This is a genomic window from Rhizohabitans arisaemae, from assembly GCF_025996515.1.
GTDB lineage: Bacteria > Actinomycetota > Actinomycetes > Streptosporangiales > Streptosporangiaceae > Rhizohabitans > Rhizohabitans arisaemae.
This window is the reverse complement of the sequence record NZ_BLRH01000009.1, coordinates 573598-631268: the sequence shown is the minus strand read 5'-3', so window position 1 is coordinate 631268 and position 57671 is coordinate 573598. Positions and strand designations below refer to the sequence as shown.

Here is a 57671-nt window from a genome sequence, read left to right as displayed (position 1 = left end):
CACTGGATGGCGCGTTCGAGGTCGAAGGAGCCGGCCAGGTGCTGTTCCCGCCAGCCGGTGCGGGAGGTGGCGCAGTTCCGGCCTCGGCAGGTTGCCATCCACAGGTTGGTGGGGGTGCCGGCTTCGGGGGTGTTTTTGCGGAAGTCGAAGTAGGTGACGGCGACGGTGCCGTCGCGGCCCACGTCGACTTGGGGGAGGATGGCCTGGCCGTTGCCGCCCTTGGGGCTGTCGGGTGTCCGGTCGACGCGCATGGGGGCGCTCCAGCGGCGTCCGCCGTCGTACGAGGCGGAGATCCCGATCGCGCTCTTGCTGGTGGACAGGCCGTCTTCGCCCCAGACGACGTAGACGGCGCCGCTGCGGCGGTCGACCGCGATATCGGGGATCATGCCGGGTGCCGGGATCGTGCCGCCGGTGTCGGGGAGGACCGGCTGGTTGTACTTCTGCCGGGTGATGGTGACCGGCTCGGACCAGGTGACGCCGTGGTCGGTCGATCGAATGATCCGTACGTGCTCGGACAGGTCCTCGGTGGGCCAGGGCGGGCCGCCGATGGGGAACTCGTTCTCGGTGAACGCGTTGACCAGGGTCCCGCCGGGCAGGACGACGATCTGGTTGCCCAGGGTGGCCTGGCCCTTGGGGGTCGGCCGGTAGATCGGCTTGGCGGGTTCCCAGGTCCGGCCGCCGTCGGTGCTCCGGGCCAGCATCGTGTCGTGGTCGTCCGGCGGGATGTGGCGCCGGTTCCAGATCGCGTACACCAGGCGCGGGTTGTAGGGGTCCGCGGTGATCGACGGCTTGTCGTTCCAGGCCGTCTTGATGTCGTCGCGGATCAGCTCGGCGGCCTGGGTCCAGGTTTCGCCTCCGTCGGTGGACCTGGAGACCAGTACGGTCGACGCCCCGTCGGGCGCGGTGAAGGAGGCCGCGGTCGCGTACAGGACGCCGTCGGGGCCGAAGCTGACGAAGGGGCCGCCGCTGCGGTTGTGGGTGCCGCCGGAGCAGAGGGTGAACCCGGGGAGCACGGTGGGGCTCCAGTCCTCGCCGCCGTTCCGGCTCACCGCGGCCATGATGCCGCGCGCGTTGCCGGCCGCGCGCCGGTCCTGCTGCCAGACGGTGACCAGGTGCCGGGAGTTGCGCGGGTTGACGGCGATCCAGGGTTCGACCTCGCTGTTGGTGTCGAAGGTGTCGCCCGGGTGGTCGGTGGTGCATTCGGTGAAGGGGCTCGGGCCCGAGATCGGGGAGGGATCGCGGGTGTTCGCGTTGGCGGGGAACGGGATCGCGGCCGTGGCCAGCGCCGTTCCGAGCGCGATGAGCGTCATTGCCGGTCGTTTGCTCATGGTCATCACCTTCGGGCGGTCTGCTCGCGGGCTCCTTGACCGGAGCTTGAGCTTTCGGCGGGAGGGGCCGTCGGGCTCGATTGCGGCTCGACCGGGGTGCGACCCGACACGGAGAGTATCGGTTTCCCAGCACCGTTGACAGGAGAATCGCGTGCACCGGACGTTGATCGTCGCTCGGATGGAGCCGGGCAACGCGGACGCGGTGGCGAGCATTTTCGCCAAATCCGACGCCACCGAGCTGCCCCACATGATCGGAGTGTCGCGGCGGACGCTTTTCCGTTTCCACGACCTCTACTTCCACCTCGTCGAGGCGGACCAGGACATCACCCCGAATCTCTACAAAGCACGAAGTCATCCGCTTTATGACGAGATAAACAGTCAGCTCGCCCAGCAGGTGCGGCCCTACGACCCGAACTGGCGGGAACCGAAGGACGCCATGGCGACCCCCTTCTACGTCTGGGAAGCAGGAGACGATGCCTGAAACCCTCGATGTGATCAAGACCGTCTCCGCCGCCGACGTCGCGGTCAACCGCCGCCGAGGCGGGGAGATCCGCGTCGTGCTCAGCCCGAAGACGGCCGGCTCGACCTCCGGCTTCATGGGGGTGCTCGACCTCGCCCCCGGCGAGTACGTCTCCGAGCACTACCACCCCTACTCCGAGGAGTTCGTGCTCCTCGTCCGAGGATCCCTGCGCGTCCTCATCGACGGGGAACGCGAACTCCTGCTCGCCCCGGGCGACGGCGTGATGATCCCCAAGAACGTGCGGCACCGCGTCTCCAACCCCGGCGACGAACCCGCCCACGCGGTCTTCCACCTGTCCCCGCTCGCACCCAGGCCCGAACTCGGGCACGTCGACACCGAGGCGCCGCCGGCCGAGGGCGAGCCGCACCCGGAGGTGGGAGGCCACCGATGAGCGGACGCCGCGTCGTCATCACCGGGATCGGCGTCGTCGCACCGGGCGGGGTCGGGGCGAAGGCCTTCTGGGACCTGCTCACCGCGGGCCGTACCGCGACCAGGACGATCTCCCTGTTCAACCCCGAGGGCTTCCGCTCCCGGATCGCCGCGGAATGCGACTTCGACCCGGCCGCCGAAGGGCTCACCCCGCAGGAGATCCGCCGGATGGACCGGGCGGCCCAGTTCGGTGTGGTCAGTGCCCGCGAGGCGTTCGCCGACAGCGGTCTGGAGTTCGGCGACGTCGACCCGGCCAGGGTCGGGGTGAGCCTCGGCAGTGCCGTCGGCTGTACCACCGGCCTGGAGGACGAGTACATCGTGCTCAGCGACGGCGGCCGGAAGTGGAACGTCGACTGGCGGTACGGCGTGCCGCACCTGTACGGCTACATGGTGCCGAGCACGCTCGCCTGCGAGGTGGCCTGGGCCTGCCAGGCCGAGGGGCCGGTCTCGCTGATCTCGACGGGCTGCACGGCGGGGCTCGACTCGATGGGGTACGGCTTCCAGCTCATCCGGGAAGGCTCGGCCGACGTGGTGCTCGCGGGCGCCACCGACGCCCCGATCTCCCCGATCACCTCGGCCTGCTTCGACGCGATCAAGGCGACGTCGCCGAACAACGACGACCCCGAGCACGCCTCCAGGCCGTTCGACCGGAACCGGAACGGGTTCGTCCTCGGTGAGGGCTCCGCCGTGATGGTGCTGGAGGAGCGGGACGCCGCGGTGAAACGCGGCGCGCACATCTATGCGGAGATCGCCGGGTTCGCGAGCCGGAGCAACGCGTTCCACATGACCGGCCTCAAGCCGGACGGCCGGGAGATGGCCGAGGCGATCGAGGTGGCGATGCGCCAGGCCCGGGTCGTCCCGGACGACATCGACTACATCAACGCGCACGGCTCCGGCACCCGGCAGAACGACCGGCACGAGACCGCGGCCTTCAAGCGCAGCCTCGGCGACCGGGCGTACCGGGTGCCGGTCAGCTCGATCAAATCCATGATCGGGCACTCGCTGGGGGCGATCGGCTCCATCGAGGTGGCCGCCTGCGCGCTCGCACTGGAACACCAGGTGGTCCCGCCCACCGCGAACCTGCACACCCCTGACCCCGAATGCGACCTGGACTACGTGCCGCTGACGGCGCGCCAGGTGCGGATGGACCGGGTGCTCAGCGTCGGCAGCGGCTTCGGCGGGTTCCAGTCCGCCATGGTGCTGGCGCGCTGAGCGATCACAACTGCGATGGAGAGAACATGACAACCTTCACCTTGGGTGATGTCCGGCGGATCATGCGGCAGTGTGCCGGCGAGAGCGAGGTCGCAGACCTCGACGGGGAGATCCACGACATTCTCTTCGAGGATCTGGGATATGACTCGCTCGCCGTCCTGGAGATGGCCGCGCGGGTTCAGCAGGAGTACGGCGTACCCATGCCCGACGAAGCCGTCGACGAGATGAAAACCCCCGGCGAAGCCGTCGAATACATCAACAAGCGCATCGCCACCGCGGTCTGAAGCGGGCTCGACATAGGCAATTCAACATAGGCAGGACGCGGCTGGACCGACCGTTTGGTACGGCGTTCCGCCGGCTGCCGGGCCGGTACGGCGCGGACCGCGAAAGCCGTACCGGACACATGGCAGGTCAAGCCGCGTGCAGCGGCAGCATCGACGAATCACCCGAGACGGTGAAGGAGTGTGACACACGATGGCAGGGCACACCGAGAACGACGTGGTGATCGACGCCCCGCTCGACCTCGTCTGGGAGATGACCAACGACGTCGAGTCGTGGCCCTCCCTGTTCAGCGAGTACTCCGCCGCGGAGATCCTGGAGCGGCGCGGCGACACGGTCAGGTTCCGGCTCACCATGCACCCGGACGAGAACGGCACATCCTGGAGCTGGGTGTCCGAGCGGACCCCCGACCCGGTGACCCGGACGGTACGGGCACAGCGCGTCGAGCCGGGCAACTTCGAGTTCATGAAGATCTACTGGGAGTACCGTGAGACCGACGACGGCGTGCTCATGCGGTGGGTCCAGGACTTCCACATGAAGGAGAGCGCGCCGATCGACGACGAGGCCATGACCGAACGGCTCAACCGGAACACCAGGATCCAGATGGACCGGATCAAGGGGTTGGTGGAGGAGACCGCGCGGGCCCGGGTGGCCTGAGCCGCGATGATCGAGCTTCTCGTCTCGCTGGCGCTGCTCGGGAACGGGGTCACCTCGGGGATCATGCTCTCGACCGTGATGGGCATCGGGCCGCTGACCGTCGTGCAGTCCTATCGAAGCTACGTCGAGACGATTCAGTACTTGTGGCGACGCTACGACCCGTTCATGCCGATCGTCCACGGGCTCACCGTCGTGGCCGGCCTCGTCCTGACGGTCGTCGCCCCGGGACCGGCGGGACGGCTGCTGTTCGGCGCCGCCACCGCGGTGCTGGTGATCGTGATGGTGATCTCGGTGGTGAAGAACGTCCCGATCAACCGGTACGTCATGTCGCTCGACCCGGGCGCCGAGCCGCCGGACTGGGCCGAGCGTGACCCGCGGGCGCGCTGGGCGGGCTGGAACAGGTTCCGTACGGCGCTCGCACTCGCCGCCTTCGCCCTGAACACGGCCGGGGCCGTGGCACTCATCTAGCTGGAGAGAACATGAACCTCAAACTGGAAGGCAAGAAGGCCCTGGTCACCGGGGGAACCCGCGGGATCGGCCGGAGCATCGTGCTGGCGCTCGCCCACAGCGGCGTCAATGTGGTGACCTGCGCCCGGGGCGACGGCGAAGCCCTGGCCAGGGAACTCAAGGAGATCGGCGGCGACCACCACGTCGTCAAGGCCGACATGGGAGACCCCGAGGACGTCACCCGGCTGGTCGAGGAGTGCCGGACCCGGCTCGGCTCTCTCGACCTGGTCGTGCACAACGCCGGCGTGATCAGCCACATCCCGTTTCCGGAACTGCCCCTGGCCGAGTGGCACCGCGTGGTCAACACCAACCTCACCGGCGCCTACCTGCTGATTCAAGGCACACTCCCGCTGCTCGGCGCCGGATCGTCGATCGTTTTGATCGGCTCGCGGGTCGCCACCATCGGCATCCCGCTCCGGGCCCATTACACCGCGGCCAAAGCCGGACTGATCGGCTTGACCCGTTCCGCGGCCAAGGAACTCGGCCCCAAGGGCATCCGGGTCAACGTGATCGCCCCCGGCCCGGTGGAGACCGAGGCCGAGACCCCGCCGGAGGTCCGGGAGCGGTACCAGCGGATGATCCCGCTCGGCAGGCTCGGACAGGCGGATGAGATCGCCGGACCGGTGCTCTTCCTCGCCAGCGACCTGTCCACCTTCGTGACCGGCGAGACCATCCATGTGGACGGAGGAATCTGATGGCCTTTCGGGTGCTGCTCCGGATGAACATCCATCCGGGGATGGAAAGGGAGTTCGAGGAGACCTGGCTCCGGGTCGGCAAGGCGATCACCGACCATCCGGCCAACCTCGGGCAGTGGCTCTCCCGGAGTGAGGAAGAGGAACACGTCTACTACGTGATGAGCGACTGGGTCGACGAGCCGCGGTTCCGGGCGTTCGAGACGAGCGACGAGCACCTGGAGCACCGCACCAAGCTTCACCCCTATCGCTCGTCCGGCTCGATGACCACGATGAGCGTCGTCTACGCGATGACCGGAGCGGCGGGCGGATGATCGGTCGAGTCCGGGTACTCGTCTACGTGGCCGCCCCGGGGGATGACCCCGGGGCGGTCGAGCGGGCATACCACCAGGTCAGCGGCGCCCTGGCCGGCACGCCAGGCCTCCTGGGCAACGTCCTGCTCCGCGACGAAGGCGATAAATCCCGCTTTATCGTGATGAGCGAGTGGGAGAGCGCCGAAGCCTTCCAAACCTGGGAACGCGGCGCCGCCCACAAGGGCACCACCGCGCCCCTTCGCCCGTACCAAGACGTCGGCCGAAGCCCCGTCTTCGGCATCTACCAGGTAACCGCCGCCTACTCGTGATCGCCAGATGATGCCCTGGCCAGGTCCGGAAGGTAGCACCAGACCGCCCTCAGCCGCCAACCGAGGGACCATCCCCGCAGGTGCGGGGCCGACGGTTCGAGAACCAGACGCAGGAGGCGCAGGCGAGGACCATCCCCGCGGGTGCGGGGCCGACACCAGGGTGATCGCATCCCCTCCAATGTCGATCGGACCATCCCCGTGGGTGCGGGGCCGACTGATAGGCGGTGGAATGCTGATTGTGGTGGCCAGGACCATCCCCGCGAGTGCGGGGCCGACGGGGGCACCGAGGAGGACCTGGTCGCGCTCGGGGGACCATCCCCGCGGGTGCGGGGCCGACGCGTCGAACGTGTCGGTGGTACGGATCCAGTCGGGACCATCCCCGTGGGTGCGGGGCCGACGATGGCAGGCGCCGTCCAAGGCGAAGCTGAAGAGGACCATCCCCGCGGGTGCGGGGCCGACCCGCGGCGGCTCTGCCCGCTCGCGACGCCACCCGGATCATCCCCGCAGATGCGGGGCCGACCATGCCCGGACCTGAGGGCGTATGTACGGAGCCGGACCATCCCCGCGGGTGCGGGGCCGACGACGCCGGGGTCGCCGGGTCGAAGACCGTCGGAGGACCATCCCCGCGGGTGCGGGGCCGACCCCGGACTGGACGTCATCCCCGGAGGCGTCCGGGGACCATCCCCGCGGGTGCGGGGCCGACGCCCTACGGCGATGCCGTGCCGATCACGATCGAGGACCATCCCCGCGGGTGCGGGGCCGACGAGTAGTGACGGCAGCCGTCAGGCTGCTGGGCGGGACCATCCCCGCGGGTGCGGGGCCGACGTAAGACACTTGAACCCCGAGCGGCCAGAGAGCGGACCATCCCCGTGGGTGCGGGGCCGTCGCGCCGTCAGGCCGACAGTCTTGGAACCGGCGCGGACCATCCCCGCGGGTGCGGGGCCGACCAGCCCTGCCGTCACCAGGGTCGCCATCACCAGGGACCATCCCCGCGGGTGCGGGGCCGACGGTCCTACTCTGGTCCCCGCGCATGCGGGGAGAGGACCATCCCCGCGGGTGCGGGGCCGACGGCAACCCTCTCGTCATCGCCCAACACGGTCCGGGACCATCCCGACCTCACCCCGCCGCCCGGGGCCGAAGGGCCGCCGGGACCATCCCCGCGGGTGCGAGGCCGACGAGGTGGAACGCCAGGACGGGAGGACCACCCGCGGACCATCCCCGCGGGTGCGGGGCCGACGAGTTCCGAGGTGGGGGCCTGTCTCGGTACGGGACCATCCCCGCGGGTGCGGGGCCGACGAAGTCCAAGCTCGTCCACGGCCGCGCCACGGGGGACCATCCCCGCGGGTGCGGGGCCGACTTGGCCGTGACGCTGGTTTTCCCGACTCCGCCCGGACCATCCCCGCGGGTGCGGGGCCGACGCCGGGTCTGAGCCACCCAGGCATACGGGACGGGGACCATCCCCGCGGGTGCGGGGCCGACCTCATGTCGGCGTGCGCGGCGAGGAGGCCCCGCGGACCATCCCCGCGGGTGCGGGGCCGACGTAGATCGACGAGAACACGTACGCCGACCGGAGGGACCATCCCCGCGGGTGCGGGGCCGACGTAGGTACCGCCTATTTGACATGCCCCCTGGGCGGACCATCCCCGCGGGTGCGGGGCCGACCATTGGCAGGCTTGCCATCATCGCCTAGCAGGCGGACCATCCCCGCGGGTGCGGGGCCGACCCGGGCAATCGCACATCGCGACTCCGGCAAGGGGGACCATCCCCGCGGGTGCGGGGCCGACACCGTCTTGACGTCCCACCCCTTGTCGCCGAGCGGACCATCCCCGCGGGTGCGGGGCCGACAGCACCATCGGCCGTGGTGCCCGCTGCGGCGCGGGACCATCCCCGCGGGTGCGGGGCCGACTCCTACCGGTCACATCCGACCCCTGCTCAGTCAGGACCATCCCCGCGGGTGTGGGGCCGACCATGCTTCCCTTTGGGCGGGGCACCGTCCAGGTGGACCATCCCCGCGGGTGCGGGGCCGACACGCGGCCGGACAGGCACGGGCCGACCGCATCAGGACCATCCCCGCGGGTGCGGGGCCGACGACGCTGTATCCCACTGAATCGTGAGAGGCTGAGGACCATCCCCGCGGGTGCGGGGCCGACTCGCAGAGCGCCCGAACCATCCGTGCTCTGCTCGGACCATCCCCGCGGGTGCGGGGCCGACCAGTGATCAAGGCGGAGCCGGCCGAAGGGAAAGGGACCATCCCCGCGGGTGCGGGGCCGACACGGTCTGCTGTCCGGCCGGACACTGCACAATGGGACCATCCCCGCGGGTGCGGGGCCGACGACAGATCGGGCTGACGTCGACACCGACACGCAGGACCATCCCCGCGGGTGCGGGGCCGACCGGCACATCCCCGGGTTTCGAGCCCTGGGGGAGGGACCATCCCCGCGGGTGCGGGGCCGACTGCCCGAGCACGGCGAACGGATCCTGTGGAGGCGGACCATCCCCGCGGGTGCGGGGCCGACGGCCCGCGCTTCCGGCGGCCGGAGGCGCGGGCCGGACCATCCCCGCGGGTGCGGGGCCGACCAGGCGTGATGCCTGCCAGATAGTCACGCTCAAGGACCATCCCCGCGGGTGCGGGGCCGACCGGGAGGCTGACAGAGTCGCACGCCTCCTCGGAGGACCATCCCCGCGGGTGCGGGGCCGACCAGCGCGGCCTGACGCCTGAGGAGCAGCAGGCGGGACCATCCCCGCGGGTGCGGGGCCGACAGAGGAGAAGAATATGAGTCTCGACAAAGTACTGGACCATCCCCGCGGGTGCGGGGCCGACGTGTGGAGACAGAACCACCATCAGAGGGATTGCGGACCATCCCCGCGGGTGCGGGGCCGACACTAATCCCCTCCCGGAGGGTCTTCCGGAGGCAGGACCATCCCCGCGGGTGCGGGGCCGACCGGCTACCCGCGCGTTATCCGTCGCCCTCTCGAGGACCATCCCCGCGGGTGCGGGGCCGACCCCCTGGACACGCTCATCAGAGCGGTCACGGGGGGACCATCCCCGCGGGTGCGGGGCCGACCCCCTGCTATGTGTGCGTCCGGTCAGCAGACCAGGACCATCCCCGCGGGTGCGGGGCCGAGCACACAACCATGCCGTCTCTCATAGCCTCTCAAGGACCATCCCCGCGGGTGCGGGGCCGACGGGCGATAAGCCGTGACCGGTCAGTACCAAGCAGGACCATCCCCGCGGGTGCGGGGCCGACCCGCGCCTGCTCCGACGGCGCGTATCGTGACATCGGACCATCCCCGCGGGTGCGGGGCCGACCACCTCCCACCCGGCGACGATCCGCGCGGCTGGACCATCCCCGCGGGTGCGGGGCCGACTCGGGGAGGGCGTTCGACGCGACGGCGGCGGTCGGACCATCCCCGCGGGTGCGGGGCCGACACATCGGCAAGGGCCGGAACCCCGAGCCGGAAAGGACCATCCCCGCGGGTGCGGGGCCGACATCTCCGCGCGCTCCTCGGACAGGGCTCCGCGCGGACCATCCCCGCGGGTGCGGGGCCGACGGCATATCGCTCGAAGGAGTCGTACCCGGCCTGGGACCATCCCCGCGGGTGCGGGGCCGACATCAGGTGGCGGTCTACGTGTCCCCCGCGACGGGGACCATCCCCGCGGGTGCGGGGCCGACGCCTGGTCCACGTTGCCCTCCGAGCAGGCGGAGGGACCATCCCCGCGGGTGCGGGGCCGACTCAGAGCCATGTACCAGCCCATAGCCACGCAATGGACCATCCCCGCGGGTGCGGGGCCGACCATGCCGCCATGTACATGCACAGCTAACCTCTCGGACCATCCCCGCGGGTGCGGGGCCGACCGGCAGCACTTCCCCATAGCGCACCCACCTGCAGGACCATCCCCGCGGGTGCGGGGCCGACTGTGGGATTCACGCGCCGACAGCGCTGACCCGCGGACCATCCCCGCGGGTGCGGGGCCGACGGGGGACGGACACCAGGGGGGACACCTGTCGACGGACCATCCCCGCGGGTGCGGGGCCGACCTATGTCTCGCCTGTTCCTGCTGCGCACGATGGGGACCATCCCCGCGGGTGCGGGGCCGACTGAAGTACTGGCCGCGTCGTGATCGCGACAAGAGGACCATCCCCGCGGGTGCGGGGCCGACTGCACCGGGAACGGAACCAACGCTGTGACGAGCGGACCATCCCCGCGGGTGCGGGGCCGACATCAGGTCGGAGGCTGCCGGGAAAAGAAGGTCCGGACCATCCCCGCGGGTGCGGGGCCGACGGATCCAGTGACGTCGTCCAGGGCCGCGAGCGTGGACCATCCCCGCGGGTGCGGGGCCGACCTGGCGCCCTCCATGGCCGCGCTGGCGGTCCGCGGACCATCCCCGCGGGTGCGGGGCCGACGCCTAGAAAGCGCGCGAAGCGCCGTGTTGCTCAGGACCATCCCCGCGGGTGCGGGGCCGACGGGAGGGGAAGCCCGGCTTCAGACGCCTCGGTCGGACCATCCCCGCGGGTGCGGGGCCGACACGTCTTGCCCGCACCTACGCGAGCAGCCGCAGGGACCATCCCCGCGGGTGCGGGGCCGACGTGTCTCGTATGCGAGGGGCATGATGACCTCTTGGACCATCCCCGCGGGTGCGGGGCCGACTCCCTCCGTCCTCTCCGTGATGACGGTCGACGTGGACCATCCCCGCGGGTGCGGCGCCGACGCCGGCCAGCACCGCCGCGCGGTGCTCGTTCAGGGACCATCCCCGCGGGTGCGGGGCCGACCGGGGCAGAGCCTGAATACGGCGGAGCAGGCGAGGACCATCCCCGCGGGTGCGGGGCCGACCGGCGTTCTATCCGGCGGCATCCACATATCGGAGGACCATCCCCGCGGGTGCGGGGCCGACTATCGGAATACGAGCCGATAAGGCCGTTCCCGGGGACCATCCCCGCGGGTGCGGGGCCGACGTAGATCCGATCGCGCCACTGACGCGTGTCGACGGACCATCCCCGCGGGTGCGGGGCCGACCCCTCCCGGCGACGGCTGACCCTGAACAACCGCGGACCATCCCCGCGGGTGCGGGGCCGACTTTTCCTTGTTGTTAGTAGATGAATGCCATCGCGGACCATCCCCGCGGGTGCGGGGCCGACGCTGATTCAGTAGTCCGAGCATGGCGGTTGTTTGGACCATCCCCGCGGGTGCGGGGCCGACCCACTGTCGTGTCGCACCCCACGTCCGCAAGTGGGACCATCCCCGCGGGTGCGGGGCCGACTGGCGACCAAAGAGGACGCGCCTTTCAGCCTGAGGACCATCCCCGCGGGTGCGGGGCCGACGTGGGCCGAGTCCAGCAGGAGGGACGCCAGGCGGGACCATCCCCGCGGGTGCGGGGCCGACCTGTTGCGGGCATTCCGGCCATTGGCAGAGCGAGGACCATCCCCGCGGGTGCGGGGCCGACTGATGCCGTGGGGAGGGTGGGCCGGAATCCCAAGGACCATCCCCGCGGGTGCGGGGCCGACTCATGGATTTGCAGGGAGATCGGGACACCTACGGGACCATCCCCGCGGGTGCGGGGCCGACGTCGTCCAGCCCGACCTTGGCGCCGTCGTCCCCGGACCATCCCCGCGGGTGCGGGGCCGACTGCTGACCCGCCGCCAGGTCACGGTGTGGGCCAGGACCATCCCCGCGGGTGCGGGGCCGACCGGACGGGTTGATCCCGCCGTCATTACCGGCCAGGACCATCCCCGCGGGTGCGGGGCCGACAGGAATGGAAGAGACGACTCCTCCCCCCGGAGAGGACCATCCCCGCGGGTGCGGGGCCGACGATCGCGACCCGGCCCGAACGAGCGGCGGAGCAGGACCATCCCCGCGGGTGCGGGGCCGACTCGAGCCCGCTTCAGACCGCGGTGGCGATGCGCAGGACCATCCCCGCGGGTGCGGGGCCGACTTTCAAGCGGCCTGGTCAACTCCAGGCCGCTAGGGACCATCCCCGCGGGTGCGGGGCCGACTGTGATCTCCCAATCCTGGGCATCCAGCATGGAGGACCATCCCCGCGGGTGCGGGGCCGACGCACACTGGAAACTGCAATGCGGCATCGTGCGAGGACCATCCCCGCGGGTGCGGGGCCGACCCCTTCATGCAGCGCCGACAGTACAAGTCGGCGGGACCATCCCCGCGGGTGCGGGGCCGACCTCGACTACGCCGCCCCAGCGGCGGACACAGGAGGACCATCCCCGCGGGTGCGGGGCCGACGATCTTCCATCTGTGGGACGTCGATCACGACGAGGACCATCCCCGCGGGTGCGGGGCCGACCTCCGGTGCGGCCTCCTGGGCCTCGGCCACGCGGGACCATCCCCGCGGGTGCGGGGCCGACGAATTTAGTTACTTTCCTCTAGGACGGCGGTACGGACCATCCCCGCGGGTGCGGGGCCGACACGCCGTTTACAGCACGGCGCCGAATACCACGCGGACCATCCCCGCGGGTGCGGGGCCGACCGCGCCACTGGTGTAAGTGACCCATGGGCGCCAGGACCATCCCCGCGGGTGCGGGGCCGACGTCCTCATGGACGGACGGCTCATGTACGCCGCGGGACCATCCCCGCGGGTGCGGGGCCGACGCTATGCAAATATTTTCATAGTAGATATGAAAAGGACCATCCCCGCGGGTGCGGGGCCGACGCCACGCCTTGCTCACCGAAACCACGCACGCCGGGACCATCCCCGCGGGTGCGGGGCCGACGCTTGTTGACCTGGGGTGCTACCGGACGGAGGGCTGGTTTTCATTCACATGCATCGGAAGCTCCGGGGAGTTGCGGATCGGGGGCAGCTGAGAAGTGGCGCAGGTAACCGTGGTGTGTGACGGTGCGATTTTCAATGATGTTCCTTACGGCGACGAGCGGACAGGATTAGCCCGTCGAAGTCGACGGGATACCAGCGGTTCCGGCCAGCGGTGCGAACAGCCCAGCCCTGCTCGTTGGCGGCGGATTCGACCAGGACGGCTTGGCCGTCACCGATGCGGGTGGCGAGTAGTTCCCAGATTCGGTCGCGGACGCGTTTGCTGGGTTTGCCAACGAAGACTCCGGCATCGACCTCGACCATCCAGCGGGTGAGGTGCCCGCGGAGCCCTTCAGGAGCTGCGATGAGGACGATGACGGTCATAGTTCGGGCCGCTCCTCCCCTTCCTCCTCCATGCGTTTGCTCACCCCGTCAGGGAACTCGGGCCCGATCACGGCGATGTGATCCTCACCCATTGTGGCCGGCGTGATCCCGCCCAGACCGGCATCGGTGAAGGGGTCGCCGGAGGTGGCCCAGTTGACTCCCCCAGAGACGGAACCGAGCTTTTCGTCCCACAGTTGGTTGACATCGATTTCGGGGATCTCGGCGCCGTCAGGTGACAGCAACTGCTTGATGTCACCGATGATGCGCTCCAGGAGCTTGTCCTCTGCGATACGGTCGCGCAGCGCCAGCCGAGCATCCCGTTCCTGGAGCAATCCCTTCGAGCAGAGGTCGAAGGCGAGCGGGATGGTGTACTCGGCCTTGTAGAGATCGGCGATATCCATGACGAAGGAGGTCGCCGCGCCTGTGTGCACGAATCCCAGGCCCGGACTGGCACCCAGGCCGGTGATCACGGCATGGCAAATCCCGTAAAGGGCGCTGTTGGCAGCCGACAGCAGCCGGTTGAGATCATCACCTGCCGCGAAGGCGTCCCCGGCAATGTACACGCGACCCGACCAGGGCACTCCGGTCCGCTGTGAATGAGCCTTGTACAACTTCTTGATCCGTGACCCTTCACGGCCTCGAAGCTGTTGCATGGTGCATGCGGAGATGTCCTCGCCGGGAAAACGCATGGCATACATGGCGCGGGCGACCGCGATGCGTTCTTTGGGGCGGGTGACGAGCCACGCTTGCCGGTAGAGAAGTCCGGAGCCGCGGCTGGGGCCGAGGCCGGAGGCATACAGGCGGACGCCTTGTTCGCCGACCCAGCAGACGGCGGTGCCGGAGTCGCCGAGCAGGCGCATCGCGCCGTGGGTGATGCGGGTGCCTGGGCCAAGCAGGAGTACGGCGACGAGCGCTGCGGGCAGCCGGACGGTGTCGCGCTTGTTGATGACGACGACGGCGTTCTCGTCGCGGTCGACATGGCTGCGTTCGATGTAGACGCTGGAGACGCGGGCGTCGAGCCGGTGCAGGTCGTGAGGGTGGGATTTCCACCAGGTATCGGCCATCAGATGGGCAAGGGTGCAAGAGTAAGCAGGCCACAGCCGTAGGACTTGGCGGGGCCGATGCCGCCGAGGAGCCGCTGGGTGAACGCCTCGACATCGGTAATCAGGAGCCGACCTTCGAAGGTGGCGGTCTGCAGAACGACCGGGTGCGAGTCGGTGCGTTTCTTCTTGAACGAGCGGCGCTCACGGCCAATGATCCGCATATCCGGGGCAGGCTCGGCGGCATCGCCGTGATCGATGCCGCCGATACCGGGGTCGGTTCGGGAGACGGGCACCGTGAAACCCCACTTACCGGTCCTGGTCAGGAACCAGTTGAGCTGATGGGCGTGGGTGCGGTGGCCGATCCGCAGGGAGCGTCGACCGCCGTTGACCCGCTGCTTCTGGGCAGGGGTGGGCTTTTCGGGGGCGGGGACGTTCTGGATGGGGTTGGCGGTGAGGCGGAACGCGAACTCGCGACCGAGTGCGATCTGAGCCAACAGCGGGCTGTAATCACGGACCTGGGCGTGCTCACCGTCGGCGTCCGGCCATCCGGCTTGCTCGATCAGGTGGGACCAGTCGGGGCGGGTGTGGGTGAGGACGTACAGGAAGGGACGGTGGGGGGTGTCGGCGTCCACCCGCCACAGGATGCGCTGGCCGGTGGGATCGCCGGGGACACCGAACAGAACAGCGCCGTGCATGACGTGCGGGTTCTTCAGCAGCGTCCTGCTTTTGTCTCGGAGAGGGTTGATGCGAACACGCGATAGATAGGTCATTGGGTCACCAGCCAAGGAGCGCGAACGGATCGTGGCCGTCGGCGGACCGGTCGGGGTTGAGATATCCGGTGGGCACGGTGACCCACAGGTGCTGGACTCGGCGGCTCGTGTAGGCGCGATCGCGCGGGTCGAAGGACAGGGGGACGTCGTTGACGACATCGTGGCCTTCGGGGTCCTCGACGGTGGCGGGAAGGTCGATGGTGGCAGGCCTTTTACGGCTCCGCCGCTCACGTGCCTCCCGCCCGTATCGGGTGACTTGCCAGGGTTCGGCACGCAGCGTGTCCTCCAGAGAGGTCCTGCGGATTCCCAGCGAAATCGGCTGGGTGGGCACACAGGAGCGACGCCCGAGTGCCAGCGGGAAGGTCGGCCGCCTGACTGCATCGGCGAGGGTCTCCACCAGCGGCAGTGGCCCGTACAGGACGGCGAGGAAGATGGCGTCCTGTAGGTAGAAGCGCTCGGTCAGGTGGGTGCGCTTGGGGGGCGAGGTCGGCTTCTGTATCCCCTTGGCGGTCACCCCGGCCTGAGGCAGCGGGCGTCCCCGGTAGTCGCTGACGGTGTGATAGTCACGCAGTAGGCTCCCCGGCTGGTCCACCCGGATCCCCATTCGCAGAGTGAGCAGGTCACCGAGGATTTGCTCGCGGGGGCGGCCTTGAGCAGCGGCCAGCAGGCCGAGCACCCCGGACTTGGTGGGCTCAGGGCGGGTGGTGCGCCGGTTGAACAGGCTTCGATCTCCCCAGGACTGCAACGGGCCGGCCAGCCGCAGCACCAGTGACGCTTCCGGCTCGCCCATCAGGACTGCCCGGTGAGCTTGCCGAGGCGGACTCGAAGCCCGTCCAAGAGTTCGGGGAAGGCCACGGAATCTCCGAACGAGTCCTTGATCTCGCCCGCCGCACGCCCCCCGGTTTCGAAGGCGTGACTGACCGCTGTATGAGCGGGCTTGTCACCCCACAGCTCCACCGAGCGTCTGTATTCGCGGGCCAGGCGCACCGCCGACTCGGCGGCGATGCCTTCACCGTCCTCACGGAACACCACTGGGCGTTCGAACGCGGAGACCAGGTTGACGGGCTGGTCGGCGCGTACGACGAGGGCGACCAGGCTGGGCCGGGTGCGGTGCGCGAAGGAGTTCTGGTAACCGGAGGGGATGGATCGGGCGAAGTGGTCGACGAATCTGCTCACGCCGTTCGCCGCTGCCTCACGGTCGCCGAGGTTGGCCTCCAGCTGGTGCAGGCCGATGGTGGCGTAGCGGTAGAGGGTGGCGGAGTTGAAGCCGATCGTACCGATCATCCCGGCGCCGGTCTCTTCCCGTTCGTTCTGGTCGTCGACCGAGGTGTAGTAGTCGAACTCCAGCTCCACGGCGTGGGTGGAAAGGGCGTGGGCGACTTGGACGGATGCGTCGACGTTGATGGCGGGGATATCGGCGACCATCCGTCCGAACAGGGCGACGTCCAGGGGATGTCCCTGCTGAAGCGCCTGGGATACGGGCACCTGCTTGACCTGCTCAGCGAGCGCAGCGTCGTCCAGGGTGACCAGCTCGCCGACCCGATCGGCGACCAGGTCGATGATGTCGTCCAGCTGCCGGTAGCCGAAAAACAATAGATAGGCGGTCTCGTCGGCCTTCTTCCCCGCGGTGATCCCCAGTGGCTTGAGCAGGGCGGCGGCGATCCGTGCGGCAGTCTCCTGACCTACTCCGGTCCTGGCCGCCAGCCGTCCGGACAACTGGGCCAGAATCCGCTTAGTTCGGGTGCCCCGTTCCTGCTCGGGTAGGTCGGCGGCGAACGACATCCGGCTGGCGCGTTTCCAGGCCTGGGAGGAGACCCGGGAACGACGGACACCGCCGAAGTACGCCTCCTTAGGATTTCCGAGATCGTCCCGGTTCAGGTTGGCGGGGGGGACGGTGTGCAGCACGTGCACGTCGACAAATACATGATTCTTCATGGGGCTCCAGCCATGGGAGGAAGGTTTCATTCAGACACGCGCTTACGGGTTATGCCGGTGGGGATTCGTCACGTGCCGACGGGTAAAAGTCCAGTCCCCACCTGCGCATGGCACGCCGCCGCCGGTCCAGGGTCTGCCAGTCCCACAGGTCCTGCAGGACATGGTCGTAGTCAAGCGGTTGACCGAGTCCCCGCAGCTGGGTGATCAGTCCGCGCAGATGTACGAGCAGTGTCGGTAGCCCGGTTGAGGCAGCCGCCGCCTCGACCCGGCGGCTGAGCGACTCCGCGCCCTGGTTGTTCTCCACACACTTGAGGTGGAGCCGCCGCAGCGCCTGCCCGAGGCGTACCCCGTTCTTGTGCATCAGCACGTCCTGCGACTGCTGATGCAGGCCGAACAACGCCAAGGCCCCGTGTTCGGCGCGGAGCTCGGCCGAGATCAGACCTCGCCGGGCCAGCTCGTCATCGGTCGGCGTCCGGTAGTAGGGCCACACAGCAGGCGCCGTACCGGCCTCGCAGCCCAGGCCGCGGCGCAACGCAGCCAGATGATCACCTGGCGGTACTTTGGCCCCCTCACGCCAGAGTCCGCCGGCACGGGGATCGGGGGTCCAGAAACGTCGGCGACGTCCCGAAGATGGGGTCATAGCAGATTCCCTAAGACGAAGACGAAGGTTGAGCCGGCTGATCAGGCGAGATCGTCGGTCTTGCGCTGCTGGAAGATCTCGGATGCGCGAGGGAGCGCATATCGCAGCCGTCGGCGGAAGTCGCGTTCGGCTGTGGCGAGGCGGAAGGACTGTTCGCCCTTAGCTTTGGAGTCGCTCTTTCGCGTGCGGCCGCGGAAGGCGTGCGGGGCAGTGTTGCTCAGCACTTGCTCGGCGACCTCCACGGTCCGTTTCCAGGCGACGGTCTCCCACGCGGTACGGCCCTGGGCGAGCAGGTCCCCGTCTTCGGAGGCGGCTTGAACCCCCGCCAGGAGACGGCGGACGAGCGGATCAAGCGCGTGCAGCACTAACTCGCCCGGCCGTTGGCCCTTGTCCCAAGGGATCGGGTCGGTGCCCATGGCCCGGCGCAGATCGCCCGACAGGATGTTGACGGCTCTGGCCAGTTCCTCGGCCTGCTCCACAACCTCGATAAGCGTGCTGTAGACGTCGAAGTCGGTTCGCAGGGCCGCCACTGGAAGCGGGATCTCATCGAAAAGGACATCCTCGATGACCGCCGACTGCGTCCCGTAGGAGATGCCGATGGTCTGCACACGCAGTGGGTAGTCGGCTGGAATGTGCCCCTGGCTCTCAAAGCGCGCCAGCTGCCGGATCAGGATCGATGTTTCACTTCCGCCGTCCTGGCTTGGCTGTTCCAGCGCAAGAAGCGCGTTAAGGCCGCGCCATGCCGCCTTGCCCGCCGTGTGACGTTTCGGACGGCGTGCCGGTAGCGAGTCACCCTTGGCCGGTTTCTGGTAGGTCCACGCCGTATGCGGTTCCCACTCAGGCCTTGCACTCAACCGGTCTCCCGCGCATATGACCACACGCTGTACACGCAGGCCTTCGGAGGTCTGCTCAGGAACGAGCCGGATGCGGCGAGATTGCCAGGTCCACAGGTCCAATAGGCCAAGCGCAGGGCGGATCTCCCACACGCCTGGCCGGGGCGGGCGGCGAGCACCCTCGTCGTCTACTTCTGCACCCCATTGCGGACGGTCATCGCACGGCATTGTCCCAATCGGAGTGTTGAGCAGTAGGGTCTCGTACAGGCTCTCCCCGAGCGGGACGATCACGCCCAGCGAGCCGAGCGGCCCGGTTGGGTTGCCCATCGTCTTGCCGCTCTTGGCCTGGGGGTCGTCGGCGGCACCGGACTTGATCGCCGCGGTGTCCCAGCAGTGGGCATGGATCAGCCAGCGTGCCGCCTTTGCGGGGGTGAGAAGTAACGGATCTCCCTCGGTACGAGAAGAGAAGAGAGGAACATTGTTGCCCGACGCGGCCGTGGCCACCAGTAACGCAGTTCCCTTGGTTTCGTTCTTGGCCGTACGGAGTTTCGAGACCTGGGCGAACGGAGTTGTTTCGTGAAACAGATCGAAACGGAGCCGTACGTTCTCCAAGTACTCGTCCAGCCTGTCTCGTTCCGCCTGGGAGAATCTGCCTGCGGCGAATCCGCGTCCCCAGGCGGCTTCATTGCGGGGCTGTCCGAGCGCATGCACCAGGATTGGTAGAAGCACCTGCCGTAGCAGTGCTGGCACTTGGGTGGGCACGTCACCGGCGAGGAACTTCCACTCGTGGGCATCCAGCAGGGCTTGGCGTAGCGACACCTCGATAGGCGGACCGTCCCCTCGTCGGATCACAGGGATCCACTTCGAGTCGATCAGATCGAAATCAGGCATAGCAAACCCTCAATTAGCTATTTCTACGAACTTGTGAACCAAAAGCGTTCCATAGCTGGTGATGCCAACGCAGGCGAACACCTATTTCTACGAACTTGTGAACCAAAAGCGTTCCATAGCTGGCGATGCCAACGCAGGCGAACACCCAAATTGGTCTCGCCCCGAGTTCGTGTCTTCGCCACACGAGGATGATCCGTAGCTATTTCTCAGGCTCCGGTTGGCCCCGCATTGCGGAGACGGGCGCGCATGCAGGCGCACGAACGACGCAATGACGCTCATCGACTCCGCCTGTATGCACCCCGCTCATAACGAGGAGATCCGTTCCCCTCCACAACCAGCCCGAGGTGTGAGTCGTACCGGATGACGTAACCACCCAGTTTGGCTGTACCCTCCGCGTCGAGGACAAGTGCCCGACAATGCTGAAGCCAGCCGTGACTACGCCAGCCCTCCAGCGGACCTAGCTCCGACTCGGCAGCTCTGGTGAGCTTGGACGGCAAACGGACGGTGCCCCCCAGAACCTCTTCAAGCAAGTCCGCCGACGCCTCTCCGTTGATTCCTAAGAATCTTCCGCCAAGGGTGCGGTAGCCGTGCTCGGTCAAGCTCACCATGACCACCTCCACGCTGGGATCACCATCACGAACCGCTGCGGCCAGGCCGTCCTCGGACAGGGCCCGCTGCGCACTGCCGTAGTGCAGCCCCTCCAACGTCGTCAGCTCATGCTCACCGGCACGGGTCAGCAGGTACTGCTGAGCCTTACCGGCCCGATCGCGCTGATCGTTCTCCCATGCCGTACGCGCCCTGTGTTCAGCGGCCTCCCAGCAAGGTGGCACGCTGCACGGCCCACCGCCATACACCGCTTCGACCAGGGCGGGAACCGTGGCGGGGATCATCCACGGATCCGCCACAGCGTCACCGATCAGCGCAGCAGTACGGATCAGCAGATATCGCCCGTAGACCGCCTCGCTGTGCGGCTCGATCCACAGTTCCTCGCTACTACCGGGATCGAAGCCGGTCACGACCACCTCAGGTAGCCTCAGCCCGGCGGGCCGTGTAACTCCCGCATGGCGGTGCATCCGCCCGATCCGCTGCAACAGCAGGTCGATGGACGTGAGATCGGAAATGAGAAGATCCACATCTACGTCGAAAGACTGCTCAGCCACGGCAGTCGCCACCAGGACCAGCCGATACGGCCGAGAAGGGGCATTCTCGCCGGGCGGGCCAAGCAGTGCCAGACATTTCTCGGTCTGCCCTGCCCGATCCTCCGCGTCGAGCCTGCCGTGCAAGAGCCGCGTGTCGTCCCCGAAACGCGCTTTCATCGCTTGGTAGGTCTGCTGAGCCCGGATGACGGAGTTTCGGATGACGAGAACACAGCCCCCCTCGGCCAGCCGCTCCACCAGAAACTCGGCAAGTCGCCGATCCGCAATCGTTTCACTCTGCTCGGCATCCGCGTCGTCTTGCCGGGCAGGGGGACACGCCTCGGGGAACACGGTGACCTTCACCGGAAGATCGGGCCGCCAGGTACGCGTGTGAGCAACCTGATAGACCGGCTCCCCGTCGACCAGGCAGGCCGTCGTCACGCTCGGGTACCCCTTCGGCTCCGGGAGACCGACAGTGCCGACCTCCTCCCGGGACGCGGCCCCTGCCAGATAGGCGGCAATCAACGTCCTCCGTTGCGCGGCAGGCAGTGTGGCCGACAAAAGGATCACCGGAACGCGTGCCTGGCCAAGCCAGCGCAAGCCCTCCAGCAGGAACTGCGACATGTAAATGTCGGCCGCGTGAACCTCGTCCAAGATGACGACCTTGCCCATCAAACCAGCGGCGCGGAGCATTACGTGCTTGGTCCGGGTCGCCGCATACAGCAGCTGGTCGATGGTTCCCACCACGAACGGGCTCAGCAGTCCCCGGGACTTCTTCAGGAACCACTCCGATGGTCCCTGCCGTTCAGGTTCGGTCGACTCCGTGAAACAGGCCACCTCGCCGTACAGGTCGTCTTCCTCGATTCCGCCGTAGGTATCGTCGAAGGACTCCTCAGCGGATTCGCCAAGAAGCTGTTTCCACTCCTTGTTGAATCGCCGTTTCCCATGGAGCAGCGTCACCTGGTCGGCCAGATCGCCATACGGGGCGAGCCATTTGCGTACCTGGCTGAACATGGGGTCGCAGGTCGCCTGGGTCGGCATGCCGACGAAGACACCGCTGAAACCGAACCTGGCAGCGAAGATCTCCCCGGCTATCAGGGCACCCTTCGTTTTTCCCTCTCCCATCGGTGCTTCCACGATCATGATGCCGGGCGCCTGCATCCCCAGGGCCATCTCCAAGACCTGCTTCTGAGATGGCCTGGGGGGTTGGCCAAAGCGGCTCGCGAACACCTGTGGACTGGGAACCTCCAAGGGCCCCCACCCTCCGCGCAGCCCGAGTTTGGCCCAGGCCGCAGCCGCCCGTCCACGCGCGACCTCCGCACTGAGCACCGAAAGATCATCGATCCCGGGGAAGTGCTCTTGGTCGCTGGCGATCCAGTCGGCCATGACTACAAACCCACTTAGCTGGAGTTGCTGGGCGCGGCTGGGAACCTTGACGGGCTGAACCGCCGCGAGGCTCTCGTATCCCAGGAAACGGGTGAAAGTCTCCACCACCGCCTGCTGAGCTCTCGCCCAGCCCGGGCCCCTGCCCTGAGGTTCCCCCCGAGACATTCGTCGATGAGCCAAGTCGATGGAGGGGAAAGTGCCATGGTGGCCCGCTACCAGCGGCCAGACCCACGCCGTCTGCTCGTCGGCCCAGACACCGCCGAGCAGGCGAATCAGCAGCGCTCCCCCGGCTTTGTCGTGCCGCCATCGCGCTCTCTTGACCGATGCCTCATCCCAGGAGAGACCTGCGGCTCTGACCCTGGCGGCGCCTTCGTCGTCCACACGCTGGAAGGCGGGAGTCGCCTTCCCGCAATCATGGATTCCGCACAGCCAGGCGAAGAACCGGCGCCCCTGCCCACCGGAGATCTCATCGAGCAGGTTCCGGGTCGCCGGAGCCAGATAGTCGTCCCAGATGCGCTCGGCTACCGCTGCGGTGTCAAGCATGTGAGAAAGAAGCAGGTTCATGGTGCCACCTGCATATTTGCGGGATTTGCCCCACAATGCCGCTAGCAGCCGCCTAACAATGATGTCATCGTCGAACGCCACCCACATCACCAGCCTTCCTTACGGTGAGTGGCACCCTAGACACAACCACCGACAGAACAGCCAAGGTTTGTATGCGAATCCCCAGCCCGACACTGCGTCGGCCCCTCACACACGGAATCACCTTTAGAGGTGACCGCCACGGTAAAACCGGAACACGTGGGCAAGCCGTACGGCCCGTTCTCTCCCTCGGACGCTTGCTGCGATGATCTTCTCGGTGGTGTCCCATAGCTCGGGCAGGGCCGCCAGCGTCGTTTGCGTGCGGTGCCTCAGGTCGCTACCGGAGGAGATGCCGAGGTCGTACAGGACGGCGTCGAACAACGGAGTCAGCCGGGCCTGGGTCTCGGGGGCGTCGGCGGCGAGGATCTTGTGGCAGCGGGCGAAGGTCGCCGTGATCCAGAACATCGCCTCCCGGTGGTCGCCACGCTCGACCAGGTCATAGCTCGCGTCGACGGCGATCGGCCGGGCGATCGGGGTGATGTCGGTACTGAAGAAGAACGGTGTCCTGGCTACCGCGGCCGCCGCGTCGAATGTCCTGGCCAAGGCGTCGACGTGCCCGCGGACCTGAGTGGCGGTCAGCTGGTCGGCGCCCATCAGCCGGAGCAGGCCGGGGTAGCACCGGGCCAGACCGAAGTCCGTGAGGGCCTCGCGGGCACGCAGGTAGCGCAGTCGCACGGTCGGGTTCCGCAGGCCGGCGACCAGGATCAGGTGCGCTGTCACCCCGGTGGGAAAAAGCCAGCTCGTCACCTGGTCATGCCAGGGCAGCGCCGGATCCGGACTCTCGAGCGCGGTCTGGATCTTGTCGCGGACGCTCCGGCAGCGGGCCTGGACCCAGGCCGGGTCGGCGAAGCGGGCGGCGACCTGCCGCTGAAGGGCGTGCAGAGCCCCGGCCGGGTCGTCGATGATGGTGTCGTACCGCAGTCCGCCGGCCAGGTGGTAGTCGGCCAGTGCCACCTCGGCCGGGTGAAGCCGGTCCCACGCCACGTAGGTGACCTCCAGCAGGACACCCCTGTGCTCGAACTTGCCGAGCTTGAGCCCGTCGACGGGCTGCCGCGTGACCAGCATGATGTCGACGTCCGAGCCGACGGGCAGTTCGGCGTCATCGGGCAGCGCGGTGGTCGAACCGCTGAGATAGGCCCCGAGGTAGCCGGGGTACAAGCGGCCCGCGGTCGTGATCCAGTCACGGGCGGCGGCTCGTGCGATCTTCAGCTTCATGGCCGCCATTGTGGCTGGGCCGGTGTCAATTCGATCGGCATTCCACGCGGGGATGGATTTCACGAACCCGTCGCTCCAGCGAGTGGACCGACTTCAGCGCAGTGCCTTCTCCAGTTCGGCCTTGGTCATGTGGGACCGGCCCTTGATGTTGCGGCGCCGGGCCTCCTCGTAGAGCTGTTCCTTGGTGGGCCCGCCTGCTCCCTTGTGGGAGCGCAGGCCGCCGCGCCGGCCCGAGGAGATGTCCTGGAGGGAGGTACGGCTCGCGGTGCGCGATTCTCCCGCGCGGGCCCGCTCCTTGTTGACGGTCCGCGCCGCGATCTCCTCGGCTCGCTTGCGGCTTTCGCCGCGTTTCACGGCGCTCTCCTTGATGTGCTCGTATTGCCGTTCGCGTTTGGGACTCGAACCACGTGGCACGGTTCTCAACTCCCCCGATTCCGATTTTCCCTGTTCAGGCGCCTACCCGGTCTGCCGTGGCCCACACCCGGCCGTACGGCGGCCGTCGTTCCGCTTCCCGCGTCAAGACGGGTTCGGGCCCTGGCGGTAGGGCCGAGTGGGCCGCATAGCGCCAAGAAAGAGGGGTACCGGGGTTGTTCACGGTCGGGGCGACGAACGTCGTACCGGCCACGACCGGAACAGGAAAGGATCACCGATGAGCAGCATCACCCAGTCCGTCGACGTCGCCGTACCCCTGCGCACCGCCTACAACCAGTGGACCCAGTTCGAGTCCTTCCCCCACTTCATGGAGGGGGTGGAGTCGGTCGTCCAGCACGGCGACACGATGACCCACTGGAAGGTCAAGATCGGCGGAGTGGAACGCGAGTTCGACGCCAGGATCACCGAGCAGTACCCCGACCAGCGGATCGCCTGGGCCTCGGTCACCGGTCCCCGGCACGCGGGCATCGTCACCTTCCAGCCGATCGACGCCAATCGCACCCGCGTCAGCCTGCAGATGGACACCGACCCCGAGGGGCTGGCCGAGAACGTGGCGGACCACACGGGCATTCTGGCCCACCGGGTCAAAGGCGACCTCAACCGCTTCGCCGTGTTCATCGAACGGCGCGGTCAGGAGACCGGCGCCTGGCGTGGCACCGTCTGACCCCTCGACCCAGGGTGGCCACCCCGGGCACCCTGGGCCCGTCGATCCCCGACAGGCGATCACGTCACGTGCAGGCCTGGCCGGGAAGTAGCCGAAGCGGGTCATCGGACGCTTCCCTCCCCGGAGAACGCCTCTCCTCGTTTTCATCGACGACCCTTCCTCTCTATTGGGGTATTTGCAGATATTTGAGGTATTTATCCATTTGGTGGGGGATGGTTAATCTATGTGGACTTTATTGTGGATCATCGCGGTAGTCCTCGTGATCTGGGGTCTCTACGTCATCATCGCGCGCCGGCAGATCCTGCTGGGCATTGTGCTGATCGTGCTCGGCCTGCTCATCGGCCCGGGTGGGGTGAGCATCTTTCACGGGTGAGCGGGCCGGGAGCCGGTCCGGATCACTGAATTCGCAAGGCTTTTGTCGATCCGGACAGGGGTCTTGACGGAGGGTCTCCGGAGTGTTGGTGCACGGGCGGCGACAGGCACAAATCTCCGACAAGTCTGGGATTGTCTAGATATTGGGTGATTTGACAAATAAACAGGGTTTTGTGCTGGAGAAAATTGATATTGGATCTATGGCTTTGTGGTAAGTAGGCGGGATTGTTCATCTCCGGAGAGCATGAGGCGCCGTTCCGGGTCGCCTGCAGGAGATGCGCATGCCACACGAAGGATCGTCGCCCGACTACTCACGGTTGTTCGGGGAGCTGCGGTTTCCCGAGAAGGACGACGCGCGGACGGTGTGGTCGCCGGCCGCGTACTTCGTGGAGCTGCTGGGGCTCCTGGAGGGGACGTTCGACCGGGTCGAGCTGCTGGAGCGGCGGCCCGACCTGAAACAGGTCGTGCTCGACTCGGAGAACACGTTCACCGAGACCGCCTACCTCGACATCGTCAACGAGGTGCTGGAGCGGCTCGCCGGGAGCGCGCCGTACGAGACGCTGGAAAGGGCCACGCATCCGTTCGGGCTGCCGTTCACGCTGCGGTCGGAACGGCTGCGGGTCTGCCTGGAGCAGCTGAAGGTGACGCCGGAGGAGCTGTACCGGCTGTTCGCCACGCACGTCGACCACGATGTGGCGGCGCGGGAGTACCTCGGGCTCACCCCCGAGACCACCGCGGTCGTCACCGGGTCGAGCACCGACCCGGCCGTGCTCGGGGAGCGGTACGGCCTCGCCGCCGGCGAGACGCTCGCGGTGCTGCTGGACGCGGGGCGGTTCACCGAGGCGACCGGGCTGGACCATCCCCGGATGCGCGAGCTCCTCGGGCTGGCCGGACAGGGTGGGCCGGTCACGCTGAACGAGGACGAGACCACGCTGGTGCCGCCGGACGGCGGTGCCGAGCTGCCGCCGGGCTGGCTGGACCGGGCTCACCGTCTGATTCGCCTGGAACGTGCCACCGGCCTGTCGCTCACCGACCTCGACCTCGTGCTGACCTCCTGTGCGCAAGGCCGGCTGGACGGTACGGCGCTGCGCGCGGTCGCCGCCGTCCTGCGGCTCGGCAAGGTGCACGGCGTCGAGGTCGGGCAGGTGTGCGAGCTGATCGTGCCGTGGCGTCCGGAGAAGGGCGTGACGGTCGAGGAGTGCGCGGGCGACATCCTCACCCATGCCAACCGCGACTACCGGTTCCGGCTGGCGGCGCTCATCGGGGTCGCCGAACCCGACGTCGTGGAGATCGTCCGGCGGTATCGGGAGCACTACGCGAAAAGCGAGCCGAGCCCGTTCGACCGGGGCAGGGTCACGCTCGCGGAGATCTCGCTGCTACGCCGGGTCGGGCTGCTGGCGTCGGCGCTCGGCATCGGCACCGGTGAGCTGTTCGACGTGCTCGTCGCGCTGGAGGGCGACCCGGCGCTCCAGCGGTATTCGACGTTCGCCGTCCTCGGTGAGGTGGGGTCGGAGATCCGCGACCTGCACCGGGTGCTGGAGGGCGGCGCCCCGGAGCCCGCGCTGTGGCTGGCGCAGACGCTGTTCGCGGTCGTCGGCTGGATGGGAACCGCCGGGTTCGAAGGCGCGGAGCTGGCCGAGATCCTCGGTGGGCGGCCCGACCCCGGCCCGTCGGACCTCGTCGCGCTGTTCGACCGGCTGAGCGGTGAGCTCGACGCCGTCGCGCTCACCCCGCAGGCGCTCGTGTCGAACCGGTTCGGGATACGGGCCGCCCGCGTCGTCCACGACGTGCTTGTCGCGTTCGACGACGGGGTCGTGGCCGCCGTCGGCAGCCGGCTGCTGGCGGTGGACCGAGTCAAGGCCGAGGCCGCCGCCCACCGGGCCGTCACCGACCTGGGCGTGATCTTCCCGTCGGATTTCACCGGGCTCGGCCTCGGCGACCGCCTCCAGGGGAAGATCTTCCGGAATCTCGTGTACCGGGCCGGGCTGCGCGCCGACGGGACGCTCGCCGCCACGCCCGGCGAGCTCGACCTGGCGGGTGACTTCGAGTCCCACCGCGAGATGCTGTTCAAGGCGGTCGCCGCCACGGTGAACGGTGTCGCCGCCTTCTACCCGTCGGATCTGACGGACTTCGGGGATATCGGTACCGAGCTGTACGACAACCTGATGTTCAACGGCTACCTCGACGAGGAGGGCGAGCTCCTCGATCCCGGCTTCTTCCTCGACCCGGACAACGCCGCGAAGTTCGTCGTCAACGTCGACCTGGCCGAGGCCGTGAAACCGGTCGCCGACCTGGTCCAGGAGCGGCTGGACCGCTTCCGCACGGAGGCGCTCACCCTCGACCCGGCGGTGCTGGCCGGGCTCCGGCTCACCGACGCCCAGCTGAACCGGCTGCTGGCGAGCCTGCGTTTCAACGGCCACCTCGACGCCGAGGACCGCTACACCGACCAGGCGGCGCTGCTCGGCCTCGCCCCGGACGACTTCGGGCTGGCCGCCGAGTTCGCGGTGCTGCGCAAAGCCGTCCTGGCCGCGCTGCGCAGCCAGATCGCGGCCTTCCACGCCGAGCTGACCACGTTCACCGCCGAGGATTTCCTCCATCTCGCCGACGACCTCGCCGCCAAGCGGGCCTTCAGGGCGCTCGACGGCGTCGATCTGGCCGACGGCCGGGTCGTCGACCCCGCGGTGTTCGCCGACCCGGAGGGCACGGTCGACCTCGGCTCGGATTTCAGCGCCGCCGACGAGGAGCTCGTGTTCGAGCACATCGCCCGGATGCTGCGGGACGAGGCCCCGTACCGGCTGGATCCGGCGGCGCTGACCCGCCTCGGCCTGACCGACGAGCAGCGCGCCGCGCTCCTCGGCCACCTGGTCACCGAGGGCAAGATCACCGAGCGGTACGCGGTACCGCCCGCTTGGCTGGGCTACTTCGCCAATGCCGACAACTCGCTCGACTTCGCGCTGCCCGGCATGGTCGACTACGCGCGGGACGTCTTCTTTCTGCTGCACGCCGTGGCGAAGGACCTGACGGCCGCCGTCACCGAGATCACCGACCGGCTCGTCGCGCTGGCCGACCGGCAGGACCGGACGCTCTACGCCTGCCTCGCCGACGTGCTCGGCCTCGACCAGGCCACCGCGCGTGCGCTGTGCGGTTGCGTCGCCGGCGGGGAACGCGAAGCCCGTACCCTCCTCGCGGCCCCCGCACTCGACCTGCCCAAGTTGCCCGACGACCCCCGGCTGCGCCTGGCCCACCGCCGGATCCGCCGGTTCGCGCTGCTCGCCGCCAAGCTCGGCCTGGACGCCGTCGAGGTCAGCGTGATCTTCGCCGACCAGGACCTCGTCGGCAAGTACCCCGAGCCGCTGACGCTGCCGCCGGGCGTCAACCGGATCCAGGCCCTGCTCGACGCCGGTGACGGCACGATCCTGCTGTTCGGCGACGACGGCGGCTACTGGACCTACGACGCCGTCACCCGGGCGCTCACGAGCCCGGCGCGCCACCCGCTCAGCGACCTGTCGCCGCACCTGGCCGTACTGTCGACGGTGGACGCCGCGTTCACCCGGCCGGACGGCGTCGCCTGGCTCGCCGGACGGGACGTCGGCGGCGCCGCGCTGGTGTTCACCCGCGAGCGGGGCGGGACCCGCTGGGCGCGGAAGACCCAGACCTGGGGAAAGATCAAGAACGCGTTCGCCGACCCCGCCCGGATCGACGGCGCGTTCACCGACAACGACGGCCGTACGTACCTGTTCGCGGGCGACCAGTACGTGCGCTACTCGGCCGGGTTCGACGCCGTCGACGAGGGCTATCCGCGTGACGTCGCCGAATGGCGGTCCCACGAGGGGCTGCCGGTGCCGGGGGCCAACGAGGCCGTGGACGCCTGCTTCCAGGACCCCGACGGGGTCGTGCACCTGTTCTCCGGCGACCGCTGGATCACCGTGAACGGGGAGCGGCCCGCCGCCGAGGTCTGGGGCCGGACCGGCTCGGCCTCCGCCGGCGCAACAAGCATCGACGCCGCGTACGCCGTACCGTCCGCCGTCCATCTGATCGCCGGTGGGGAGGTGCTGCGGTACTCCGACAGCCTGGAGAACCCCGGCGTCCACGCCGACGAGGGTGTGTCCCGCCGCCTCCAGGGTGTTCCGCCGCAGTTCGAGGGCGGGGTGGAGGCGGCCTTCACCGACCCGTCGGGCGTGGTGCACCTGTTCAAGGACGGCAAGACCGTCGCGCTGGACGGCACCTCCGCGACCATCGCGGCGACCGCCGAACGCTGGGGGGTGCTCACCCCGGCGCTGCCCGGCAACCGGGTCGACGCGGCGTTCGCCGGGCTGGACGGCCGTACGTACCTGTTCAGCGGCGACACCTACCTGCGGTACTCCACCGCGGACTACTCGGCCGCCGACCCGGGGTTCCCGCGGACGATCGCCGGTGACTGGGGCGGGCTGACCCGGGTGGACGCCTCGTTCGTCATGGACGGCCGTACCTACCTGTTCGGTGAGGGCGGCCTGCTGTTCGAGGTTCCGGTCGTCCACCAGGCCGACCTGGACGCGGGACGGCTCACACCCGCGCTGCGCATCCTCTTCCAGGAGCACGGACTCACCCTCACCGGGGTACGGGGGAGCGCGCCGCGCTGGGACCTCGCCACCGGGGAAGGCGTCGCCATCACGGTCGTCCGGGAAGGGCTGCGGCTGAAGGCGCGGGGCGACGGCTCCCGCTTCTACGTGCGCTACTCCACCCGCGACTACCGCACCCCCGACCAGGGCTTCCCCAAGCCGCTGGCGGACAACTGGTGGAACATGCCCGACGACCTGCGGCTCGACCCGGTCGACGCGGTGTTCACCGGACGCGATCAGCGGACGTACCTGTTCGCCGGGAGCCGGTTCGTCCGGTTCGACGCCCGGCACCGCTGGTGGTCGGAGCCGATGGAGATCCGCGAGAAGTGGGACAGCATCCCCTTCGACCGGATCGACGCCGCGTTCGTCGGGGTCGACGGCCGGACGTACCTGTTCTCCGGTGACCGGTACGTGCGGTACTCCGCCGACGACTACACCGAGATCGACGACCGGTATCCGGCTGCGGTGTCCGGTTTGTGGGGGCACGTCACCAACAATCTGGCTCGCTCCGGGCGGGTCGACGCGGCGTTCGTCCTCGACGTCGTCGAGAAGGTCGACGGTGTGGACGTGACCCGCACCCGGACGTACCTGTTCTCCGGCGACCAGTACGTGCGCTACACCGGGACCGACCTGACCGTGGTGGACCCCGGCTACCCGCGCCGGATCTCCGCGCTGTCCGCGGAACCGGGTCTTGCCGCGCTACCCGTACCACTCGACGGGGTGGAAGCGGCGTTCGCCGACCGGCGCACCGCCTACCTGTTCCGGGGCGGGGTGTGCCACGCGGTGTCCACGACGTCCTACCGTCGCTACGACGACCTGCCACTCGGCGACGTGCGCTGCGCCTACCTCGAAGACGGCTCGATCGTCGCCGAAACCGGCGAGGGCTGGCGGCGGCTGTCGGCGCTGGAGGGTCGCGCCGTCACCGCCGTCCCGTTCCGGCCGCGCACGCTGCGCACCGTGCCCGCGCGGTTCGCGAGCGGCCTCTCCTCCGTGCTGACCGGCGCGGACGGCACCACGTACCTGTTCACCGGATCGACCTGCTTCAACACCCAGCTCGGCCACGACTACCCGATCGAGCAGGAGTGGGGCCGCCCCCGCGACGTGCTGCGCGAGACCGGGGCGGTGGACGCCGCGTTCGTCGGCCGCGACGGCAAGACCTACCTGTTCAGCGGCGATCAGTTCGTCGTGTACGCCGCCGGCGCGTCCGTCGTCGAGGGCGATCCGCAGCCGATCGCCGCGCACTGGGGCGGGCTGGAGAGTGTCGCCCTGGCCTACGTGCACCGCGACCGGACCCACCTGTACGGCAAGCCCGGCCCGGACGGGCTGGTGCGGCACGTCGTCTACTCGGGCACCTCCTACACCGCGCCGGACGCCGGGTACCCGGTCACCACCCCGGCCGTTTTCCCCGGTGCCCCCGAAGGGTTCGCGCTCCCGGACGCCGTCCTGGTCGAGGGCACCACACTGGTGCTGCTGGCCGGGAAGCAGTGCGTCTCGTACGACGACCGCGCCGGCCGCTGGTCGGTGGTCCGCCCGATCGAACGGCTCTACCCCGGCTTCGGCCACGACCTGGTCGCCCCTGACAAGCTGCGCTCGGCGCTGCGCGCCTCCGACGGCGCCACCTGGTTCTTCTTCGGCGACACCTGTGCGGCCTTCCGCGACGACGCGTTCGGCCCGCGCGCCCCCGTCAGGGAGCATTGGGGCCTTTCCCCCAATCCGTTCCTCGCCCCGGGCGGCACGGTCGACGCGGCGTTCGTCTGGCGCGGGCAGTACACCTACCTGTTCTCCGGCGACCGGTACGTCCGCTACACCGGCCCGGTCTACCGCAACATCGACCCCGGCTACCCCAAGCCCGTCGCCGGCAACCTGCGCAAGGAGGAGCCGTTCACGCTGCTCCCCGAGGCCTTCGAGGACGCCCTCGACCGGCCGATCGACGCGATCGTCGGCAACGACCGCACGATCCACGTGATCGTCGGCGGGGTCTGCCACACCGTGTCGACGGCGCAGGCCGCCTCGTTCGAGCACGGCTCCCTCGGTCGGACCCGCAACACCTTCGCCGAGACCGGCCGGGTCGACGCCGCGCTCGTCGCCGACCGGAAGATCTACCTGTTCTCCGGCGACCAGTACGTCCGCTACTCGGGGTCCGACCGCACCCGGGTGGACGACGGCTACCCGCGCGCGCTCGCCGACCTCGCCGCCGAGCTGGGCCTGCCGCCGCTGCCGCCCGACTTCCAGGACGGCCTGGACGCCGCGTTCCGCGGCCCCGACGGCGTCATCCGGCTGTTCAAGGGGCGTCAATGCCTGTCCGGCGGGACTGTCGAACCGGTGAGCGGCCGATGGGGGACGGTCCGCAACGCCTTCGACTCCGGCCGCCTCGGCGCGGCGTTCACCGCGCCGTCCGGCGAGCTGTACGCCTTCAGCGGCGACCAGTACGTGCGCTACCCGGCCGACGGCCTCCTGGACCACATCGAACCCGGCTACCCCCGGACCTTCCAGCACGACTTCGGCGACACACCGGCCGACTTCCACGACGGCCCGGACGGCGCGTTCGTCCTCGACGGCCGCACCTACCTGCTCAAGGGCGATCGGTACCTGCGGTATTCCGGCCCCTACCACGTCGTGGACCGTACGTTCCCGCAGGATTTCCGGCATCGCTGGGCGGGCACCGCCGACTACCGGCTGAGCGACGTGCACACGATCGTCCGGTTCGCCGAGCTGTGCCGCAGCCACCCGGACGGCCTCGCCGCGTTCTTCCTCGACGGCGCCGACGACCCCTACACCTACCTGGCCGAGACGCTCGGGCAGCCCATCGACGAGGTGCGGTGGGCCCGGCGCAACATGGGGCTGCTGCGGGCCGGCACCCACGAGGAGCAGCTGTTCGAGATCGAGTTCCTGCTGACCCTGACGGACCTGTTCGCCGCGGCCGACAGGATCGGCACCGGTCCGTCCGAGCTGTACGACGTCTGGGCGAAGGTCTTCGGACCCGCCCCCGACCTGGAGGCGGCCGCCGGCACGCTGCACGCCGTACTCCAGCGGCGGACCGCCCCGCTGGAGTTCAAGGCCCGGTCGGCTCAGATACGCGACCGGCTGAACGTCCTCAGGCGCGACGCGCTCCTCGCCTGGCTCACCCCGAGGCACGGCGACTCGCGCGAGCTGTACGAGCAGTACCTCATCGACGTGGACATGGGCCACGAGGGCAAGACCTCACGGGTCCGCGAGGCCATCGCCGCCACCCAGCTCTACCTCCAGCGGTATCTGCTCGGCCTGGAGACCGTCGCGCTGCCGGGCGGGGCCGATCCCGAGGCCGTCCGGCTCCGGCTGCGGACCTGGTGGAGCTGGATGCGCAGCTACCGGACCTGGGAGGCCAACCGGAAGGTCTTCCTCTACCCGGAGAACTACCTGCGGCCCGAGCTCCGCACCCGGAAGACCCCGGCGTTCTCCACCCTGCAGGACGACCTGCTCCAAGGCGACATCACCGCCGAGGCCGTTCAAGCCGCGTACAAGCGGTACCTCGACGAGTACACCGAGGTCTCCCGGCTGGCCATCGCGGGCGGCTACGTCTACCGGCCCGAGGAGGCCGGCCCCGAGGTGCGGCGGCTCGTGCTCTTCGGCCGTACCCGCACCGAACCGCGCCGCTACTACCACCGCACCGCCGAGTTCCGCGACGGCGGGAAACTCTCGGCCACCTGGGATCCCTGGCTGAAGGTGGACGTGCAGATCGCCGCCGACCGGGTCCACCCGGTGCACGCCTTCGGCCGGGTGTTCGTGTTCTGGCCGGCCGTGGAGCCCGCCCCGGCCGGGGACCCGTCCACGACCACCGTCGTCGTCACCGAGGGATCGAGCGGGCACCAGCAGGTCAACGCGCCGCCGCCGCGCTTCCAGGTGAAGATCTACTACTCGTTCCGCAACCTCAACGGCGAGTGGGTGGCGGCCCAGGTGCTCGCGTCCGACGTGGAACGCGAAGGCATGATCACCGACGTCGGTCTCTACGTGCAGGCGTCGCGGAAGGTGCCCGGCGTCAGCGAACACGACGCGATCGTCGTGCAATGCTCCTACACCTACGGCGACAACCCGGTGAAGTCGGCGTTCACCCTGACTCCCGAGATGTACGCGCTGCCCGCCGGGACCACCGTCGCCCCGGCCCGGCCGACCGACCTCGACCGGCTGTTCGACGAACCCCCCGCCACCGCGATCACCGAGGAGCAGGTCGTCCGGTTCAACGCGCCCGCCGACAGCCAGGACGGACGCTGGTTCAGCGTCGACCACAAGGGCGGCAGCTTCCTGTGCCGTCCCGTGGCCGCCCCCGACGACCCCGCGCCGCTCCTGCCGTTCAAGGGCAACGACCACCGGCTGCCCACCACCTGGGACCGGGTCGACGCCGGGTTCCGCCTCACCGACGGCACCCTGTACTTCTTCGAGGCGGCCCGCGGCACCTACATCGCCGTACCGCCCGACAGGGTGACCTCGCAGCAGACCCGCAAACCGGTGGCCGACCGGTTCGGCGTCGTCGGCACCGCCCTGCTGCGCGACGGCGTCGTCGACTCCGGCGTCATCCGCGGCGGCAAGGTCTACCTGTTCGCCGGCGACGAGTACTACCGCCACCCGGCGAGGCCCTTCGGCACGCTCGACCCCGGCTATCCGAAGAAACTCGCGGACAACCCCGACGACCTGCCGAAGGGCTGGTCGAAGATCGATGTGGCGTTCACCATGCCCGGCGGGGCCGAGGTGCTCTACTCGCGGGCCCGCAACTCCTTCGTCGTGACCGGCTCCGGCAAGGGCCTCCAGTCGGCCTCCAGTGCGTGGGGGGTGCCCTCGACCGGCGTGGACCGGGTCCACCGGAGAGGCGACGAGGTCTTCCTCGTCTACGGCGACAGGTATGTACGGCTGAAGAACGACCTCACCGTGGAGCCCAGGTCCTACGCGCTCGCGGGCAACGCCGACCAGGTGCCCGTGCAGGCAGGTCCGGGGCCCGTCCTGCAGGACGGCTCGCTCGTGATCTCCTTCGACAACGACCGCGCGTCGTACACGCTGAAGGACGGCGGTACCACGACGAGCGGGTCCACCCGGGAACTCGGCCGGGTCCCGACCGGGTTCGGACGGACCGGAGAGGTCGACGCCGCCTATGTGGCCGGCGGCAGACTGTTCCTCGTCGGGCCGGACGAGTACGTGCGGTACACCCTCGTCGACGGCGGCGAGACGATCCCCGAGTACGTCGACGAGGGCTACCCCAAGAAGACGGCCCAGCGGATCCAGGGTGTGCTGACCCGCGGCGAGCGGCGATACGCGGTCGGCTCCGCCGGATACGCCCCGCTCGCCAAGGACTGGGAGCCCGGCACCCCGGTGACGTTCCTGTCGTACCAGGGCAACTGGCGCGGACTGCCCGACGGGTTCCCCGGCGACTTCACCGGGCTGCTGGACGGCGGCACCGCCCTGTACCTGTTCCTCGGGCCGAACTACGCGGCCTACCCCCTCGACGACACCGTTCCCCGCCCGTACGAGATCGCCGCGCTGCCCACCGAGCTGGTCCGGCTGACCTCCAGCACCGCCTCCGAACTGAACCGGCGGCTGCTCGCCGGGGGCGTGGACGCGCTGCTCGACCCCGTCGGCCAGGAGCTGGACGAGCTGCCCGCCTTCAGCACCGCCGCCTCGGACGCCAAGACCGTGCGGGTCAAGCAGGAGCTCGCCGAGCACGTCCCGGTCAGCTCGCACCTGGACTTCGACAGCGCCAACGGCCTCTACCACTGGGAGATCTTCTTCCACGCTCCGCTGCTCATCGCCCAGGCGCTGAACGGCGCGCAGCGCTTCGAGGAGGCCCGCCACTGGTACGAGTACGTCTTCGACCCGACCCGGCCCGCCCGCTACTGGCGGTTCCTGCCGTTCCTCGCCGTCGACGTCGCCGCGCTCGTCGCCGAATGCCGGCAGGACCTCGCCGCGCTCGGGTCAAGCGTGGTCGAGTCGCGGCTGTCCCCGATCCTCACCGAGCTGGACGCCCTCGCACCCGCGTTCCGCCGGGCCCACGACCTCACCGCCGAGCAGCTGACCTACCTCGCCGACCTCGCCGGATCCGGCCTCGACGCGGTCAGGGCGGCCCTCGCCGCGCTGCCCCGCGGCCCCGTCGCCGACGGGCTCGGCGAACGCGTCGCGATGATCGGCGGGCTGCGCCGCCAGTACAACCTGATGGGGGACCGGGAGGCGCTCGTCCAGGCCTACCTGGACGACCCGTACGACCCGCACGCCATCGCCCAGCTGCGTCCGGAGGCCTACCGGCGGGCCGTGGTCATGGCCTACATCGACAACCTGCTCGACTGGGGCGACATGCTGTTCCGGCAGTACACGGCCGAGACCGTCGACGAGGCGCGGATGCTGTACATCTACGCCTACGACCTGCTGGGCTCCAGACCCGTCACGCTGGGCCCGGCGGCGCTGCCGCCCGCGGCGCCGTACTCCCGCGATCTGGGCGACGGACCGGGTGAGACCGGGCATCTCACTGCCGACGGCGCGCTGCTGGAGGAGGCGGGCGCCGTGCACGCAGGCGTGGCCCACCCCTACTTCTACGTACCGGGCAACGAGCAGTTCCTGGAGTACTGGAACCGCGTCGAGGACCGGCTCACCAAGATCCGGCAGTCGCTGGACATCATGGGGGTCAGCCGGCCGATCCCGCTGTTCGACCCGCCCCTGGACGTCATGGCGCTGGTACGGGGCGCAGCCGGCGGCCTCACCGCCGACCAGGTCGTCGCGGCGGCGGCCGCACCCGTGCCGGCCTATCGGTTCGAGTTCACCCACCAGCGGGCCCGCGAACTGGCCGACCGGCTCCAGCAGCTCGGGAACAGCCTGCTGGACGCCATCGACCGCCGCGACAACGAGGAGCTGACGCTCCTGCAGAACCGCCAGGAAGGCGAGATCCTCGCGCTGACCAAGCAGATCAAGGAAACCCAGGTCACGATGGCCGAGGAGAGCCTCGCCGAGGCCCGCGACGCAAAAGCCGCCGCCGAGGACCGGGTCGCCTACTACCAGAAACTCATCGACGAGGGGATGTCGCCGCTGCAGCAGGCCCGGCTGGCGATGCTGGCGATCGGCGCCGTCGCGCAGTTCGTGGCCGGCGGGCTGAAGATCGGCGCCGCGATCGCCTCGGGAGTGCCCCAGGCCCTCGTCGGCCCGTTCATCATGGGCACCGAGGTGGGCGGCGAACAGGTCGGCAAGGCCCTCGAAGTCGGTGCGGACGTCTCCTCCTCCTTCGGCGAGGGCTTCAGCCAGCTGGCCGAGGTGCTCGGCGTGCGGGCCGACCACGAACAGCAGGAGCAGGACTGGAAGTTCCAGCGCGACACCAGCCGCTCCGACGTCGTCCAGCTCGGCCACCAGCTCACCGGCGCCGAACTCCAGCTGGCCGTCGCCCGGCGCGAGCTGGAGATCCACAACCGGGAGATCGCGCACCTCACCGCCGTCACCGACTTCCTCACCGCCAAGTTCGCCGGGCCCGAGCTGTACGGCTGGATGGTCGGGCAGGTCTCCGGGCTGTACTTCCAGACCTACCGGTTGGCCCACGACATGGCCCGCGCCGCCGAACGCGCCTTCGAGGCCGAGCGCGGCACCGCACCGGGGCTGATCAGGGCGACCTACTGGGACTCCCGGCGCAAGGGCCTGCTCGCCGGAGACCAGCTCGCCTTCGACCTCGACCGGCTCGGCCAGGCCTACTTCGACGCGGGCGGGCGCGGCCTGGAGATCACCAAGCGGGTGTCGCTGCTCCAGCTCGACGCGACCGCCCTGCTGGCGCTGACGAGCGGGGGACGCTGCGAGTTCGCGCTCACCGAGACCCTCTTCGACCGGGACTTCCCCGGCCACTACCGGCGGCGGATCAAGACGGTGAGCGTCGCCTTCGTCACCGCCGACGGGCCGGTCACCGCCAACGCGACCCTCACCCAGATCGACAACAAGACCGTGCTCTCGCCCGACCCCAAGGCCGTGCGCTTCCTGCTCGACCCCAAGGGATCCCCGCCCGAGAGCATGCGCGGCGACTGGCGTCCCGGCCAGCGGGTCGCGCTGTCGGAGGTCGACGACGGGCGCGAGGACAGCGGCCTGTTCGAGCTGCGCTACGACGACGAACGCTACCTGCCGTTCGAGGGGACCGGCGCGGTGTCCCGCTGGCGGCTGGAGACCCGCAAGCCCCCGGCCGGCCTGCTCGACGTGGTGATCACCGTGCGGTACACCGCCGAGGACGGCGGCGAGACCTTCGCCACCGCCGTGCGGGGCATGCTCAAGCCCTACCCGTCGGCGCTGTTCCTCGACGTCGCCGCCCGGTTCCCCGACGCGTGGGACGACTTCACGGCCGGCGGCGGTGCCGAACTCCAGCTGCCGATCACCCCCGACCTGTTCCCCGCGATGTCCGGGCGGCAGGTCACCGGGGTCGTGGCGCAGTACGGGGCGGCGGGCGGGAGCGCGCGGTTCCTGCTGCACGGCGATCCCCGGCTGGCGCTGGCCCCGGGCAAGCTCGTGCAGACGCCCGGCCTGGTCGCGGGCACCCGCGCGTGGCGGCTCACCGTCACGGGCGACCCCGCCGCATTGGACGGCTTCTCCCTGATCCTGCTGTACCGGGCGACCCCCTAGCACCGACCCCCAGCGAGGTGGAGCATGAGGCCTTCCAGTCCCAGCAAGTCGCGTTCGCCATCGCCGAGCCGGGGCCATACCTCGACCGGGAGCCGTACCGGCTCGGCGACGCACCACACGGCGCTCAAACGGAAGCGGACCGGCTCGGACCCCGGCGAGCACGACGTGACGTCGTCGGGCGGGTCGCGGGGACCGCGCCCGCTCACGATCGAGAAGCGCGACCTGCCCGCCATGCAGCGGGTCCAGCTCGTTCCGCACGTCGCCGTCAAGGACGACAAGATCACGAGTATCCGGTTCGGCAGCACCCGGACGCCTTCGCCGTTCGGCGGCAGAATGGGCGACCACACCGGCTCGTGGGCGAGCGTCGTCAACTCCGTGCACGCCTCCCTGTACGGCAAGTCGCCCAAGGAGGCGGTGCAGGAGCTGCGCGCCAAGCAGCAGAAGGCCCAAGCGTGGATGAAGGAGGAGAACAAGAACTCGCCCGGCAGGAAGCTGTGGGACACGCTTGAGCCCGACGACCAGGACAGACGCCAGGACGCCCTGGGACACTACGCCGCCCAGGTGGACGACCTGCTGAACCGGGCCGAAGCTGCACTGGCCAAGCCGCCCGGCAAGGAGGCGACGTGGGAGGCCACCGACCTGCTGTCCGAGGCGATCGGCTACCACCTCTCCTATCGCAACTTCCTCCCGTACGCCACGGTGCCCGCCGAGAGTGAGGGCGGCTCGAAGGGGTCCGGGGAGGGGACGGCACGCACCTACGTCATGGCCGTCGAGAAGAATGCGAAGGCGACTCTCACCCCGGCCGAGCAGGAGCAGACGAAGAAAGCACTGTGGCAGCTGTTCTCGACGGAGGCCGCGGTCCGCGAGGCCGACATCGGACGCGCCGTCGCACCGAAGCGGATCGAGAAGACCGTGAAAGACATCGACACGGCGACGACGCAGGCCACCGAGCTGCAGAAGCTGATGCCAAAATTCGTCATCCCGTCTGCGGGGCCGGCGAAGAAGCGCAGGAAGCTGACCCCTTCGGTCGGCGACTACGCGACGTTCACCACCACGTTGACGAGCATCGCCGACAAGGTCAAGGACCTCGATAAGTCGGAATACCCGGCAATACGGGAAATGGGGCAGCTGATCGCCCAGACAGCCGGGCGACTGCAGACCCTCGCGCTCGGGGTGACCCCCAAGGACTCCGATGGGCTCGAAGAGGCCGGTGAGACCCTGACCGAGTTGTCCGGGAAGCTGACCGACCTGAAGACGTTCTTGAACGGCGACCGGGACAAGGCCCTGGACAACAGTGCACTCATCCTCGCCCACCTGCTGCACGAACACCAGACGACCGTGGCCGGCGCCTACCCGGGCGCCGTCGTCAAGTCCGGATTCCTCGGCGACGACCCGGCCAAGGCCGCCACCCGCAAGCTCACCGAATACCTGAAGGGGCGGCCGGACATCGAGGCGGAGGGCCCGGAGATCGAGAAACTGGCCCGCCGCATCGAGGACCTGTATCCCGCCCTCGGCGACAAGCCGGCTCCGGCCAAGGACAGCGCGTGGACGGCGGACGCCGGCACCGGCGGCCTCGTCACCGCCTTCCGGGACGGCAAGCTCGTCGTCCAAGGCCGGCCGCCCGCGCCGCGCGGGATCGACGGCATGGGCTCGCACACGACGGCCTGGGTGGCCGAGGTCGGGGCAGTCGAAAAGCTGGTGGACGGCACCGCCAGAAAAGACGTCCCCAAGAAGCTCGGCGAGGAGGTGGACGGCGACCTCACCGGCGATCTGATGGGCAAACTCGCCGTACTGCTCCCCGCCCAGCAACTGGAGGGCGGGCAGCTGTCCGCCGTCTTCGACGCCGCGGTGGACGTCAAGTCCGCCGGATCCCCCGAGGATTCGGTCAACGCGTATCTGAGGTTCCGGAACCTGCTGCCGTACGCCACCGTGGACGCCGGCGACCGGGGCGGCCACGCCGAACGCCGCGGCGCCAAGGCGTCCGTCCTGTTCGACAAGGAGTCCCTCGACAAGGCGACCGAGCAGAAGGCCCTCGACCTCGAAGGCAAGAGCACCGACGAGACGATCAAGACGATGCGCGCGACCGCCAAGGAACTGACCGACACCCTCGACCGGAGCGACGACGTCGTGATGACCGACCTCGACGACGAGACCGCAACGTCCGAAACATCCGGTCGGCCGTGGAAGCACTACAAAGAGATAGCCGAGGCCGTCAAAGCCACCGCCGCCGCCTTGACCGCGAAGGCCGACGAGTTCTCACGCGACCGCACCGCGCGCAAGCCAATCAACACCGCCGTCCTCAGAGCCACGATCATGTCCGTCCGCAGGAAGGAGCACGACAGGGTCTACGCCCTCGCCAACCCGAAGGCCGCGACGGGCGGGACCACCTGACCGGCCGGACAGCCACTGCAGGTCGGCTCGGATCGGCGAGGACATGGGTCGCGGACCCGAATCCCGGGGTTCACTCTCCCGGCGGGCCTCCGGCCTCCGGTTCCTGCCGGGCGAGCCGCCTGGTCCCGTCGGGATCCCGGGCCACTCGCCAGCCCGGCGGTGACATCACATAGAAGTTCTCGGGGAGGACGACTCTGTCAAAATCGGTATCCACGGCGAAGGAGGCCCCGCTGAACCGGGTGCTTCCGGCCAAGCGGACCCCGTTGAACTCGGCGACCCCCGCAAAATCGGCCATGGAGAACTCGGCAACCCCGCTGAAAGTGGCTCCGTCAAACCAGACACCTTGAAACCCGGCCCGTTTGAACCCGGCGTACCCGGCGAAGGCAGCCCAGGTGAAGTCGGTGAACCCGGTGAAGCAGGCCTCGGTGAACGTGGCGTCCTCGGTGAAGCGGGCTCCGCCGAATCCGGCCTTCCCCAGGAAGGTCGCCCCGGTGAAGTCGGCGTTCCGGCACTGTCGACGACTCATGTCCCACGCGTCAAGGTGGGCTCCGGTGAGGTCCAGGTCGGTGTCCGGCCAGAACCACCCCTCCTTGCCGGGGTTCAGGTGGGTGAGGAGAATCCGCTGGGCGATGCGTCGCACCTGATGCTCACCCTCGCTTTCCGCAAGGGAACCGGCCGGTCGGCTCGCAGGGCCGCCCGGCGGCTCCGGCTCACCTTGATCGCCGGGGGAGGGCGGGCCGCATGGCATGCGAAGGTAGGCACAGATCACGTTCACGATGGTCTGCCTGTGCCCCGGGTTCTCCTGGGCCAGGCGTTCCAGCGCGTACAACCCGGCCAGCCGCACCGGCGGCGTGTGGTGGCCAAGCTGCTCGGCGGCCGCGGCGTACAACTCGGCGACCCGGCGCTCGGTGACGTCGTGCTCGCTGATCCGGGCGGCGGTCTCCTGGTGGCGCCGCTTGCGGAAGACAAGCCTCAGCGCGATGGCCGCCCCGGCCACCAGGAGCAGCGAGACGGCCACCCCGATCCCGGCGCCTACCGCCAGGAGGGTGAGCAGCGCTCCGGCGGCGGCGGTTGCCGTTTCCGCAGGGCTTGGGGTGGCCACGGGCTCAGCCGGGGAGAACGGGAAGACGGCGGCCGCCGACGGTTCCGGCAGTAGCCACCCCGCGATGAGAACGATCCCGGTGATCACGGGCACGGCACCGGAGCCGGTCCACCAGGAGGCTGGGAGGCGCGACGACGGGGTCGCCGCCGCTGCCGGATCGGGTGAACGTCGTGGCCGGCGGCCCCGGGTCAGGGAATTCACGGTCTTCAGCTCACACCGTTTGCGGCGGCCGGGTCGACCGGATTCACCAGGTTGTGATCACCAAGCCGGATCCCCCGGTGCCGGAGGCCGAAGACACCTCCTGACGCGGACGTCGCTACTTCCCGGACTTGTTCAGGTTGTCGCGTACCGTCTTGGTGATCGGATGGTCGGCGCCCAAGATCCGGTCGCAGTCGGCCAGGGTGGCTTCGTACAGGGGGATGGCGCGGGCCGGGTACCCGGCCGACTCGTAGACGCGGGCGAGGTGGCCGCGGGATTTCAGGGTGTCGGGGTGGTCGGCGCCGTGGAGGCGCTCGCAGTCGGCCGCGATCTCTTCGAGCATGGGGATGGCGCGGGTCAGGTCTCCGGCCGCCACGTGGGCTTGGGCGATGCCGGCGGCCGCGAACAGGTCCCCTGCCAGGTCCGCGGCCCTCCGGGAAGCGCGGGCGAGGTTGTTGCGAGAGGTCAGCGTGTCGAGGTGGTCGGTGCCGAGGACCCGTTCCTGGCCGGCCAGGGCCGTCTCGTACAGGGGGACGGCGTGGGCCAGGTCTCCGATGGATTCGTAGGCGCGGGCGAGGTCGGCGCGGGATTTCAGGGTGTCGGGGTGGTCGGTGCCGAGGGCCCGCTCCCGTTCGGCCAGGATGTCCTCGTGCAGGGGGACGGCGCGAGCCGGGTGTCCAGCCGACTCGTAGGCGCGGGCGAGGTCGGCTCGGGAAGCCACCGTCTGCGGGTGGTCGGTGCCGAGGGCCCGCTCCCAGTCGGCCAAGGCGGTTTCGTAGCGGGGGACGGCGGGGGACGGGTTCCTGGTTGCCTCGTCGGCGCGGGAAGCCGACGTGTGGGGGTGGTCGGGTTCCCGCTCGGTCAGGGCCGTCTCGTACAGGGAAGCGGCGCGGGCCGGGTCTCCGGCCGCGTGGTAGACGCGGGCGAGGTTGCCGCGGGAGGCCAGCGTCTGCGGGTGGTCGGTGCCGAAAACCCGCTCGCAGTCGGCCAGGGTGGCTTCGTACAGGAGGATGGCGCGGGCCGGGTCTCCGGCCGCGTGGTAGGCGCGGGCGAGGTTGGCGCGGCACGTCAGTGTGTGGGGGTGGTCGGTGCCGAGGGCCCGTTCGCAGTCGGCCAGGGTGGCTTCGTACAGGAGGATGGCGCGGGCCGGGTCTCCGGCCGCCTGATAGGCGCGGGCGAGGTTGCCGCGGGAGGCCAGGGTGTCGAGGTGGTCGGCGCCCAGTACCCGCTCGTTCACGGCCAGTGTGGCTTCAAGCAGGGAAGCGGCGCGGGCCGGGTTCCCGGCTGACTCATAGGCGCAGGCCAGATTGCTGCGGCAGTTCAGTGTGTGGGGGTGGTCGGTGCCGAGGATCCGCTCGCAGCCGGCCAAGGCGGCTTCGTAGAGGGGGATGGCGCGGGCCGGGTCTCCGGCCGCTTCGTAGGCGGCGGCGAGGTTGGCGCGGGAGGCCGCCACGTGGAGGTGGTCGGCGCCGAGGGTCTCCTCCAGTTCGGCCAGAGTCTCCTTGAGCAGGGAGACCGCCCGGGTGAGATCGGCCAGTTCCGTCAGGTGCACACCGCACCAGATGCGCAGGATCAGCAGGCGTTCGAGCAGGGCCGCCTCGCCGGTGAGGGCGTGCAGGGCGTCGGTCTGCTCCAGCAGGGTCTCCACCGCGCCGCGTGCGGCCCAGGTGTGTACACCGTCGGGGATCCGGCCGTTGAACGCCTCCAGGAGCCCGATCGCCTGGTCGATCGCGGTGGACAGGTCGCCGTCGTGGATGGCGCGTTCACGGATCACCCGCTGGATGAGGCGGTGCATGACCACCGCCGTGCCGTCTTCGGTGCGGCCGATCAGCGAGGTGGCGACCAGGGCGGCCAGAGCCTCCTGCGTTGCGGCGGCCGCGGCCGGGTCGGTGGGCGGCGGGTCGCCCAGACCGGGGTCGGCGCCGCCGGTGAGTACGGTGACCGGGACGCCGGCGGACGACAGCACGGCCAGGACCCGCAGCAGCCGACCGGCGTCGGGGAGGGCGTCTTCGGCCTGAGTCACCGAGAGCAGGACGGCTTCGGCCGTGCCGGCGGGGTGGGTGTCGCGTACGGCGGGCGTACGGCGGTCGGCCAGGAGCCGCCGGTAGGCGGGGTAGGTCGGCTGCCGCCGGGCGATGAAGGCGCCCGCCTGGGCCAGGGCCAGCGGCAGGAACCCCAGCTCGTGGGCGAGCGCCTCCGCTCCGGCGGGGTCGTCGAGGCCGGTGCGCCCGATCAGGAACCCGGTCGCCTGCTCGGGGGTGAAGGCGTTCACCTCGAGGGCCGGGTACCGGTCGTGGAAGGCGCGGTTGCGGGAGACGAGCAGGACGCGGACCGCACCGTCGGCCGGGCACCATTCGGTGATGTGGTCGACCTGGGCGGCGTTGTCGAACACCAGCAGTCCCGGCTGCCCTGCGGCAGACCGGGCCGACAGCCATTCCCGGGTCTTGTCGGCCGCGGTGACGGCGTCGTCGCGGCCGTAGCGCAGCCCGAGCCGGTGCGCGAGGCCGGCCAGCCCGGTGACGATCCGGTCGGGTGTCTCGGCGTCGATCCAGGCGACCACCGGCCATCCGGCCTGCCGGCAGGCCCAGGCGTAGCTCGCGACCAGCAGGGTTTTGCCCACCCCGGCGGTGCCGGTGACCGCCGAGACGGCGGCGGCTTTGACTTGGGCGTGCAGGAGCTGCAGCAGCTCCTCGCGGAGCTGGAAGGCGGTAGGCCGGGCGGGGACGCCGCCTTCGACGGTCTGTCCGTCCTGTGGGGAAGGGCTCGGCTGTGCCGAGGCGACGGTGATGTTCCCGGCGACGTGGGCGATCCGGGTCAGATCGCGATCCACGCCGGTACGGATCGTCGGCTCCGGGCCGGGGCCGGGGGGAGCGGTGGTCATCGGCGGCCGACGATCACATCGCCGCCGGTGCCCGGCTCCGTCATGTCCACGCCACCCTGGCCCGTACCGGGACATCCATCCTCATACCGGCCATCATTGATCACCTTGTGAGTCCCGGCAAAGTGATTTCCGGATAGGACGTCGTGCCTATGGCGCGAAAGCGTGCAGGACGGACACGAATGTGCGGGCGCCCTTGTGGAAGAAGTCGAGGAGCATGTTCTCGTCGGGGGCGTGGTTGGCTTGGTCGGCGTTGCCGTACGGCACGATGACCGAGGGCAGCGCCAGGGTCGAGGTGAACACGAAGTCGGGCACCGTTCCGGCCAGGGACGGGTAGACCAGCGGCGGGTGCTCCCAAGCGAACTCGACGGCCTGGGAGACGCGCTCGACCACCGGGGAGTCCAGCGGTGTCCGGGACGGCTTGACGGCGCTGATCACGTCCACCTCGACGTCGGGAGCCTGCGCGCGCACCCATTCGGTGATCAGCCGGGCGACGTCGTGCGGGTCCTGGTCCGGGACCAGGCGGACGTCCAGTTTCGCCGTGGCGGTCGCGGGGATGACCGTCTTCATGCTCGGGCCGGTCCAGCCCGAGCCCAGCCCGGAGACGTTCAGGTTGGGGCGGAGCAGCACCCGGCCGAACCAGTCGGAGGGCGAGTCCACCCGCGGGAGCATCTCGGACGCGGGGATCGGCCAGGTCAGCGGGAGCGCGGCCACGGCGGCCCGTTCCTCGTCGGCCGGTTCGGCGACGGCGTCACAGAACCCGGGAACGGCGATCTCGCCGTCGTCGCCCCACAGTGAGCCGATCACCCGGGCGAGTTCGAGCGCGGCGTTCCTGGAGACGCCGCCGAAGTTCCCCGAGTGACGGTCGGCCGAGGCCACCCGCAGGGTGAGCTCCAGGTACAGCAACCCGCGCGACCCGCACAGCACGACGGGCCGCCCGCTGGGATGGACGGCCCCGTCCGAGGTGTAGGCGAAGTCGGCCCGGAGCAGGTGCGCGTGCTCGGCGACCCACCGCTCCAGGTTGGGGCTGCCGATCTCCTCCTCACCCTCCACGATCATCACGACGTTGACGGGCAGCCGCCCGTAGGCCTCGAGCACCGCCTTCATCGCCAGCAGCTGGGCTAGATGCTGCCCCTTGTTGTCGGCCGTGCCGCGGCCGTACATCCGGCCGTCGCGGATCACCGGCGTGAACGGATCGGACGACCAGGCCGACAAAGGCTCGACGGGCTGGACGTCGTAATGGCCGTACACCAATATCGTCGGAAGGCGATCGGATTCCTTTCGCTTTCCAAAGACGATCGGGGCGCCACCGGTCGGAAGCACCGCGGATTCCAGTCCGCAGTCGCGCATCAGCCGCGCCAGCCTTTCGGCGACGGGGCCGAGGTCATCGCCTTTCGCGCTGACCGCGGGCTGGGACACGATTTTGGCGAGGGTCCGCTCCGCGGCGGCCCTTTCCCGATCAAGACGTTCAAAGGGAATACGGCATCGCCCACGCCACGGATTGTTCGCATCAGGATAGTCGGCCATTCCGCCATCATGCCCGCGCCGCGCGGCCGGGCCAACCGCGGATCCACGTGGACCGCCCACGGTCCGCGACGCGGCCGACACCCTCCGAAAGGCGGCGCCGTCAACCGCTTTGGCCCATTTGACCTGCATAAACTATCGTGACAGCACCGCAGGCACCACCCTGCGGCGGCCCCTGGACGGCCTGGCCGGGCCACGTCGTGATCCCCATCCAGTAACCACTACGGCCGGATTGGATATCGACCGCCCGGGGCCGCCCGGATAGTTTTCCCGCATACCAACCCGCCGACACGAGAAGACGAGGGACATGAATAGCGCGGATGTTGTTTTCCCGGTTTCGACATCGTTTGACGGCGGAACGGAAGTCGATCGCGAGCAGCTTTTGTTCCTGCACAACGAATTCCTCCGGGCCAACGACGACCTGGATTACGAGCGGCTCAAGACGGTTTGGGATGACAATCCCGAGAACCGGCATTACAACACCAACGGGCACACCTACGACGGGCTGCCCGACTGGGAGAACATCTGGAACTTCTATCGCCCGCAGTTCAGACTCCTCAGCCCCTATTCGCCGGGCCGGGTCCGGATCGTCGTACGCGGTGACATGGCCTGCATCAGCGCCGACTACGTCAGCCGGCACAAGGAGTGGATCGGGCACACCTCCGAGCACAACCCGAGCTGCTACCGCGCCACCCAGGTGGCGGTCCGGGACTCGGGCGACTGGAAGATCATCCACGCGCACTTCTCGATTCAGGACACCGGCCCCCGTCCGGACCTCGCCTGATGACCTTCTCGATCGTGGCGCGCGACCCGGCCGCGGGTCTCTTCGGCGCGGGCATCGCCACGGCGCGCCCCTGCGTCGGAGGCCGGACGCTCATGGCGCGCCGCGGGTCGGCCGTGGTGGTCACCCAGGCGACCGTCAACACCCCGCTGGGGGTCGGGATCGCGGACGCCCTGGACGGCGGGGGCTCCCCGGCCGAAGCCTTCGACCGAGGCCTGTCGGCGGACCCCGGCCGAGACCGCCGACAGCTTCTGGCCGTCTCGCTGGCCCATGATCCCCATGTGTACACCGGGCGCGAGGTGCCCGACGAATCCGGCGACCGGGTCGGCGACCACGTCGCGGCGGCCGGAAACCTGCTGCGTGACACCCGGGTCCTGGACGCCGTGATCGCGGGATTCCAGGCCGGGACGGGCGATCTCGTGAGCCGGATCGTCGACGCCCTCGACGGCGGTGACCGGGCGGGCGGCGACGCCCGGGGCAGGCAGTCGGCCGCGGTGCTGGTCTACGACCGGACGGGCCACCCGCTGGTCGACCTGCGGGTGGACGACGCGCCCGACCCGATCGCCGCGCTGCGAAAGCTGCACGACCTATGGGACCGGTGCTGGGGCGAGTACGACCGCACCGGGACCTTCCCGCCGGCCACCGCGTATCCGCATCCGTATCCGGCGGGCGGCGGCCCGGGATGACGGACGCCCGCCGGAGCCGGGCGCCGCCCGCACCCGGCCACGGGCTTCCCGCTCGTACGACGCCCCTTTCCCACCCGCCCGTCGCGGCGTTCGCGGCGGTGCCTGCTCACAACTTCTCGGCCACCCCCCGTTCTCCAGACCCATCCGAGAGAGGTATCGCCCATCATGAGTGATGTCCCCATCGCCGCTCCCACGTCGAGCGGCCGCGTGGAGGTCGACCCCGCCGCCACGAAACGGATCGTGCGCGCCGGCACCATCGGCACCGTCGTCGAGTACTACGACTTCGGTCTGTACGGGTACACGGCGACCGTCCTGGCCAGGGTGTTCTTCACCGACGCGGACCCGACGACGGCGCTGCTGTCCAGCCTGATCGTCTTCGGGGTGGCCTTCCTGATCCGCCCGCTCGGCGGGGTCGTGTTCGGGCACATCGGCGACCGGTTCGGCCGCAAGCACGCGCTCGCGCTGACCATCATCGGCATGTGCGCCGCCACCTTCGTGATCGGCATCCTGCCGAGCTACGCCGCGATCGGCATCGCCGCCCCCATCCTGCTGCTCCTCGCCCGGCTGGTCCAGGGCCTCTGCGCGGGCGGTGAGCTCGGCGGCGCGGCGACCTACATCGCGGAGAGCTCACCCGAGGGCCGCCGCGGCTACCTGACCAGCATGACCCAGATGGGCTCGATGCTGGGCCTCATCGGGGCCTCGATGACCGTCGCCCTCATCACCTGGCTGGTCCCGGCCGACTCGCTCGACTCGTGGGGCTGGCGGATCCCGTTCCTCATCTCCCTGCCGCTCGGCCTGGTCGGGATGTACATCCGGTCCAAGCTGGAGGACTCGCCGGCGTTCCAGTCGGTGGCGAAGACGGAGAAGGTGGAGTCGGCTCCGTTCCTGACGGTGGTGAAGCGGCACCGCGCCGCCGTCCTGAAGGTCATCGGCATCAACGTCCTGGCGGCGCCCGGTTACTACATCGCGTTCGTGTACTCGAACATCTTCCTGCAGCGGCAAGGCGGGTACGCGACGAGCACCGCGACCTGGATGACGACGTCGTCCCTGGTGGTGGCGACCGTGGTCATCCTGGTGGCGGCCAGGGTCTGCGATCGTGTCGGTCGCAAGCCCGTCCTGCTGGCGGGAGCCGTGGGATTCGCGGTCCTGGCGATCCCGGCGTTCCTGCTGATGCAGAGCGGCACGATCGCGGTGGCAATCCTCGGCCAGCTGATGCTGGCGGTGTGCGAGGCCACCATGATGGGTTCCATCCTGGCCACCCTCGCCGAACTGTTCCCGGCGACCATCCGCTACTCCGGGATCGCCCTCGGCTTCAACCTGGCGCACGCCGCCTTCGGCGGCACCGCCCCGTACCTCTCCACCTGGTTGATCGATGCGACGGCGTCCCCGCTCGCTCCCGCCTGGCTCGTGATCGGCTACGCGGTGGTCGCCATCGTGACCGTCCTCAGCCTGAAGGAGACGGCGCACAAACCGCTGCGCATCGAATGAGCAGGCCGGGATGACAGGAGTCGCGAGTGGGCTGGCCACGCTAGGGCCGGTAGTGCTTCCAGGCCTCCGCGAGCCGGCCCACCGCCTCGATCGTCTCCCCGGCGGATCGGGTCAGCGAGATCCGGACGGCCGGCGAGGGACGCTCGGCGAGATCGAAGACCGAACCGGGGACCACCTCGACGCCGTACCGCGCCGCGACGTGCGCGAAGTTCAGGCCCGTCCCGCGCGGCAGCTCCGCCCACAAGGCCATGCCGCCGTCGGGGCGGCGCCAGGTCCACTCCGGAAGCTCGGCGGAAAGACCGGCGTCCATGATCCTGCAGTTGGCCTGGAGCCGCTGCCGGCGTTCGCCGACGATCTCGTGGCTGCGGGCCAGGAGCCTTGTGGCCACGAGTTGCGGGATCAGGCTCGCACCGCTGTCCAGCAGGGATTTGAGCCTGGCGATCCGGGTGACGACGCTCCGCGGCGCCCGGATCCACCCCAGCCGAAGGCCCGGGCTCAACGTTTTGGAAAGGGAACCGACCGTGATGATCGGACCGTCGGGGGCGTGCTGCGCCACGGTGTGCCCGGGCTGCGCCCCGAGCCGGTACTCCAGCAGCGTCGCGTTCTCCACGATCGGCACGTCGATCTCCGCGGCCAGTTCGGCGATCGCCTTGGCGTGTGCGCCGGTGAGCCGCAGGCCGGTCGGATTGTGGAACCCGGAGGTCAGCCAGATCAGCCCCGGGCGCCGCGTCCCGGCGACCCGGGCCGCGCTCGCGGCGAAGTCGTCGCCGCAGGCCGGGGGGAGGGGGAGGGCCGCCATCCCCAGGTGCCGCAGGAGGTCGATCGTCCCGTTCCAGGTGGGCGTCTCGATCGCGACCAGGTTCCGTTCCCGGGCGAGTGCGGTGAACAGCAGCGCCGTGCTCTGCTGGACGCCCGTGGTGACGACCACCTGGCCGGGCAGGGTGGGGATGCCGAGGCCCGACAGGTGCACGGCGACGGCGTCGCGGAGCACCGGAAACCCGAGCGGCAGGTATCCGCCCAGCTCACCGTTTGCGACGATCTCCTCGGGGGTCGTCGCCGCCAGGGCGTCCACAACCCCGTCCGCGTCCTTGAACGCCGCGGCCGCGAGGTCGATGACCCCGGGTGCGGGCTCCAGCGCGGCTCGAAGCACGCGCAGTACGGCGTACGAACGGGTTTCCTTGACAGCCGGGTCCTGCGGATCGGCCGGGCTCGCCACTCTGCGGGCCACCCAGGTTCCCGCGCCCTGCCGGCGCTCCAGCCAGCCCAGGTCGTCCAGGCGCGCGTACGCGTTGATCACGGTGGTGCGGCTCACGGACAGCGACTTGGCGAGTGCCCGTTCGGAGGGCAGCCGGGTGCCGATGGGCACGTCGCCGGACTCGATCCTCCGCTGGATCGCCAAGGCGAGCCGGTCGTACAGCGGCCCGGTACCCCGGGCCCAGATGCCCAGCACCTCGTCGAGGCCCATAGTCGTCCACCAATCCGTCATACAGGAGTTTCAGGGTATGGATCGGTGCATCCATGTACAACATGACATCTCTTGGACTATCGACTTGATATCCCTAGTGAAAGAGCTGAGACGGGAGTCGCCGCCGTGCGTTTGAAGATCAGCGCCGTGGTGCCGGCCCAACTGCCGATGGCCGCCTGCGTCACCGCCGCCCGCCTGGCCGACCGGACCGGCGTCCATCGGCTGTGGATCACCGAGAACCTCTACACCCGAGGCGCCTTCGCGCTCGCCGGGGCCATGGCCGCGGTGACGGAGCGGGTACGGCTGGCCACCGGCACGGTCAGCCCGTTCCTGCGCAACCCGGCCGTGCTGGCGATGGAGGCCGCGACGATCCAGGAGATCTCGGGCGGCAGATTCGGCCTGGGCCTCGGATCCGGGCCGGCGACCCGGCTCGCCCAGGCCGGGGTGCGGACCGAGCGGCCGTTGTCGGAGCTCCTGGAGGCGGTCGACGTCCTCCGGGACGTGCTGGCCGGTGCCGAGGCCGGCTACCGGGGCCGGCGTTTCGCGGGCGAGGCGATCGCCCTGGAGCCGCCCAGCCCGTCCTGCGCCGACGTCCCCGTCTATCTGGCGGCGATCGGACCGCGCATGCTGGAGGCCGCCGGGCGGCACGGCGACGGCCTGCTGATCTCGATGTTCTGCCCCCGGGAGCTGGTATGGGACTCGGTCGAGACGGCCCGGTCCGCGGCGGCGGACGCCGGCCGGAGCCCCGGCGAACTCGACGTGGTCGCCTATCTGCCGATCAGCGCGAGTACCGCCGATCCGGCCGGGGCGCGGCGACGCGGCCGGGCCTTCCTCGCGGAGAACTTCGCGCGGTTCCACGGCGTGGAAGCGTACGAGCGGATGCTCCTGCGCAGCCCGTACGTCGACCACAAGGTGATCGCGGACATCGCCGGCGCCCACCGGGACGGGGCCGGGTTCGACCATCTGATCTCGGACGAGCTGCTGGACGACTTCGTGATCTGCGGCGGTCCGGCGGAGTGCGCCCGTGCGCTCGGCCGGTGGTCGGCCGAGGGCCTGGGCGTGAACGAGGTCGCGCTGGCGCACTGCGGCCTGGAGGACGGCCTGGCCGAGGCGATCGAGGTGCTGGGCGCGCTGGCGGACGAGGGCGGCGCGGCCGCCGTGCCCCGGCCGGACCCGGCGGCTTCGTGACCGACGTCGTGTCCGGCTGACGCCCCCGGCCGTCCGGTATCGACCCATGCGAACGTCTGGAGAAGAGTGCACACCGAAGTCTCCCGGCTCTCCGTCACGGAGCTGGCCGGACTCATCCGCACAAGAGAGCTGTCCTGCACGGAGGCCGTCGGCTCGATCCTGGACCAGGTCGGCCGTACCGAACCGCTCGTCCACGCCCTGCACACGCTCGACGCCGACGGCGCGCTGGCGGAGGCCGCGCGCCTGGACCGGGTCCTGCGCGACCACGGCCCCGTCGGGCCGCTGCACGGGGTCCCCGTCACGGTGAAGGACGTCGTGGCGACCCGGGGGATCCGGACGACGCACGGCTCCGCCGCCTACCGGGACCTGGTGCCGAACCACGACGCGCCGTCGGTCGTCCTGCTGCGGGACGCGGGGGCCGTCGTCATCGGGAAGACCACGACACCGGAGTTCGGGCACAAGGCGGTGACCGACGGGCGGCTCGGCCCCGCGACGGCCAACCCCTGGGACGTCACCAAAACGGCGGGAGGCTCCTCCGGCGGGGCCGCGGCGGCCGCGGCCTGCGGCATGGGGCCGATCGCGGTCGGCACCGACGGGGGCGGCTCGATCCGGGTGCCCGCGGCGCTGTGCGGCGTCTTCGGCGTCAAACCGACGACGGGGACCGTGCCGACGTACCCGCCGAGCGCCATCGGCCCGCTCGGGCACACCGGCCCGATCACCCGGACGGTGGCGGACGCCGCGGTCGCCCTGGCCGTACTGCAGGGGGCGGGCCCGGCGCTGGCGCCGTTGCTCGCGTCGGTGGAGCGGGCCCGCGACCAAGGCCTGCCCGGCCTGCGCGTCGGACTCCTCACCACCGTCAACGGGATCTTCGTCGAGCCCGAGCTCACCCGCGCCGTCCACGACGCGGCGGCCGCGCTGGAGGCGCTCGGCGCACAGGTGGAACCCGCCGAGCTGCCCACCCACGGGTTCGAAGGGCTCTGGGACGTGCTGTTCTTCGCCGGCATGGCCGCCCAGGCCCAGACCATCGCGCCGGAGGAGTGGCACCTGTTGAGCGACAGCTTCCAGACGGTCGTCAAGCAGGCCCGCGCACAACCCGACGGGGCGGCGCAGCTGGCCGAGGCGCAGCGGGTTCGCCTCGCCCGCGAAGTCGCCGCCGTGTTCGGGCGCTTCGACGTGCTGCTCGGTCCCGTCGTCTCGGTGCCGGCCTTCCGGATCGGCGTCGACGGGCCCGAACTCCTCGGCGGAGCACCCGCGGACTCGCTGGCCTGGTGGCGGCTGACGCAGCTGTGGAATTTGTGCGGCCAGCCCGCCTGTTCGCTGCCGTACGGGCGGACGGCCGCCGGCCTGCCGATCGGCGTCCAGCTGATCGCCCGCGCGGGACAGGACTTCGAGCTGCTGCGCTACGCCGCGGCGCTGGAACTTCCCTGGTCTGCCCCGCCAGTCGCGTCCGAAAGGTCCCGGTGAGCCGCGTCGGCGCCCGTGACCTGCTGCGGGCCGTGCTCGACGAGGACACGTTCGTCTCCTGGGACGCGCCGCCCGTGGACGTACATCCCGGCCCCGCGTACGCCGCGGCCCTGACCGACGCCGCGAAGCGGGTCGGAACCGACGAATCGGTGATCACCGGGTCGGGACTGCTCCGCGGGCGCCGTACCGCGGTGATCGTCAGTGAGTTCGGCTTCCTGGGGGGATCCATCGGGGTGGCCGCCGCCGAGCGGCTGACGGCGGCGGTCGAACGGGCTACCGCCGAGCGCCTGCCGCTGCTCGTCGCACCCGCCTCAGGGGGCACCCGCATGCAGGAGGGCACGGTCGCCTTCCTGCAGATGCTGAAGATCACGCAGGCCGTCGTGGCGCACAAGGCAGCGGGATTGCCCTACCTCGTTTACCTTCGCCACCCCACCACCGGCGGAGTGCTGGCCTCCTGGGGTTCGCTGGGGCACCTCACCCTGGCCGAGCCGGGCGCGCTCATCGGGTTCCTCGGTCCACGGGTGTACGAGGCCCTGCACGGCGCCGCCTTCCCCGAAGGCGTCCAGACCGCGGAGAACCTGCACGCGCACGGGCTCGTCGACCTGATCGTCGCCCCCGGGTCGCTGGCCGGCGTCGTCGACCGGACGCTCACCCTGCTCGCCGCCACCGGCGTCGCGGCCGGCCCGGCCGCCGAACCGGCCCCTGCGCGCGAGGCCACCGCGTGGGAGTCGGTGCTCGCCACCCGCGACCCCGGACGCCCCGGCGCGCGAGACCTCCTGCGGAGCGCGACGGAGGTGATCTCGCTCGGCGACGCCGGGCTCATCCTGGCGCTCGCCCGTTTCGGGACGGCGTCCTGCGTGTTCCTGGGCCAGGACCGGACCGGGCCGCCCCTCGGCCCGCTCGCCCTGCGCCGGGCCCGCAGAGGCATGCGGCTCGCCGCGGAGCTACGCCTCCCCTTGGTCACCGTGATCGACACGGCGGGGGCCGAGCTGTCCCAGGCGGCGGAGGAAGCGGGTCTGGCCCGGGAGATCGCCCTGTGCCTGGCCGAACTGCTCACCCTGCCGACCCCCACCGTGTCGGTGCTCCTCGGCCAGGGTGCGGGCGGCGGCGCGCTCGCCATGCTGCCGGCCGACCGGGTGGTCGCCGCCCAGCACGGCTGGCTCGCGCCACTCCCGCCGGAAGGCGCGAGCGCCATCGTCCACCGCGACCCCGGCCGCGCCGCGGAACTGGCCGGCGCCCAGGGAATCCGGTCCGTGGACCTCGCCGCCGCCGGAGCCGTCGACACCGTCCTCCCCGAGTGCGGTGACGCCGCCGGCCGCCCCGAGGCATTCCGCCGCCTCCTGGCGGACACGCTGGAGCGAGAACTGGCGCAACTGCGGAGAACGGATCCGCACGCGCTCGGCCTCCGGCGACGCCATCGCCACCGCACGCTCGGGCGGCCGGGGTAGGGGCGCGGCCCCACGCCGCGAGGTGCCTCCCGCGACTCGACTGATCGACGGGTGGACGACGAAGAACGGCACTTCATTCACAAGAAGATGGAGTTGAGGAATCTGACCAACGCCTCGGCGATGTTGGCCGCCGTCGCCGGCTGCGCGAGCACGAAGACGGCAGGACCTCCGACGATCAGCCCCCATGCGAGTACTGCGCCGCGCCGCCTTCGACGGGGTACGTGAGTCCTTGGATGGAGTGATCCGGGTGAAGTAGGTGGGAGGTCCGGCGTCGCAGGGGGATACGGTGCCGGTTCGGCGGATTCGCCGGGGCCGGCCGTACCCGTCTCGTGGGGATGGTTGAGGAACAGGCCCACCGCCGTCGAGACCGTGACCAGCGCGATCGCGGGGACGATCCACCACCAGTTCCATACCCCGTTGTTGAGCACCTGGTTGACGGCGACCGCCCCGCCTACGGCCGCCACCGATATCGCCAACGCCGTCGCCATGACCCGCAGCGGACTTCTCCGTGAGGGACCTGTCCCGCCCATGGCATCATCATCGAGCCAAATCTCCGTGCGGACCAGCGAAACGGCTCAGCCTCGATCAGGCCGCTCACTTCGCGGCGCGGGGGGAGACACCGGTGTTGGAGCGGTGGTTTCGCCGGGGGCGGTTGCGGTTGGGTCGCCGAGGCGGGTGAGCAGGAGGGTGAACGCCGTGGAGAACGCGACCAGGGTGATCGTGGGGATGATCCACCACCAGTTCCACTCCCCGTCGTTGATCGCCTGGTTGACGGCGAACGCGCCGCCCACGGCCGCCACCGAGGTCGCCGACGCCGTCATCGTCACCGTCAGGGGTCGTCTCGCCATGGCGTCATCATCGCGGCAAATCACCGTCTGGACCGACGAAATCACCACTTCTCACATCGCGGCGCGGCGGTAGGAGCGGACGGCGAGGGGAAGGCAGATCGCGGCGAGGGCGACGTACCAGGCCAGGCCGATGAGGACGGGACGGGTGGGGTCGCCGTAGCCGAAGAAGAGGGCGCGCAGGGCGTCCACGGTGGCGGTGACGGGGCTGTACTCGGCCCAGACGCGCATCCAGCCGGGCAGGGTCGCCAGGGGGACGAATGCGCTGCTGGCGAAGATCATGGGGAACATCCAGAAGGTGGCGGCCATCTGGGCGGCCTCGGGTTTGCGGACGGCCAGGCCGATCGCGGCGCCGATGCAGGAGAAGGCGAAGCTGAACAGCATCAGCAGGCCGAGGCCGGCCAGGGCGGGCAGGACCCCGGTGACGAACCGGAAGCCGATGAGATGCGCGGCGGTCGCCATGATCAGGATGACCAGCAGGTTCCTGGTGGCGTCGGAGACGATCCTGCCGACGAGGACGGCGGAGCGCGCCATCGGCAGGGACCGGAACCGGTCGATGAAGCCTTTCTGCAGGTCGTCGGCGAGACCGACCGAGGTGGCGGCCGCGGCGAAGGCCATGGTCTGGATGAATGTGCCGGGCACCATGAAGACCTTGTAGTCGATGCCGGGCACGTGGATGGAGCCGCTGAAGACGTAGGAGAAGAGCAGCAGGAACAGGACCGGCTGGATCGCGGAGAAGAACAGCAGCTGCGGGACGCGCGGAATGTGGCGCAGGTGGCGCAGGGTGACCACCCAGGCGTCGTGCACGCCCCAGGCCAGAGAGGTCATCGGGCGGCTCCTTCGAGATGGTCGGAACCCCGGCCGGGAGCGGGGGCGGATCCGGAGGCGGTACGGGACCGCGTCCGCGCCCGGTTCGGTACGCCGGAGGCGGGTACGGCGGACTTCGTCCGTACCGGAGCGAACGTGTGGGTACGGGACCGCGTCCGCGTGGGCGGGGAGGTCATCGGGGTGGCTCGTCCGCGGCGGGGACGAGGCCGGTGAGGGTGAGGAAGACCTCGTCGAGGGTGGGGCGGCGCAAGGCGAGGTCGTTCGCGACGACCCCGGCGGCGGCGAGTTCGCCGGCGGCCTTGGCCACGGCGTGGACGCCTCCGGTGACCGGCGCGGTGACCGTGCCCGATTCGGTCCGCACCTCCACCGGGCCGTCGGCGACGGAGGCCAGCACCTCGGCGGCGCGGGCCAGCTCGGCCCGGTCGGGGGCGGTGAGCTCGATGCGCTCACCGCCGACCTTGGCCTTGAGCACGTCGGGGGTGCCGTGCGCGATCACCTGGCCGCGGTCCAGGATGAGGATGTCGTCGGCGAGGGCGTCGGCCTCCTCCAGGTACTGGGTGGTGAGCAGGAGGGTCGCGCCGTCGGCGACGAGGTCGCGGACCAGGTCCCAGATCTCGCGCCGGCCGCGCGGGTCCAGGCCGGTGGTGGGCTCGTCGAGGAAGAGGACGCGAGGCTTGATCACGAGGCTGGCGGCGAGGTCGAGGCGGCGGCGCATCCCGCCGGAGTAGGTCTTGACGACCCGGTCGGCGGCTTCGGCGAGTCCGATCCGCTCCAGCAGTTCGCCGGCCCGCGCCCGCGCGGCCTTCGCCCGCATCCGGTGGAGGCGGCCGAACAGGACGA

At 70.0% G+C, this 57671-nt stretch carries 38 protein-coding genes and 2 CRISPR repeat arrays (2 of these 40 only partly in view); of the genes, 19 read left to right on the top strand and 19 right to left on the bottom strand.

The genetic code is table 11. From position 1 onward, the window contains the following. A protein-coding gene (locus RUR_RS03725; RefSeq protein ID WP_283133426.1) for a sialidase family protein crosses the window boundary here: on the bottom strand, nucleotides 1–1328 show its 5' portion. 139 nt of this gene lie to the left of the window's left edge; the window shows 1328 of its 1467 coding nt (coding positions 1–1328); it begins with the start codon at nucleotides 1326–1328; its stop codon lies off the left edge, out of view. A gap of 151 nt (nucleotides 1329–1479) precedes the next feature. Between RUR_RS03725 and RUR_RS03720 the strand changes: the two genes are divergently transcribed. The 9 genes from RUR_RS03720 to RUR_RS03680 all read left to right on the top strand — a co-directional run bounded on the left by RUR_RS03720 (nucleotide 1480) and on the right by RUR_RS03680 (nucleotide 6246). Further along, the gene (locus RUR_RS03720) at nucleotides 1480–1809 is read left to right on the top strand and encodes a TcmI family type II polyketide cyclase (protein ID WP_283133425.1); all 330 of its coding nucleotides are present in this window, start codon (nucleotides 1480–1482) and stop codon (nucleotides 1807–1809) included. Continuing rightward, nucleotides 1802–2239 carry a cupin domain-containing protein gene (locus tag RUR_RS03715; RefSeq protein WP_283133424.1) on the top strand — a complete coding sequence of 146 codons (438 nt, stop codon included), beginning with the start codon at nucleotides 1802–1804 and terminating at the stop codon, nucleotides 2237–2239. The genes RUR_RS03720 and RUR_RS03715 overlap by 8 nt, the downstream gene beginning before the upstream one ends. After that, complete coding sequence (locus RUR_RS03710; protein ID WP_283133423.1) at nucleotides 2236–3489, top strand: beta-ketoacyl-[acyl-carrier-protein] synthase family protein; 1254 nt, start codon at nucleotides 2236–2238, stop codon at nucleotides 3487–3489. The genes RUR_RS03715 and RUR_RS03710 overlap by 4 nt, the downstream gene beginning before the upstream one ends. Nucleotides 3490–3515: 26 nt before the next feature. Further along, nucleotides 3516–3773: an acyl carrier protein gene (locus RUR_RS03705; protein ID WP_283133422.1), complete on the top strand. Its 258-nt coding sequence runs from the start codon at nucleotides 3516–3518 to the stop codon at nucleotides 3771–3773. A 190-nt stretch (nucleotides 3774–3963) separates the two neighbouring features. Continuing rightward, nucleotides 3964–4425 carry an SRPBCC family protein gene (locus tag RUR_RS03700; RefSeq protein ID WP_283133421.1) on the top strand — a complete coding sequence of 154 codons (462 nt, stop codon included), beginning with the start codon at nucleotides 3964–3966 and terminating at the stop codon, nucleotides 4423–4425. 6 nt (nucleotides 4426–4431) lie between these two features. Continuing rightward, nucleotides 4432–4893, top strand: a complete 462-nt coding sequence (locus RUR_RS03695) for an anthrone oxygenase family protein (RefSeq protein WP_283133420.1) — start codon at nucleotides 4432–4434, stop codon at nucleotides 4891–4893. Nucleotides 4894–4904: 11 nt separating this feature from the next. Further along, entirely contained in the window at nucleotides 4905–5627 is a 723-nt protein-coding gene (locus RUR_RS03690; RefSeq protein ID WP_283133419.1) for an SDR family NAD(P)-dependent oxidoreductase, read from the top strand. Continuing rightward, nucleotides 5627–5938, top strand: coding sequence for an antibiotic biosynthesis monooxygenase family protein (locus RUR_RS03685; RefSeq protein WP_283133418.1), 312 nt, complete (start codon nucleotides 5627–5629; stop codon nucleotides 5936–5938). The genes RUR_RS03690 and RUR_RS03685 overlap by 1 nt, the downstream gene beginning before the upstream one ends. Beyond that, entirely contained in the window at nucleotides 5935–6246 is a 312-nt protein-coding gene (locus RUR_RS03680; protein ID WP_283133417.1) for an antibiotic biosynthesis monooxygenase family protein, read from the top strand. The genes RUR_RS03685 and RUR_RS03680 overlap by 4 nt, the downstream gene beginning before the upstream one ends. Nucleotides 6247–6433: 187 nt before the next feature. Beyond that, nucleotides 6434–7315: direct repeats of the CRISPR family, unit length 28 nt; unit sequence GGACCATCCCCGCGGGTGCGGGGCCGAC. A 78-nt stretch (nucleotides 7316–7393) separates the two neighbouring features. Then, a CRISPR array of direct repeats spans nucleotides 7394–12971; the repeat unit is 28 nt; unit sequence GGACCATCCCCGCGGGTGCGGGGCCGAC. Between the two features lie 131 nt (nucleotides 12972–13102). Here RUR_RS03680 and cas2e read toward each other — a convergent pair. The 10 genes from cas2e to RUR_RS03630 form a co-directional block, all read right to left on the bottom strand. Next, nucleotides 13103–13390, bottom strand: a complete 288-nt coding sequence (gene cas2e / locus RUR_RS03675; RefSeq protein ID WP_283133416.1) for a type I-E CRISPR-associated endoribonuclease Cas2e — start codon at nucleotides 13388–13390, stop codon at nucleotides 13103–13105. Continuing rightward, nucleotides 13387–14454, bottom strand: a complete 1068-nt coding sequence (gene cas1e, locus RUR_RS03670; RefSeq protein WP_283133415.1) for a type I-E CRISPR-associated endonuclease Cas1e — start codon at nucleotides 14452–14454, stop codon at nucleotides 13387–13389. The genes cas2e and cas1e overlap by 4 nt, the downstream gene beginning before the upstream one ends. Further along, on the bottom strand, nucleotides 14454–15203 hold the full coding sequence (gene cas6e / locus RUR_RS03665; RefSeq protein ID WP_283133414.1) for a type I-E CRISPR-associated protein Cas6/Cse3/CasE: 750 nt from the start codon (nucleotides 15201–15203) through the stop codon (nucleotides 14454–14456). Before cas6e ends, cas1e begins: the two co-directional genes overlap by 1 nt. A gap of 4 nt (nucleotides 15204–15207) precedes the next feature. Continuing rightward, complete coding sequence (cas5e, locus tag RUR_RS03660) at nucleotides 15208–15993, bottom strand: type I-E CRISPR-associated protein Cas5/CasD (protein WP_283133413.1); 786 nt, start codon at nucleotides 15991–15993, stop codon at nucleotides 15208–15210. Then, nucleotides 15993–17138 (bottom strand): type I-E CRISPR-associated protein Cas7/Cse4/CasC, encoded by a 1146-nt coding sequence (gene cas7e, locus RUR_RS03655; RefSeq protein ID WP_283133412.1) that lies wholly within the window; start codon nucleotides 17136–17138, stop codon nucleotides 15993–15995. Before cas7e ends, cas5e begins: the two co-directional genes overlap by 1 nt. 49 nt (nucleotides 17139–17187) lie before the next feature. Next, nucleotides 17188–17778: a type I-E CRISPR-associated protein Cse2/CasB gene (gene casB / locus RUR_RS03650; RefSeq protein WP_283133411.1), complete on the bottom strand. Its 591-nt coding sequence runs from the start codon at nucleotides 17776–17778 to the stop codon at nucleotides 17188–17190. A gap of 41 nt (nucleotides 17779–17819) precedes the next feature. Further along, on the bottom strand, nucleotides 17820–19502 hold the full coding sequence (casA, locus tag RUR_RS03645) for a type I-E CRISPR-associated protein Cse1/CasA (protein ID WP_283133410.1): 1683 nt from the start codon (nucleotides 19500–19502) through the stop codon (nucleotides 17820–17822). Between the two features lie 275 nt (nucleotides 19503–19777). Continuing rightward, nucleotides 19778–22669: a CRISPR-associated helicase Cas3' gene (gene cas3 / locus RUR_RS03640; protein ID WP_283133409.1), complete on the bottom strand. Its 2892-nt coding sequence runs from the start codon at nucleotides 22667–22669 to the stop codon at nucleotides 19778–19780. Nucleotides 22670–22792: 123 nt separating this feature from the next. Further along, nucleotides 22793–23881, bottom strand: a complete 1089-nt coding sequence (locus tag RUR_RS03635; RefSeq protein WP_283133408.1) for a hypothetical protein — start codon at nucleotides 23879–23881, stop codon at nucleotides 22793–22795. Between the two features lie 93 nt (nucleotides 23882–23974). Further along, nucleotides 23975–24235, bottom strand: a complete 261-nt coding sequence (locus RUR_RS03630; protein ID WP_283133407.1) for a hypothetical protein — start codon at nucleotides 24233–24235, stop codon at nucleotides 23975–23977. 295 nt (nucleotides 24236–24530) lie between these two features. Here RUR_RS03630 and RUR_RS03625 point away from each other — a divergent pair, with 295 nt between their 5' ends. The 4 genes from RUR_RS03625 (at nucleotide 24531) to RUR_RS03610 (ending at nucleotide 40936) form a co-directional block, all read left to right on the top strand. Next, the gene (locus RUR_RS03625; protein ID WP_283133406.1) at nucleotides 24531–24977 is read left to right on the top strand and encodes an SRPBCC family protein; all 447 of its coding nucleotides are present in this window, start codon (nucleotides 24531–24533) and stop codon (nucleotides 24975–24977) included. A 223-nt stretch (nucleotides 24978–25200) separates the two neighbouring features. Beyond that, a complete protein-coding gene (locus tag RUR_RS03620; protein ID WP_283133405.1) occupies nucleotides 25201–25350 on the top strand; it encodes a GPGG-motif small membrane protein in 150 nt (49 codons plus the stop codon). A gap of 280 nt (nucleotides 25351–25630) precedes the next feature. Beyond that, entirely contained in the window at nucleotides 25631–38545 is a 12915-nt protein-coding gene (locus tag RUR_RS03615; RefSeq protein WP_283133404.1) for a Tc toxin subunit A-related protein, read from the top strand. A gap of 24 nt (nucleotides 38546–38569) precedes the next feature. Beyond that, the gene (locus RUR_RS03610; protein WP_283133403.1) at nucleotides 38570–40936 is read left to right on the top strand and encodes a hypothetical protein; all 2367 of its coding nucleotides are present in this window, start codon (nucleotides 38570–38572) and stop codon (nucleotides 40934–40936) included. Nucleotides 40937–41006: 70 nt separating this feature from the next. On the opposite strand, the gene RUR_RS03605 is transcribed toward RUR_RS03610, so the two are convergent. The 3 genes from RUR_RS03605 to RUR_RS03595 form a co-directional block, all read right to left on the bottom strand. Continuing rightward, a complete protein-coding gene (locus RUR_RS03605) occupies nucleotides 41007–42131 on the bottom strand; it encodes a pentapeptide repeat-containing protein (RefSeq protein WP_283133402.1) in 1125 nt (374 codons plus the stop codon). Nucleotides 42132–42354: 223 nt separating this feature from the next. Next, nucleotides 42355–45117: a tetratricopeptide repeat protein gene (locus tag RUR_RS03600; protein WP_283133401.1), complete on the bottom strand. Its 2763-nt coding sequence runs from the start codon at nucleotides 45115–45117 to the stop codon at nucleotides 42355–42357. Nucleotides 45118–45264: 147 nt separating this feature from the next. After that, a complete protein-coding gene (locus RUR_RS03595) occupies nucleotides 45265–46533 on the bottom strand; it encodes a M20/M25/M40 family metallo-hydrolase (RefSeq protein WP_283133400.1) in 1269 nt (422 codons plus the stop codon). A gap of 487 nt (nucleotides 46534–47020) precedes the next feature. Here RUR_RS03595 and RUR_RS03590 point away from each other — a divergent pair, with 487 nt between their 5' ends. The 3 genes from RUR_RS03590 (at nucleotide 47021) to RUR_RS03580 (ending at nucleotide 49593) form a co-directional block, all read left to right on the top strand. Continuing rightward, nucleotides 47021–47422 carry a nuclear transport factor 2 family protein gene (locus tag RUR_RS03590; protein ID WP_283133399.1) on the top strand — a complete coding sequence of 134 codons (402 nt, stop codon included), beginning with the start codon at nucleotides 47021–47023 and terminating at the stop codon, nucleotides 47420–47422. Further along, the gene (locus tag RUR_RS03585) at nucleotides 47422–48105 is read left to right on the top strand and encodes a DUF1028 domain-containing protein (protein ID WP_283133398.1); all 684 of its coding nucleotides are present in this window, start codon (nucleotides 47422–47424) and stop codon (nucleotides 48103–48105) included. Before RUR_RS03590 ends, RUR_RS03585 begins: the two co-directional genes overlap by 1 nt. 165 nt (nucleotides 48106–48270) lie before the next feature. Next, nucleotides 48271–49593 carry an MFS transporter gene (locus RUR_RS03580; protein WP_283133397.1) on the top strand — a complete coding sequence of 441 codons (1323 nt, stop codon included), beginning with the start codon at nucleotides 48271–48273 and terminating at the stop codon, nucleotides 49591–49593. Nucleotides 49594–49633: 40 nt separating this feature from the next. On the opposite strand, the gene RUR_RS03575 is transcribed toward RUR_RS03580, so the two are convergent. Next, entirely contained in the window at nucleotides 49634–51079 is a 1446-nt protein-coding gene (locus RUR_RS03575) for an aminotransferase-like domain-containing protein (RefSeq protein ID WP_283133396.1), read from the bottom strand. Nucleotides 51080–51184: 105 nt separating this feature from the next. Here RUR_RS03575 and RUR_RS03570 point away from each other — a divergent pair, with 105 nt between their 5' ends. The 3 genes from RUR_RS03570 (at nucleotide 51185) to RUR_RS03560 (ending at nucleotide 55158) form a co-directional block, all read left to right on the top strand. Then, nucleotides 51185–52246, top strand: a complete 1062-nt coding sequence (locus RUR_RS03570) for an LLM class flavin-dependent oxidoreductase (RefSeq protein WP_283133395.1) — start codon at nucleotides 51185–51187, stop codon at nucleotides 52244–52246. 66 nt (nucleotides 52247–52312) lie between these two features. Next, the gene (locus RUR_RS03565) at nucleotides 52313–53710 is read left to right on the top strand and encodes an amidase (RefSeq protein ID WP_283133394.1); all 1398 of its coding nucleotides are present in this window, start codon (nucleotides 52313–52315) and stop codon (nucleotides 53708–53710) included. Next, nucleotides 53707–55158, top strand: coding sequence for a carboxyl transferase domain-containing protein (locus tag RUR_RS03560; RefSeq protein ID WP_283133393.1), 1452 nt, complete (start codon nucleotides 53707–53709; stop codon nucleotides 55156–55158). The genes RUR_RS03565 and RUR_RS03560 overlap by 4 nt, the downstream gene beginning before the upstream one ends. Nucleotides 55159–55235: 77 nt before the next feature. On the opposite strand, the gene RUR_RS03555 is transcribed toward RUR_RS03560, so the two are convergent. From RUR_RS03555 to RUR_RS03540, 4 genes are all read right to left on the bottom strand, one after another. Further along, nucleotides 55236–55646, bottom strand: coding sequence for a hypothetical protein (locus RUR_RS03555; RefSeq protein ID WP_283133392.1), 411 nt, complete (start codon nucleotides 55644–55646; stop codon nucleotides 55236–55238). 87 nt (nucleotides 55647–55733) lie between these two features. After that, nucleotides 55734–56006, bottom strand: coding sequence for a hypothetical protein (locus RUR_RS03550; RefSeq protein WP_283133391.1), 273 nt, complete (start codon nucleotides 56004–56006; stop codon nucleotides 55734–55736). 51 nt (nucleotides 56007–56057) lie between these two features. Next, nucleotides 56058–56831 carry an ABC transporter permease gene (locus RUR_RS03545; RefSeq protein WP_283133390.1) on the bottom strand — a complete coding sequence of 258 codons (774 nt, stop codon included), beginning with the start codon at nucleotides 56829–56831 and terminating at the stop codon, nucleotides 56058–56060. A 172-nt stretch (nucleotides 56832–57003) separates the two neighbouring features. Further along, on the bottom strand, nucleotides 57004–57671 hold the 3' portion of the coding sequence (locus RUR_RS03540; RefSeq protein ID WP_283133389.1) for an ATP-binding cassette domain-containing protein. Its footprint extends 289 nt past the window's final position; the window shows 668 of its 957 coding nt (coding positions 290–957); its start codon lies off the right edge, out of view; its stop codon occupies nucleotides 57004–57006.

Bases quoted from the DNA above. Each gene is read 5' to 3' on its own strand.
- RUR_RS03715 (WP_283133424.1), top strand. From the start codon at position 1,802: ATGCCTGAAACCCTCGATGTGATCAAGACCGTCTCCGCCGCCGACGTC.
- RUR_RS03705 (WP_283133422.1), top strand. From the start codon at position 3,516: ATGACAACCTTCACCTTGGGTGATGTCCGGCGGATCATGCGGCAGTGT.
- cas7e (WP_283133412.1), bottom strand. From the start codon at position 17,138: ATGAAGAATCATGTATTTGTCGACGTGCACGTGCTGCACACCGTCCCC.
- RUR_RS03695 (WP_283133420.1), top strand. From the start codon at position 4,432: ATGATCGAGCTTCTCGTCTCGCTGGCGCTGCTCGGGAACGGGGTCACC.
- RUR_RS03615 (WP_283133404.1), top strand. From the start codon at position 25,631: ATGCCACACGAAGGATCGTCGCCCGACTACTCACGGTTGTTCGGGGAG.
- RUR_RS03575 (WP_283133396.1), bottom strand. From the start codon at position 51,079: ATGACGGATTGGTGGACGACTATGGGCCTCGACGAGGTGCTGGGCATC.
- RUR_RS03625 (WP_283133406.1), top strand. From the start codon at position 24,531: ATGAGCAGCATCACCCAGTCCGTCGACGTCGCCGTACCCCTGCGCACC.
- RUR_RS03700 (WP_283133421.1), top strand. From the start codon at position 3,964: ATGGCAGGGCACACCGAGAACGACGTGGTGATCGACGCCCCGCTCGAC.
- RUR_RS03545 (WP_283133390.1), bottom strand. From the start codon at position 56,831: ATGACCTCTCTGGCCTGGGGCGTGCACGACGCCTGGGTGGTCACCCTG.
- casA (WP_283133410.1), bottom strand. From the start codon at position 19,502: ATGCCTGATTTCGATCTGATCGACTCGAAGTGGATCCCTGTGATCCGA.
- RUR_RS03680 (WP_283133417.1), top strand. From the start codon at position 5,935: ATGATCGGTCGAGTCCGGGTACTCGTCTACGTGGCCGCCCCGGGGGAT.
- RUR_RS03585 (WP_283133398.1), top strand. From the start codon at position 47,422: ATGACCTTCTCGATCGTGGCGCGCGACCCGGCCGCGGGTCTCTTCGGC.
- RUR_RS03710 (WP_283133423.1), top strand. From the start codon at position 2,236: ATGAGCGGACGCCGCGTCGTCATCACCGGGATCGGCGTCGTCGCACCG.
- RUR_RS03580 (WP_283133397.1), top strand. From the start codon at position 48,271: ATGAGTGATGTCCCCATCGCCGCTCCCACGTCGAGCGGCCGCGTGGAG.
- RUR_RS03690 (WP_283133419.1), top strand. From the start codon at position 4,905: ATGAACCTCAAACTGGAAGGCAAGAAGGCCCTGGTCACCGGGGGAACC.
- RUR_RS03635 (WP_283133408.1), bottom strand. From the start codon at position 23,881: ATGAAGCTGAAGATCGCACGAGCCGCCGCCCGTGACTGGATCACGACC.
- cas6e (WP_283133414.1), bottom strand. From the start codon at position 15,203: ATGACCTATCTATCGCGTGTTCGCATCAACCCTCTCCGAGACAAAAGC.
- RUR_RS03685 (WP_283133418.1), top strand. From the start codon at position 5,627: ATGGCCTTTCGGGTGCTGCTCCGGATGAACATCCATCCGGGGATGGAA.
- casB (WP_283133411.1), bottom strand. From the start codon at position 17,778: ATGACCCCATCTTCGGGACGTCGCCGACGTTTCTGGACCCCCGATCCC.
- RUR_RS03600 (WP_283133401.1), bottom strand. From the start codon at position 45,117: ATGACCACCGCTCCCCCCGGCCCCGGCCCGGAGCCGACGATCCGTACC.
- cas5e (WP_283133413.1), bottom strand. From the start codon at position 15,993: ATGGGCGAGCCGGAAGCGTCACTGGTGCTGCGGCTGGCCGGCCCGTTG.
- cas1e (WP_283133415.1), bottom strand. From the start codon at position 14,454: ATGGCCGATACCTGGTGGAAATCCCACCCTCACGACCTGCACCGGCTC.
- cas2e (WP_283133416.1), bottom strand. From the start codon at position 13,390: ATGACCGTCATCGTCCTCATCGCAGCTCCTGAAGGGCTCCGCGGGCAC.
- RUR_RS03555 (WP_283133392.1), bottom strand. From the start codon at position 55,646: ATGGCGACGGCGTTGGCGATATCGGTGGCGGCCGTAGGCGGGGCGGTC.
- RUR_RS03610 (WP_283133403.1), top strand. From the start codon at position 38,570: ATGAGGCCTTCCAGTCCCAGCAAGTCGCGTTCGCCATCGCCGAGCCGG.
- RUR_RS03620 (WP_283133405.1), top strand. From the start codon at position 25,201: ATGTGGACTTTATTGTGGATCATCGCGGTAGTCCTCGTGATCTGGGGT.
- RUR_RS03550 (WP_283133391.1), bottom strand. From the start codon at position 56,006: ATGGCGAGACGACCCCTGACGGTGACGATGACGGCGTCGGCGACCTCG.